Source organism: Nonomuraea sp. 10N515B, from assembly GCF_052245915.1.
Taxonomy (GTDB): domain Bacteria; phylum Actinomycetota; class Actinomycetes; order Streptosporangiales; family Streptosporangiaceae; genus Nonomuraea.
Genome location: NZ_JBQQBQ010000028.1, coordinates 1 through 54078 on the forward strand (window position 1 = coordinate 1; position 54078 = coordinate 54078).

The window sequence follows — 54078 nt, forward strand, 5'->3', positions numbered from 1 at the left end:
GCGCGAATGCCGTCCTGAAGAACTGGCGCATCCTGCGCAAACTCCGCTGTTGCCCGCTACGTGCAGGTCAACTCGTCAAAGCAATCTTCGTCCTGCAAGCTCGCGAGGTGCGGTGAAAAACCTTCACTGCGTGCCGTTGGCCCGCTGGACTCGCCGTAGACCCGTTTAGAAGGACCCACGCCTCCGGCGGGGGCTTCACGGGATGGCCAAGATCGTCCCTCTCTGGGCACGTGAGGGGCTGCTGTGGGGCTGCCTTCCCACCTGACCATCGCCAACGACAAGCTGAGCATGCCATGGCATGCTTTCCTGACAGTGGGCGACGGCAGACGGGAAGGCGGAGAGGGTGGCCCCTGCCGGTGGAAAACCCCAGCATGCGGCCCGGACGACTTGGCCCGTGTGTGGCCCGGACGACTTGGCCCGTGTGTGGCCCGCGAACAGTCAGCGACACTGAAACTCAGTGAGACTCTGTGGGACATCCCGATTCCGCCTCTCCCGTGTTTTCGCAGGTCAGACAGTCGTCAACCCCCTGACCAGGGCCGCAACGCTCTCTTTCCGGAGTCCACAGACGAGCTATGTTCTTCTGTGGATGGGAGGGTGGGGGCTATGGGCGCTGTGGACAACCTCAGTGGCGGACCTCGGCGATGCGGGTGAAGGCAGTGATGTCGAGTTGTTCGCCGCGGGCCGACGGGTCCACGTCGGCCGCCCTGAGGACGTGCTCCGCCTCGGCCGGGCTGCCTGCCCACGACGCCAAAGCCGCGCGCAGGGTCTTGCGGCGCTGGGCGAACGCGGCGTCGATCACGGCGAAGACCTCCTCGCGGGAGGCGGTCGTGGTGGGTGGTTCGCGGCGGGTGAGGGAGACGAGGCCTGAGTCGACGTTGGGGACGGGCCAGAAGACGGTACGGCCGACCGGGCCGGCCCGGCGTACGTCCGCGTACCAGGCGGCCTTGACCGACGGCACCCCGTACACCTTCGAACCCGGTCCGGCGGCGAGGCGGTCGGCCACCTCGGACTGCACCATCACCAGGCCCTTGCGCAGGGACGGGAGCACCTGCAGGAGGTGGAGCACCACCGGGACGGCCACGTTGTACGGGAGGTTGGCGACCAGCGCCGTGGGAACGTGACCTGCCAGGTCGTCAGGCGTGATCTTCATGGCGTCGGCGTTGACGACCGTGAGCTTGTCGGACGGGCCGCGGTCGGCGACCGTGATGGGGAGTTGGGTGGCGAGGACCGGGTCGATCTCGACGGCCACCACGTGCGCGGCCGCCGGCAGCAGGGCCAGGGTGAGCGAACCGAGGCCAGGTCCCACCTCGATGACCACGTCGTCTGGCGACAAGTCGGCCACGCGGACGATGCGCCGGACCGTTCCGGCGTCGATCACGAAGTTCTGGCCGAGCTTTTTTGTGGGACGAAGATCTAGCTTATCCGCCAAAATACGTATTTCTGCAGGGCCCAACAGCCTCATCATCCAACCAGTCTCTCGTATCGAAGAACGTGCAATGGCATATGGGGAGACCAAAGGAGAGGATGGCGTGGAACAGGAAGGGACGTCCCTCATGGAGCCAACGGGCGCCGCGCCGCTCCGCCCGACGGACTTGCGGGAGATCGGGCCATATCGCCTGCTGGGCAGGCTCGGCGAAGGCGGGATGGGGACCGTCTTCCTCGCACGTGCGCCGACGGGGCGTTTTGTCGCGCTCAAGGTGGTGAAGGCGGAGTTCGCCAACCAGGAGGGGTTCGCGGCCCGGTTCCATGCGGAGGTCGACAACGCTCGCCGGGTGGCGTCGTTCTGCACGGCTCAGGTGCTGGACAACGGCAACACCGGTGACGGGCGGCCGTACATGGTGACCGAGTACATCGCGGGCACCCCGCTGTCCGATCAGATCGCAAAATATGGGGCTCTGGATCCGGGACCGCTCCATGGCGTCGCGCTGGGGGTGGCGGCGGCGTTGGCCGCGATCCACGTGGCGGGGCTGGTGCACAGGGATCTCAAGCCCGCCAACGTGATCCTGTCGCTGTCCGGGCCACGGGTGATCGACTTCGGGATCGCCAGGGCGCTCGACAGGGAGACCGGGTTCACGCTCTCCGGCGAGTTGCTGGGCAGCCCGGGGTGGTGGGCGCCCGAGCAGGTACGTGGTGAGATGGTCAGCCCGGCGGCCGACATCTTCGCCTGGGGCTGCCTGGTGGCGTACGCGGGCAACGGTCGGCATCCGTTCGGCCGTGGCGACCCCATCACGATGGCCCACCGCGTGCTGAACGCCCCACCGGAGCTGGGTGCGCTGCCCGCGCCGCTGAATGAGCTGGCGCGGCAGGCCACCTCGATGGATCCCACGTCGCGTCCGACGGCGCAGGACCTGCTGATCGCGCTGGTGGGAGGCAATACGCCGCCGCCGTCGGTCAATCCGCCGACCCTGGTCGCGACCGAGATGCTCACTGACTGGCAGCCGCCGCAGAACGTGGTGGACAAACCCGACATCACGGCGACGTTCACAACTCCGCCGCCGAGCGACACCATGGGCCGGGCGCCCAGCGGGCCCAGCGCCTCCTCTGGGGCGCCTGGCGGCTCCGGCGCGTCGGCGCCGGGCGGACCCGGTGCGGCGGCGCCTGGCGCGGCACGGCCGAATCCGGCGTCGTTCGAAGAGCTGGCGCGCAGGGAGGAGCAGGCGGCCAAGGAGGAGCTGGCCCGCTGGCCCGCTGCGGCCCAGGGTGGAGCGCCTGGTCAGGAGCAGGCTCGGCCCGGCGGGCTGTTCCGGCGAGGCGATCGGCAGAAGGAGCGGCAAGCGCCTCAAGCGGCCCCTGGAGCGCCGGACACCGGAGCACAACAGCAAATGCGGGAAGCGGCTCCTGGAGCGCCGGACGCCCAGGCGCAGCAGCGAATGCGGCAAGCGCCTTCTGCGGCGCCCGAGGCGCAACCGCGGCAAACGGCCGCCGACACTCAGCCGGGCGATCGGGCGACCCCGGAGCTGCTCCCGAGCGAGCCCGATACCTTAGGCGGCACCAGGACCCCGGGCACCCGGTGGCTCATCGCCGCCGCGGCGGCCGTGCTGGCCATCGTCGTCACGGTGGCCGTCCTGATCGTCACGTCCGGCCGGAACACGGTGCCCGCCAACCCCGGCAACCAGTCCCAAGCCGCTCCCACGGCCGGCCCGAACGACGTGGGCCGCAGGTTCCCGCTGGGCGCCAACTTCGACGACCCCGTCGCCATCGTGGCGGCCGCCCCGGAGTGCGGGCTGAAGGAGTACGAGGGCAAGACCGCGACCCAGGGTCAGCTCTGCGTGATCCGCTGGACGATGCTCAACCCGGGCGGTGAGCGCAAAGTGCTGATCCAGCCCGTGGTCACCATGGTCGACGACCGCGGCGGCGAGCACGACCCCGCCCCCGTCACGCTGCCCCCGGCCATCCTGCCGGGCGCCCGCGTGGACAGCGCCTTCGTGTTCGACCTGGCCAATTACCGCAAGCCGGTGAAGTTGACGGCGACCATGCTCGAGAACGGCAAGCAGATCGAGGTGGCGCTGTGAGGATCCGAGAGGCGCTCATCGCGCTGCTGTCCGCGGCCGCCATGACGGTGGCGCCGGCCACCGCCGCTTCGGCCGCGGGGGCGCCGACCGCAACCGCCACGGCCGCGGTGGCGCCGGCCGCAACCGCCATGGCCGCGGTGGCTCCGGCCGGAACCTCTGCGGCCTGCGCGGGAGCAGCCGACTTCGACGGTGACGGCGTGGACGACGTGGTGGTGGGCGACCCGTTCGCGGACGATCAGAAGGGCGCCCTGCACGTGCTGTCCGGCGACAAGGTCGTCCCCGTCTCGGTGCCGGGCCTGGTCAGGGGTGACGCCTTCGGCTGGGTGGCGCGCCTGGCGAAGGTCGACGGCGACGCCTGCGCCGACGTGGTGGTCGGCGTCCCATACGCCGATGTGGACGGCGTCGAGGACGCCGGGGCCGCGTACGTGGTCTACGGCGGCGGCGCCAAGCCTCCGCAGCGCCTGACGGCCACGCAGCCGCAGCGCTTCGCCCACTTCGGCTGGTCGCTGGCGGCCCGGGGCGACCAGGTGTCCATCGGGGCGCCGTACGAGGACGAAGGAAAGCTCCTCGACGTGGGCGCGATCTACGTGCGCAAGGGCACGGGCGAGCTCCGCAGGATCAGCCAGGAGAGCGTCGACGTGCGCGGCAACAGCGAGGTGGGCGACCAGTTCGGCTGGTCGATGGCGTTCGGGCCGGGGAACGCGCTGCTCGTCGGCGTCCCGTACGAGAACGACGACGGCGCGGGCCGCCAGATCGAGGCAGGAAAGATCGACTCGGGCTCGGCCGTCTTCATCGACGACGTGTTCGCGGCCCAGATCACGAGCCTGAAGCTGGACTCGCCGACCAAGGCCTCCGGCGACAGGTACGGCTACGCGGTGGCGTACTCGGAGGGATCCGGTTACGCGATCAGCTCCCCCGGACCCGGCTCGGTGCAGCTGCTCGACCCCGCCAGAAAGCCCATCAGGACAGTGACGCAAGGCGGCAGGCAGGCGTTCGGGTTCTCGCTGGCCGCCTCGGCGGACGGCCGGCTGGCCATCGGCGCCCCCTACGGCGGCGGCGTGCGCGTCGTGTCGTGGAAGAGCGCCTCCGAGGACAGGAAGCTGCCGACCGGCGACGGGCTGTTCGGCTGGTCGGTGGCCTTCAGCGGCAACAAGCTGTTCGTGGGGCAGCCGGACGCGCAGCCGTACGGGAAGGTTGCGGTGGCCGGGCGGAACGCCGAGAGCCTGCAGCCGCTTCAGCCGCCCAAGGGGGCCGACTTCGGGGTGTCGGTGTCGGGGTAGGCCTCATCGAACAGGTGGGCGCCGCCGGTCGGCCACGGCCGCCGTAGTACGGCCCGTCGGCGTTGTACGCGTGCGGGTCGCCGGCCGACCGGCAGGCGGCCGGCGCCGGCCAGTTCAGACGCAGGATGTCAGGACGTCCGGCCCATGGTCACCACTCGCCGAAGACCGTGACTCCATTGCCGCTGATCGCCTCGCACAACCGGTCAGGATGGATCCCTTTGACCTCGGCGAGGCAGCGGAGGGTGAGCGGGATGAGGTAGGGGGCGTTGGGCTTGCCGCGGTGCGGGACCGGCGGCAGGTAGGGGGCGTCGGTCTCGACCAGCATGAGCTCGAGGGGCGCCACGGCGGCGGCCTCGCGGAGGGAGGCGGCGTTCTTGTAGGTGACCGGCCCGGAGAACGACATGAAATATCCAGCTTCAACGCACTTTTTCGCCATTTCGGCGTCGCCCGAGAAGCTGTGAAACACCACCTTGTCCGGCGCCCCCTCCGCGGCCAGCACCTTCAGCACGTCGTCGTGCGCGTCCCGGTCATGGATGACCAGGGCCTTGCCGGTGCGCTTGGCGATCTCGATGTGCGCGCGGAAACTGGCGTGCTGGCCGTCCTTGCTCGCCCAGTCGCGGTAGTAGTCGAGCCCGGTCTCCCCCACCGCCCGCACCTCCGGCCGCCCCGCCAGTGCCTCGATCTCGGCCAGCACCTCAGCAGTCGCCTCGTGCGCCTCGTTCGGATGGATCGCGACCCCGGCGTACACGCCTTCCTGCGCCGCCGCCGTCTCCGCGTTCCACCGGGAGGACTTCAGGTCGTAGCCGATCGTCACGAGCCTGGTCACGCCGACCGCCCTGGCGTCCTCCAGAATGCTCCGTACGGTGGCCGCGGACGCCTGAGCCGCCTGCGCCACCGGGTCGCCGGAGGACGCCTGCCGGTTGCCCACCATGATGTCGAGGTGGCAGTGGCTGTCGAACACGGGCGCGGAAAGCGGCTCCGGCGCGGTGGGAATCTTGCTCACGGGGGTCACTCGGCCAGCCGGGCCAGCTCCTCGTCCACGACCTTCGGGTCGAGCTTCTTGAACAGCGGCACCGGCGGCGCGAGCTGCGTGCCGGGCTTGATCGGCCGGTGCTCCCAGCGGGCCGCGCCGTCGTAGTCACCGGTGATCACCGGATATGGCTTGCCGCCGTCCTCGTCGACCTCGTGGATCTCCGGCATGCCCGACCAGACGCCCTCGCCACCGAGCATGGCGAAAACCTTGTTGGAGGAGCTGGGCAGGAACGGCGTGAGCATCGTCTTGGCGTCGTCGACCACCTGGAGCGCGACGTGCAGGATCGACTTCTGCCGCTGCGCGTCTTCCTTGAGCTTCCACGGCTCCTGCTCGGCCAGGTATTTGTTGGCCTCGCGGACCACGTCGAACGCCTCGGTGATCGCGTTCTTGAACCTGGACCTGTTGAGCTCCGCGCCCACCGGGCCGAACGCGTTGCGCGAGCGCTCCAGCAGCGCCCGGTCGGCGTCGGTCAGGTCGCCCGCCTCGGGGACGGCGCCGAAGTTCTTTGCCGCCATCGAGATCGACCGGTTGACCAGGTTGCCCCAGGCCGCGACGAGCTCGCCGTTGTTGCGGTTGACGAACTCCTGCCAGGTGAAGTCGGTGTCTTGGTTTTCCGGCCCGGCCACCGAAATGTAGTAGCGCAGCGCGTCGGCGTCGTAGCGCGCGAGGAAGTCGCGGACGTAGATGACGACCTGGCGGGAGGAGGAGAACTTCTTGCCCTCCATCGTCAGGAACTCGCTGGAGACCACCTCGGACGGCAGATTGAGAGCGCCGAGCGAGCCCGGCGAGCCGTCACGGGCGCCCTGCCCGCTGTAGCCGAACAACATCGCCGGCCAGATCTCGGCGTGGAAGACGATGTTGTCCTTGCCCATGAAGTAGTAGCCGCGGGCGTCGGGGTTTTGCCACCACTGGCGCCAGGCGTCCGGGTCGCCGGAGCGCCTGGCCCACTCGATGGAGGCCGACAGGTAGCCGATGACCGCGTCGAACCACACGTAGAGCCGCTTGTTGGGCTGGTCACGCCAGCCGTCGAGCGGGATCGGCACGCCCCAGTCGAGGTCGCGGCTGATCGCCCGTGGCTGCAGGTCGCCGAGCAGGTTGAGGGCGAACTTCAGCACGTTGGGCCGCCACTCTCCCTGCTTGGACTGCAGGTAGGAGCCGAGCACCTCGGCGAAGGCGGGCAGGTCGAGCATGAAGTGCTCGGTCTCGACGAAGACCGGGGTCTCGCCGTTGATGCGGCTCTTGGGGTTGATCAGCTGGATCGGGTCCAGCTGGTTGCCGCAGTTGTCGCACTGGTCGCCGCGCGCGCCGTCGTAGCCGCAGATGGGGCAGGTGCCCTCGATGTAGCGGTCGGGCAGCGTGCGGCCGGTCGAGGGCGAGATCGCGCCCATCGTGGTCTTCGGGAAGATGTAGCCGTTGTCGTAGAGACCCTTGAAGATCTGCTGCGTGACGGCGTAGTGGTTGTTCGTGGTGGTCCTGGTGAACAGGTCGTAGGACAGCCCCAGGCCGGTGAGGTCCTCGGCGATGACGCGGTTGTAGCGGTCGGCCAGCTCCCTGGCGCTGACGCCTTCCTTGTCGGCCTGCACCTGGATGGGCGTGCCGTGCTCGTCGGTGCCGGAGACCATCAGCACCTTGTTGCCCGCCATCCGCTGGTAGCGGCTGAAAACGTCAGACGGCACGCCGAAACCTGACACGTGCCCGATGTGACGAGGGCCGTTCGCATACGGCCAAGCTACGGCGGTCAAAATGTGCTGCGACATGGTCTTAGCCTAAGGGACTCTAACTTCACGATTGTTTACGCGGTGCCGTGGCGCCGGTGGGCCTAATGACGCGCGCCGACGCCCCGCCCACCGAGCGCCGCGTCGGAGGGAGGGCGGGCGGGCCCGGCGCCACGCCCACGGCACCGCGTAAAAGAAAATTATGCTTTTGACTTTTCCCGGGAGATCGCCTCCGCGGCCTCCTCAGCGGCGGCCGCGGCGCGGTCGATAGGGGTTTCGCGGGACCGCCGGATCCCGAGGATGCTGACGAAGAGCGCGGCGAAGATCGTCTGGAAGCTCATGATCAGCGCCGTCGCCGACGGCACCACCAGACGCAGCGACAAACGCGGGTCCAGCTCGCCGAAGCTGCGCACCTGCCAGTGCACCAGCGACATCACCAGTCCGACCAGGCCTGCCAGCGCCAGCAGCCCGCCGACCACGAGACCCTTTTCCAAGGTAACGATGTCGATGATTTTGCGGATCCGTGGCGACTCCGGCAGGAACCCTTCCTCGGCCGCATAGACCTTCGTGAACAGCGCGAACAACGCCGCCTGGAAGCCGATCACCACCAGCGCCGACGTCCCGACCAGGGTGTCGACGTCGAAGGCGAGCTCGCCGATCTCCACCGGGCCGAAGGTCAGCGCGGTCCCCGCCACCAGGCCGATGATCATCATCAGCACGCCGGGGTAGAAGAACAGCCACTTCGGGCTGTAGAGCAGCAGGAAACGCAGGTGGCGCCAGCCGTCGCGCCAGGAGCGCAGGTGCGGCGGGCGGGAGCGGCCGTCGGGCGAGAGGGTCGTGGGCACCTCGCGCACGTCGAGCCCGGACAACGTGGAGCGGACCACCATCTCGGAGGCGAACTCCATGCCGCCGGTCTGCAACTGCAGCTTCAGAATCGAGTCGCGCCGGAAGCCGCGCAGGCCGCAGTGGAAGTCGCCGATCGCCGACGGGAAGAACAGCCGGCCGATGAACGACAACACCGGGTTACCCAGGTAGCGGTGTAGCGGGGGCATGGCCCCGGGCGCGATGCCGCCCTTGAACCGGTTGCCCATGACCAGGTCGGCGCCGTCCCGCAGCTGCTCGACGAACGGCAGCAGCGAAGTGAAATCGTAGGAGTCGTCGGCGTCGCCCATGATGACGAATTTGCCGCGCGCCGCCCTGATGCCGCCCATGAGGGCGTTGCCGTAGCCCTTCTCCTCGACGTGGACCACGCGGGCGCCGGCGTCGCGGGCGAGCTGTTGAGAGCCGTCCGTGCTGCCGTTGTCGGCGATCAGGACCTCGCCCTCGATGCCGTGCTCCTCCATGGACGCCAGAGCCTTGCGCACACAGACTTCCACGGTCTCCGCCTCATTGAGGCAGGGCATGACCACCGTCAGTTCCACGTGTCTACCCTTCAGTTAAGGCTGTTCCAGTGCACCATCATGCCCTGTGCCCGAACCCGCTCGGGTCAAGACCCAAAAACGACTGGCATTCTTTACATCATGGTGAGCGTCGCGGAGATTACCCCTGTGGACCACTCCGCTCCTGGCCGGGCAGCCCGTTGGCTGTCCTTCCTGCGCCGGCATCGGGTGTTCGCCGTGGCCTTCGGCGTGGGCGCCGTGCTGCGGCTCATCACCATGCTCGGATACGGCCCGGCCATGTGGTTCAACGACTCTTACGAGTACGTCTCGGTGGCGCTGCATCCGCGGCCGCACCCGATCAGGCCGGACGGCTACAGCTTCTGGCTGATGATGTTGAAGCCGTTCCACAGCTTCGCGCTGGTGACGTTCACGCAGCACCTGATGGGCCTGGCCACGGCCTGCCTGATCTACGCGCTGCTGCGGATCAAGTTCCGGCTGCCCAAGTGGGGCGCCACGCTGGCGGCGGCTCCGGTGCTGTTCGACGCCTACCAGATCCAGCTGGAGCAGCTGGTGATGTCGGACACCCTGTTCATGCTGCTCGTCGTCGGCGTGATCACGCTGGTGCTGTGGAAGCGGCGGCTGACGTGGAAGGCGGGCGCGGTCGTCGGGTTCCTGCTGGCGCTCACCTGGCTGACGCGCTCGATCGGCCTGCCCGTCCTCGCCCTGGTGGTGCTCTACCTGCTGGTCAAGCGCACGGGCTGGCGGCCGGTCACCGCGCTGATCACAGCCTGCGCGATCCCGGTGATGGCCTACATGGGCTGGTTCGCCACGGCGTACGGCAAGTTCGCGATGACCAACAGCGACGGCCTCATCCTCTACATGCGCACGGCGATCTTCGCCGACTGCGGCAAGATGAACATCGACAAGTACAAAGAGGTCCAGCTGCTGCTGTTGTGCATCAACGAGCCGGTCAACCAGCGCAAGGAATACGCGCAGTGGTACCTCTGGGGCCAGGGCAGCCACAACGGCGAGGCCACCGGCGAGGTGCTGCACCGGTGGGGCGTCAACAAGAAGTGGAGCGAGATCACCAACGACGCGGCGAGCGAGTTCTCCACCCGGGCGATCCTGTCTCAGCCCGGCGACTACCTGATGGTGGTCGCGCGTGACTTCTTCCGCTCGTTCCACTGGTCCCGGCCGCGCTTCCCGGACGAGAACACCTACAACATGTACGAGTTCAAGCCGTACGTGGCGCTCGACGAGAACGGCTGGCCCAAGCGGCTGCCGAAGTGGTCCTCCTACGGGGGCGGGTTCACCGACACCGACGCTTTCAGCTACGAGCAGGGCCCTCCGGAGACTCGGATCGTGCACCCGTGGGCCGACATCATGAGCGGCTACCAGAAGGTGTTCTACCTGCGCGGCATCATGCTCGGCGGCATCCTGCTGATCGGCCTGTACGGCGTCGTCGTGCGCTGGCGGAAGTTCGGCGGCCCTGTGGTGCTGCCGTGGCTGGGCGCAGTCGGGCTGCTGCTGGCCCCGGCGGCGACGGCCGAGTTCGACTACCGCTACGTGCTTCCGGCCGTCCCCCTGGCCTGCATCGCGGCGGCGATCACGCTGCGCAAGGGGGTCACTTGGGGGCGGCGGTCACCCAAGAGCGCATCAGCATCCGAGCCCACCACTCTGCCTGTGTGATGGTCTCGGCGGTCAACACCGGGTAGAGCCACCAGAAGTTGATCAGCACGATGAGCGCGAACGCGCCGACCACCGCGGCCCCGGCCGCCCGCCGGGCTGGGGGCGCGCTCTCCTTGCCCAGGATCAGCCCCGCCACCAGCACGATCGCCAGCACCATGAACGGCACCACGGGGATCATGTAGAAGAGGTACATCGTGCGGTTGTCGGCGATGGCGTAGTAGAACCACGGCAGCCAGCCGGCCCCGAACGCCAGCAGCACGGCCCCGGCCCGCCAGTCGCGCGAGGACACGTACCAGGCGATGAGGCCGAGCAGGGCGAGCAGCGCGCCGTACCACAGGGCCGGGGTGCCGACGCCGAGCACGGCCTCGGAGCACTTGTCCGCGCCGCAGGCCGACGGCGGCAGGTTCGACGGGTAGTGGAACGAGACAGGCCGCAAGAGCAGCGGCCACGACCACGGCTCCGACATGTAGGCGTGGTAGTCGTCCAGGCCGCTGTGGAAGCCGAGCACCTGGCTCTGGTAGTCCAACCATGACCGCATCGAGTCGATGACGAAGAAGATCGGATTTCGCGCCGAGGTGGCCAGTTCCCAGTTGCGGCCCCAGCCGTCGGCGGTGGCGAACCAGCCCGTCCAGCTCGCCAGGAACACCGCCGCCGGCAGGAGAGCCATCGCGGCCAGCCCGCCGGGCGCGTCGTACGTCAGCGCCCCCCGGTGCGGCCGCCGCAGTCCCAGTGCCCGCCTGGCCCCCATGTCCCACATGAGGCTGAGCGCCGCGAAGGCGATGAGGAAGAAGATCCCCGACCATTTGACCGCGCAGGCCGCGCCCAGGCATGCCCCGGCGGCCAGCCGCCACGGCCGAGCCCCGAGGCGCGGGCCGAGCTCGGTGATGGGCGCGCTCTCGTACCAGTCCACCAGCCGCCGCCGCGCCCAGTCCCGGTCGGCCACCAGGCACGCGAACCCGGCCAGCACCCAGAACATCAGGAAGATATCCAGCAGCGCCGTCCGCGACAACACGAAGTGCAGGCCGTCCAGCGCCAGCAGCAGCCCGGCCAGGCAGCCCAGCAGCGTCGAGCGGGTCATCCTGCGCGCCACCCTGGCCAGGACGAGGATGGACAGCGTGCCCACGAGGGCCGCGGCGAAGCGCCAGCCGAACGGGTTCATGCCGAACAACCACTCGCCGACGCCGATCATCCACTTGCCCAGCGGCGGGTGCGCCACGAACGAGGCACAGTCGGCCGGCTCGGGGCACTGCTTGAAGATGTCCAGGTTGCCGGTGATCAGGCGCCGGTCGGCGATGGGATCCTTGGCGTCACCCAGGGTGGCCCGCTCGACGCCGTACCTGAACAGCGAGTACGCGTCCTTGATGTAGTAGGTCTCGTCGAAGACCACGGCCTTGGGCTCGCCGAGCCTGACGAAGCGCAGGATCCCGCCGAACAACGCGACCACGAGCGGCCCCACCCAGCCCAGCAACGCGGACCCCTGAAAGGGCGGGACAAACCGCTGTGGCGAAACCCCCCTGTTCCTCACGATGCGCACTATAGGCGTTTGTGAACCAGGTCATACAGCTCTCGCTTGGGGATCCCGGCCTCCTTGGCCACGTCGGCGATGGCCAGCTTGCGGTGCGCGCCCTCGGCCACTCTGCGGTCCACCTCCGCGACCAGCGCGTCCGGGTCCGGCTCGCCCGCCACGGGCACGTGTCCGGCCACCACGACCGTGATCTCGCCCTTGACGCCCCCGGCCGCCCACTCGGCCAGCTCGCCGAGCCCGCCCCGGCGGACCTCCTCGTACGTCTTGGTCAGCTCGCGGCACACGGCGGCCTCGCGGTCCGCCCCGAACGCCTCGGCCATGGCCGCGAGCGAGTCCGCCAGCCGGTGCGGGGCCTCGAAGAAGACCATCGTCCGCTCCTCGCCGGCCAGCGCGGCCAGGCGGCGGGCCCGGTCGCCGGACTTGCGCGGCGGGAACCCCTCGAAGCAGAACCGGTCGCTGGCCAGCCCTGACACGGCCAGGGCGGTGGTGACGGCGCTCGGCCCCGGCAGCGCGGTGACCGTGATGCCCGCCTCGACCGCGAGGCGGGTCAGCCGGTAGCCGGGGTCCGAGACGCCCGGCATGCCCGCGTCCGTGATGATCACAACCGTGCGGCCCTGCTCGAGCACCTCCAGGAGCTCCTGGGCCCGGGCGGCCTCGTTCTGGTCGTAATAGGACACCACCCGGCCCTCGATCTCGACGCCCAGCTCGGCCGCGAGCCTGCGCAGCCGCCTGGTGTCCTCGGCGGCCACGACGTCGGCGCTCCCGAGCACCTCGCGCAACCGCGGCGAGACGTCACCCGCCTGGCCTATGGGGGCCCCTGCCAGCACCAACCTGCCGTCTCCTGCCACCTGCCCATTGTGGCAGGGCATCCCCATTAGACCGTGTTTCGACTTACCTATCGTCTTGAGCCCCGTACGATGTCCGAATGGCGGTGACCGATTCCCCGTACCAGGCCTACGAGACATCGGAGGCCGGCGAGAGCCTGCCACCGACTCGCTCCGTGCGCGATCGGGTCATACCTCCGATGCGCGGCAGCGTGCTGTGGGGGTGGATCGGGCCGCTGCTGGTCACCGCCTTCGGCGGGATCCTGCGTTTCATGAACCTCGGCCATCCGAAGGCCGTGGTGTTCGACGAGACCTACTACATGAAAGACGCGTTCTCGCTGATCACGTGGGGTGTGGAGCGGGTCTCGATCAAGGACGCGGACAAGGCGATCCTGGCCGGCAACACCAACATCTGGCAGTCGTGCACCCAGGAGACGCTCGACAAGTGCGCGTCCTACGTGGTGCACCCGCCGCTCGGCAAGTGGATGATCGGCGTCGGCGAGTGGTTGTTCGGGCTCAACCCGATCGGCTGGCGGATCAGCGCGGCGGTGATCGGCACGCTGTCCATCCTCGTCCTGGCCAGGGTGGCGCGCAGGATGACCCGCTCGACGCTGCTGGGCTGCTTCGCCGGGCTGCTGCTGGCGCTGGACGGCCTGCACTTCGTGTTGTCGCGGACGGCGCTGCTGGACATCTTCCTGATGTTCTGGGTGCTGGCCGCGTTCGCGTGCCTCGTGGTGGACCGGGACCAGGCGCGGGAGCGGCTGGTCACCTGGTATGAGAACTCGCCTGTCTCGCCGCAGGGGCCGTGGCTGGGGGCCAGGCCGTGGCGCCTGGCCGCCGGTGTGTGCCTGGCCTTCGCGATGTCGGTCAAGTGGTCGGGGCTGGCGTTCGCGGTGGCGTTCACGATCATGTCGCTGCTGTGGGACTTCGGGGCGCGGCGGGCCGTGGGGTTGCGGCGTCCGTACGCGGGCGCGTTCAACAAGGATGTGCCCCAGGGGGTCCTGGCGTTCGGGATCGTGCCGTTCGTGGCGTACATGGCCACCTGGACCGGCTGGTTCGCGACGGACACCGGCTATGGGCGCAACTGGGAGCGGGCCACCACGGCGGACAATCCGTTGTTCTTCCTCTTCGACTCGATGCGGTCGTGGATCCAATACCAGTGGCAGGTCTTCTCCTTCCACAGCGACCTGGAGACCACGCATCCGTACATGTCCGAGCCGTGGCAGTGGCCGCTGCTGCTGCGCCCGGTCGCCTTCTACTACGAGGGCAAGCAGAACGCCTGCGGCGTCAAGGACTGCTCGGAGGCGGTGCTGGGCGTCGGCACGCCGGTGATCTGGTTCGGCGCGGTGGCGGCGCTGGTGGCGTTGATCGCCTGGTATGTCTCCTCGCGGGACTGGCGGGCCGGGGCCGTGTTGCTGGCCTACGCCATGGGCTGGCTGCCGTGGTTCTACTTCGCCCTCGCCGACAACCGCACGATGTTCCTGTTCTACGCCATCCCGATGGTGCCGTTCATGGTGCTGGCCATCACGTTGTGCGCCGGGCTGCTGATAGGACCGTCCACGCGGACGGCCGAAGGTGTCGTGACGGCGCGGCGTACGTGGGGGGCGGCCATCGTGGGCGCCTACGCCCTGCTAGCCTTGATCAACTTCTGGTGGCTGCACCCGATCCTGACCGCTGAGCTGATCCCGTACACCGAGTGGAAGGCCCGCATGTTGTTCGAAAAACGATGGATCTGATCCGGTTACCGCCTGTCGTATAGTGCTTTCTTAGGGTAGTCACTGTGCAAGACCCAATACGGACCGGATTCGGTCATCGTCAGGCCAGGGGTCGATACGGCAAACTTCCAGGCATGAGTGCACCGGATGTCACCGCCCTTCTCGCCGAGTTGGAGCGCTCTCACCCGGAGCTGGCCGAGGACGCCAGGACCGCCGTCGGCTGGCTGACGGGTGGGGAGCCGCTGGAGACGGTGACCCAGCTCGATGTCTGCGAGTTCCTCTGGTACACGTTGCCGCTGAAGGTGGGCGGCGACCACGAGCGACTGGCACGCTCGCTCGGGCGGCTGCTCCAGCTGGGTGGGATGGAGCGTTACGCGGCCTTGTGCGTGTCCCCGACGACCCTGCAGATCCTGCGCACCTACGCCCGCGAGGGCGAGGACGCCGGCACGAGCGCCTACCAGCAGGCGCTGGAGGCCACGGGCGTGCTGCCGCCCGACGTGCCGGAGCTCCAGTGGAGCATGATCATGGGGCCGGAGGAGCTGGGCGCGCACGTCGCCTGCGCCGCGGCCCTGGAGCTGGCCATCGTCTCCGGCGAGACGGTGGACCGGTCCGCGCTGACCCGCCGCTGGCTCACCGAGCCGCGCACCGAGCTGGGCGGGGACAGCTGGCTCAACCGGGTGCACGGCGAGCGCCTCAACCGCTGGGTGCTGGGCCGCGGCCCGGCCAGGCGGGAGCTGGCTCAGCCGTTCGAGGTGCGCCTGCATGCGCCCGTGAGCCCGCAGCCCCTGCCCGCCCTGCACGGGCTGCTGTCCCTGGCGGCCAGGGAGGGCACGTTGCCGCTGCGGCTGGCGCCGTCCCCGGAGGCGCTCAGGCTGCGCGAGCTGGCCGAGCGAGAGCTGGGCGCCATCAGCCGGGACGGCACGAGGCTGGTCATCACCGACTATGGCCAGCGGCTGCTCACCTCGCCTGAGGCCATGTGGTCGGCGGTCACCAAGCTGCTGCTGGCCAAGGGCGAGCACGAGTTCGAGGTGTCGGCCAGGGAGGCCGCGCTCATGCTGCTCGCCGACGGCACGCTGATGTCGCCGGCCAAGCTGCACGAGCGGGTTGCGGAGGTGGTCGGCGGCGAGGGCTGGCATCCGGCCAGGGGGCTGCGGGACGTCGCCGCGCCGGTGGCGGACCTGGTCTCCCAGCTGACCGCGCTGGGGCTGGCGTTCAGCGACGAGCTGGTGGTGCGGATGGACCGGCCGGGGCAACTCGCCGCCCTGGCGGCCCTGCGCGCCCATGCCCTGCGCCCGCGCAAGTACGTCAGCTCGGGGCGGCGCACGAGCTCTGGCTGATCATCCTTCTGGAACTGGCTGTTTCGAAATCAACATCTCATAACTCAGGTTCTGAGACTGCGGTAGATCGTCGCTCTGGAGACCCCGAAGGCGGCGGCGATCTCCTCGACGGCCTGCCCGGAGTCGTACATGCGGCGCGCCTGGGCGGTCTGCTCCTCGCTCAGCGCGGCAGGGCGCCCGCCACCCCGTCCGCGCGGGCGCCCACGTGCGGGCAGGCCTGCCACCCGTCCGTCCGCATCCTGTGCAGGAGGGTTGCCGAGCAGTGCCCTGGCGCCGTCGAGGATGAGGTGTCTGAGCCGGTCGGCGGGCACGTCGTGGAAGAGCACGACGGGATCGGCCAGGCCCGCGACCACCTGCGAGGCGCGCACGCGCTGCCCGAGGTCGCCGCCCGGCCCGGAGACGAGGTCGTTGGCCAGCGCGATCGCGGCCCGGAACCGCCCCTCCAGTGGCGCCTCGACCAGCAGCGACATGTCCCTGACCAGCATGCTCAACGTCTCGCGGTGACGCAGGTGCACATCGACGTAGCCCTCGATCGCCCGCCACCGCACGGTTTCGGGGTCGCCGTGCGACTCGGCCTCGCCGAGCACCTCCTCGAGTTCGTCGAGCAGGGGCAGGGTGAGGCGGTGCAGGATCTCGTCCTTGGCGGCGAAGTGGTAGTAGAGAGCGGCCTTGGTGATGCCCACCCGTTCGGCGATGGCCTGCATGGACGTCGCGCGGTAGCCACGGGCGGCGAACAGCGCGCGGGCGGCTGCGAGGATCCGCCGCGGGGTGGTCTCGGCGGCGTCTGGGGCGCTCATGGAACTCCTGTGGGCCTGGTTCGCCGCGGAGATCGTACTTACCACAGGTCAAATCTGCGGCGATGATGCTTACCGCTTGGTAAGTCTACGGGTGTTAGGCATGATCAGCATGTCCGGGCACAGGCGGGCGGACGACAGCCACCCGCGGAATGTAATCCGGATCACTGACCACCCCTGTCACGCTGGCCCGCGTTGTCCCGTCCTGACCTCGTGAACATCCTCCCGACCAAGGCAAGGGATCACCATGGTTCGACGTGACAACGCAGCCCTATCGGTGCGCAGGCGACGCTGGCCTCGCTGGTTGGCGGCTGCGATGGCGCTGCTGGTGGCCGGGATGCTGTTCGGCGCGTACGGCTGGCAGCCGGCGGAGGACGGCCGAGCCTTCCGCTCGCCGTACCTGGCCCAGGTCGGCTCGCGCTACGCCGACACCCCGATCGCCCGCTTCCACTACGTCCAGGCCGGATCCGGCACGCCGGTGATCCTGCTCTCCCCCGGCGGCACCTCGGTCATCGGCTGGAAGGATCAACTCGACGCGCTGGCCCGCGACCACACCGTGTACGTGGTCGACCTGCCCGGACAGGGCTACACCCAGCTGAAGGACCCCGGCTTCGCCTTCGACCTGGACGCCATGGTCTCCGCCGTCGGCGCGTTCATGGACGGCCTCGGCGTACGGCAGGCCGCCCTGGCGGGCAACTCCTGGAGCGGCGGCTGGGCCCTGGCCTTCGCCCAGCGCCACCCCGACCGCGTCACCAAGCTCGCCCTGCTGGACGCCACCGGCCTGGACCTGCCCGGCACCCTGATGTGGGAATCCCTGAAGATCCCCGTCATCGGCGAGCTCGCCGTCAAGCTGTCCACCGGCAAAGCCACCGTCCGCAGCCTGGCCGAGGGCATGATGGTCAACAAGCAGCGCCTCACCGAGCAACTGCTGGACGAGTGGTGGGCGCCGATGACCTTCCACGACAACATCCGCGCCACCTACCTGCTGGAACGCCGCCTGGACTGGGGACAGACCGAACGCGCGCTGCCCGCCACCAAGACCCCGACCCTGGTGTTGTGGGGCAGCCAGGACACCATCCAGCCCGTCGAACGCGCCCACCGCTTCGCCCAACTGCTCCCCAGCGAGCAGCTCGTGATCCTGGACGGCTGCGGCCACGCCCCGCAACTGGACTGCCCGGACCCGGTCAACCGCCACCTCCAGGCCTTCTTCGCCGACCGCTCTAGGTGATCAACCTTCTGGAACCCTTCGGATCGCCCGCTTGAATTCGGGGCATTCGACCAGCGGGTCGTGCTCGCAGACCACCGCGTGGCGCAGGCTGTCACGCAGCCGGGTCAGCTGCGCGACCCGCGCGTCCACCTCACGCTCCTTGGCCGCCATGTGCTCGCGCAGCCGTGTGTCCGACGGGCCGGCCCGCAGGAACGCGGCGATCTCGGAGAGCGTGAAGCCTGCGTCGCGGGCGCATATGATCAGCGCCAGGCGCTCCAGCGTCTCCGGCCGGTACGCGCGCCGCAGCCCATTGCGTCCGTCGGCTTCAATGAGGCCCTTGCGCTCGTAGAACCGCAACGCGGAGGCGGCCAGCCCGCTGCGCCTGGCCACCTCGCCGATGTCGAGCAACGTGTCCATCTGGCTCCTTGACTTGAACCGCGCTTCAAGTCGCAGTCTAGCCACATGCGAATTCACCATTTGAATCTCGGCTCCATGCGCGAGATCCACGCGCTCGACGGCGGCCCGGCCGCGCGGGCCGTATGCCACGCCCTGCTCATCGAGACCCCGGCCTCCGGGCTGGTGTTGGTGGAGGCCGGGCTCGGCACCGACGACGTGACCCGGCCGGGCGAACTGCTTGAACACGAATGGACGGAGCTCGTCGAGCCGGTCCTGTCGCCTGCCGAGACCGCCGTGCGGCAGGTCGCCGAGCTCGGCCACGACCCCGCCGACGTGCGCCACATCGTGCTCACCCACCTGGACGTGGACCACAGCGGCGGCCTGCCGGACTTCCCCGGCGCCCAGGTGCACGTCATGGAGGCGGAGCTGAAGGCCGCGCTCACGCAGGCGCCGAGCCGTCGCTACCGGCCCGGCCACTGGGCGCACGGGCCGCGCTGGGTCACCTATCCCGGTACGGGCACCCACTGGCTAGGCGTGGAGGGAGTCAGGCCGCTCACGGGCCTGCCGGAGGAGATCCTGCTCATCCCGCTCGACGGGCACACGGAGGGGCACGCCGGGGTCGCGGTCCACGACGGTGACCGGTGGCTGCTGCACGCCGGCGACGCGTACTTCCACCACGGCGAAATCTCCAAAGATCCGCAGTCCCATCCGCTGATGGACATCGTGCAGCTCGACTCGCAGGTCGACGCCGAGCGCCGGGTGTCCAGCCAGGAACGCCTGCGCGCGCTCGCCCACGACCACGGGGTCGCCGTCTTCTGCGCGCACGACCCCTGGGAGCTGTCCGATTACCACGGGTAGTTGCCATGCCATCATGGAGCTCTTCCCCGCCATGCCGCTCGCGGAGTGGGCCGAGGTCAAGGACACCTTTCACCGGTTCGCGCAGATCGTTGGCAAGATCCGGCTGGCGTCGAGCAATCGACGTAACCACTGGTGGCAGGTGCCGTTCCATCCGACCGGGCGCGGGCTGACGACGCGGCCGATGGGCGGGCTGGGCGAGCAGCCGCTGTTCAGCATCGACTTCGACCTCGTACGGCACCGCATGGTGGTGGACGTGCTCGACGGCCGCAGCGCGGAGTTCAGCCTGGTCGGACGGTCGGTAGCTGCTCGACCGATTCGCCGCGGACTTCGCCGGCAAGACTAGTCCCGTGCACCACTTCTGGCGCAGGTCGACATCGCAGTGACGCGGTTCACCGGGCGTGCGGTGCGGGTGTCGCCGGAACCCGAGGGCTTGGAACGGGAGCCGCTGCGCCCAGAGCAGGCCGAGTGGATCGCCTCATGCGGCAGCCACCTGGCGGTCCTGCGCTACGACAACGTGCGCGCCATGGGGGCGTGACGGACCCGCACCACGCCAAGGCGTGAACACACGAGAGCGCCCGCCCTCCGGAGAGGGCGGGCGCTCAACGAGTGCGTACCGGTGTGCAGGTCGCCTCTCGGCGAAAGGCACAACGCGGCTCCAGCCGAACGGTAGTCCGCGAAGGCAATAGGTGAGGCCCGGGGACACTGGACACACCGGCCACGATCTATGTAACCACACCCCGCGGCGGAACATTCCCCGCCCCGCCGCACAATTTTCCGGGGCTCACTCCGTCACGTGGTCTGCCGCGAGCTGGTCGAGCGTGTAGCCCTCGATCAGCTGGTCCACCATGCCGATCCAGGTTTGGCACTCCCGGGCAGGGTGCTCGGCCGGGCACTCGATGGAGTGCCGCAACACCCACTGCGCCGCCTTGGCCCGGTGGATGAGCTCCTCCAGCACGTCGATCTGCTCGGCCGCGGCCGTCCGCCACTCCTCCCCCGGCGCGTGCAGCACGGCCCCGGCGGTGTCCAGCGAGATGCCGAGCTGCTGCATCGTCCGCAGAAAGGCCAGAAACCGCAACTCTTGCCTGCCGTACATACGGCGGCCCCCGGTGCGGTTGACGGGGGTGACCAGGCCACGTTCCTCGTAGTAACGCAGCGCGGAGAGGCATTCATGCCGACGAGGCGGGCAGCCTCCCCAATGGGAATGAGGTCCATGCCACCATTTGACCTCAAGCCGACTTGAACCGCTTTGGTGGAGGTATGGCTACCAGATCCTGGGTCACGGGCGGACCCATCAACTCGCCCTTCGCCTCGCCCTCCGGTCTGCTCGGCCGGCTGGCGGGGTGGTTCATGCTCTATACCAACCGGCAGGAGGAGGTCGTGTCCCTGCTGGACGTGCGGCCGGGTGAGCACGTTCTGGAGGTGGGATACGGCCCCGGGGCGCTCATCAGGCTGCTCGCCCGCACGGGCGCCGGGCGGGTCTGCGGCGTCGACCCCTCGCCCGAGATGCGTGAACAGGCGGCTCGCCGGGCGGGCGGCGCCGACCTGCGGCTGGGCACCGCGTCCGACACCGGCTTCCCGGACGAGAGCTTCGACCGCGTGGTCACGGTCAACACCGTGGCGCTCTGGCCGGACCTGATGGACGGCCTGCGGGAGCTGCGCCGCGTCACCCGTCCCGGCGGCCGGGTGGTCGTCGCCTGGCACGGCGGCCGGGACCCGTCCAGAATCGCCCGCAGTCTGCGCCTGCCCGAGGACAAGCTGGCACGGATCCAGGAAGGGCTGTCGGAGCTGTTCGACGAGGTGAAGCGGCATGAGCTGAAGAGCCTGACGGCGTTCGCGGCGCGGTCATCCTGAGTCCTTCAGCCGGGCTGCCCTGGCGTGAAGGTAGCGCTGCTGCGGCAGACTCATGGCGCGCCCGGCCGCCTCTTCGTACGCCTCCCGCGCCGCCGCGTGGTCCCCGCTCATCTCCAGCAGATGCGCCCGGACCGCGTACATGCGATGGTCGCCGGCGATGCGCTCGTCGGAGGCGAGCCGTTCGAGCCGGGCGAGCCCGGCGGCCGGCCCCTGGGACATGGCCACGGCGACGGCGTGATTGAGCGCCACCATGGGGTTGCCGGACAGCCGCATCAGCAGCTCGTAGAGAGCCGTGATCTGCGGCCAGTCGGTCTCCTCCGCGCTCGGCGCCTCGTCGTGCACGGCCGCGATGGCCGCCTGCAGCTGGTACGGTCCCGGCGGCCCCTGGGTCAGTGCCCCGGTCACGAGCGCGACGCCTTCCTCGATCTGGGCGGCGTTCCACAGGCGGCGATCCTGCTCGGCCATCGGGATCAGCGCGCCATCAGGGCCGGTGCGGGCGGGACGGCGGGCGTCGGTGAGCAACATGAGCGCGAGCAGCCCGGCCACCTCGGCGTCCTCGGGCAGCAGCCGGTGGACGATGCGGGCCAGCCGGATCGCCTCGGCGGCCAGTTCGGCGCGTTGGAGGTCGGGACCGAACGTGCTGGCGTACCCCTCGTTGAAGATCAGATAGAGCACGTGCAGCACCGCGGCGAGCCGTTCGGCGCGCTCGGCCGCGCCGGGCAGGCGGAAGCGCACGCCGCTGTCCTTGACGCGCTGCTTGGCCCGCGTGATGCGGCGCGTCATCGTCCCCTCGGGCACCAGGAACGCCCGGGCGATCTCCGCGGTCGTGAGACCGCCGACCGCGCGGAGCGTGAGCGCGATCTGGGAGGACGGCGTCAGCGACGGGTGGCAGCACATGAACAGCAGCACGAGCGTGTCATCGGTCGCATCGACCGGCTGGTCGGCGGCGGGGGCGAGCCAGTCGCCGGGCAACGTCCGCGCCGCCACGGCGTCCTCGCGCCGCCGGCGCGCCTGCTCGCTGCGGAGCAGGTCGGTCAGCCGGCGCGAGGCCACCGTGATCAGCCAGGCGCGTGGGTCGTCCGGCCTGCCCTCCTCCGGCCACTGGGCTGCGGCGGCGAGCAGCGCCTCCTGCACGGCGTCCTCGGCGGTGGGGAAGTGCCCGTAACGCCTGACGAGCGCGCCGAGGACCTGCGGCGCCAACTCGCGCAGCAGGTCCTCGGTCCGCGTGTCGTCGATCAGAACCCCATATCGTCGGCCGACTCCATGATGGGCCGGATGTCGGCGTAGGCGTTGTCGTAGACGTCGCCCGGGTAGGGGCACTGCCCCAGGCGGGCGGCGATCTCGGTGGCCCGGTCGATGCTCTCGCACTCCACGATCCAGTAGCCGGCCAGCACCTCCTGCGTCTCGGCGTACGGCCCGTCGGTGACGAACGGCTGACCGTCCCGGGCGCCGACCCTGCGCGTGTGGACCGGCGCGGCCAGGCCGCGGGTCTCGACCAGTTCGCCCGACTCCTCCAGCTCCTTGTTGACGGTCGTCATGAACTCGCCCATGGCCGTCAGGTCCTCCTCGGTCCAGGCGGGCAAGCCGTCGGCGTCCTTGCCCGACATGGAGTCGTAGTCCCGCTGCGAAGCGTAGGAAAGGATCATGTACTTCATGGCTGGTGTCCTCTCTTCGGTGCCTTTCACAGGGGACGTCGGAGCCGGGACGGCAGACCGGACCTCTCGCCGGGAACTTTTTTCGTCCCTGGCAGGATCGTAGGCGTGTCATACGCAACCACGGTGGACGGCCGCCGACGTGCTGGACGAGCTGGGGGTGCGGCAGGCGCACCCGCCGCCGCCACCTGGCCGCCAGCGCGGGGCACGACAGCTGGGACGTGCTGCCGTCCATCACCGCTCCCACGCTGGTGGTGCATGGGACCGACGACGTGTTCAACCCGGCGGCCAACGCTCCGCTGCTGGCCGGGCGCATCCCCGGGGCGGGGCTGCGGTGGATCGAGGGGGCGCGGCACGCGTACTTCGAGGAGTTCCGCGCGGTCGCGAGCCCTATGACGCTGGAGTTCCTGGCCGACCGGCCGCTCGGCTGAGCCGCGCGGACAGCGCGCGCAGGTGCGGGACGAGCTCGGGCGGCTCGTGCACCTCGAACTCGCAACCCAGCGCGAGCAGCCGGAACGCCAGCCAGTCCAGGGTGTCGCCGGGCATGCGCAGCCGGCAGGTCCGCTCGCCGACCGTGGTGACCTCGCCCATGCCTCTGATCACCTCCGTGACGGGCGTGTGCAGGGTGACGACGGCCTCGTAGGTGGGGGCCGTCGAGTAGAGCTTGTCCCGCACGTACGCGGCGGCGTCCTCGGCAGGCGGCTCGCGCGGCACGATCCTGGCGCCGGTCGCGCGCAGGTCCGCGATGCGGTCGATGCGGTAGATCCGCCAGTCGTCGCGCTCGTGGTCGTGCCCGAGCAGATACCAGCGTCGCCCGGCCACGACCAGCCGGTGCGGATCGACCAGTCGTGAACGGGTGACGCCGTCGTTGGCCCGGTATTCGAACCGCACCCGCTCCCGGTTGGCCACGGCCGTCGCCAGCGCGGTCAGCTGCTGGGGATCGACCTCGGGTGTCTCGACGGCAGGCAGCGGGACGGTGGCGCCGCCCAGGGATCTCACCCGATAGCGCAGCCGGGACGGCAACACCTGTTCCAGCTTGGCCAGTGCCCGTACCGACGCCTCCTCGATGCCCTGCACCGGATGCCTGGCCGCGGTGGCCAGGCCGACGGCGATGGCCACCGCCTCCTCGTCGTCCAGCAGCAGCGGCGGCATGGCCTTGCCCGCGACCAGCCGGTAGCCGCCGTCGGCGCCCATGGTGGCCTCGACCGGGTAGCCGAGGTCGCGCAGGCGCTCGATGTCACGCCGGATCGTGCGCCGGCTGACGCCGAGCCGCTCGGCCAGCTCGCCGCCGGACCATTCGCGCGGGGTCTGGAGCAGCGACAGGAGGCTGAGGAGGCGGGATTCGCTCATGGAACCAGAATGCCGCCGCATGTAGGACAGGTTCTGGCCTACTTCGGAATTAGCGTGGCGGCATCGCACTTTCCAGGAGGAATCATGACTGTCAAGCCGATCCCCGAGGGCTACACGACCGTGACGCCATGGCTCATCTCGCACGACACGGCCGGGCTCATCGACTGGATCAAGAGCGCCTTCGACGCCGTGGAGCTGGGCCGCGTCGCCGACGAGCAGGGCCGCATCGGCCACGCGGAGGTGCGGATCGGGAACGCGATCGTGATGTTGTTCGACGCGAAGCCGGACTGGCCGCCGACGCTGGGTTTCCTGCGTCTGTACGTCCCTGACGCCCATGCCACCCACCGCCGGGCCGTCGAGGCGGGCGGCACGTCCGTCACGGAGGTCACGCACCTCGCCTTCGGCGACCTCGTGGGTCGGGTCCGGGACCCGTTCGGGAACCTGTGGTGGATCCAGACCCACATCGAGGAGGTCTCACCGGAGGAGTGGGAGCGCCGCATGAGCGACCCGGAGTTCACGAAGGCGATGGAGTACGTCCAGGGTGCGGACTTCTTCCCCGGCAGGCCATGACGGTCAGCTCCAGAGGTCGGCCAGCGCCCGCAGGTGGGGGGCGGACACGTCCGGGGCGTCCATCACGCTCGGGTACGCCGTGCCGCGCCGGTCCAGGTACGCTCCGACCAACCCGGCACGCTGGGCGCCGTCGATGTCCCACGGATGCACGGCGACCAGTGCCGCCTGCTCGGGGCGTACGCCCGCGCGGCCGACGGCGTAGTCATAGGCCGCGCGGGCGGGCTTCCACACCCTCGGGCCGCTCACGTCCAGCCTGGCCTCCACCAGGTCCAGCAGCCCGTCGCGGCGCAGGATGCCCTCGGTCATGGCCGCGGCGCCGTTGGTCATCGTGAACAGCCGGATGCCTGCCTCGCGCAAGCTCCGCATCCCCTCCGGCACGTCGGGGTGCACCCGCAACTCGGCGAACCCGCTCAGCACATGGCCGATGGCCTTGTCCTCCAGGCCTATGCCCCTGAGCACGTCGCGGGCGACCTCGGCGAACTCGGCGTATCCACCGGCCACGGCCAGCGCGAAACCGTCGCGCAGCACGCTCGCGAACCACGTGTCCATCAGGTGGCCGGGCAGTCCGACGTCCTCGAACTTGGCGCGCAGCGGCTCCATGTCGGTGAGCGTCTCGTTCACGTCGAAGATCACGGCTTGCGGTCTGGTCATCTCTGCTCCTTGGGGTCTCTCAGCGAGTCGAGTGCGGCGCACACGCCCCGCCGCAGGGCGGCCGCGTCCGCACCGGCCCGCGAGCGCAGGTTGACCCCGTAGGCCAGCAGTGCGAGCATCTCGGCGGCGGCGTCCAGGTCCAGCCCCGGGCGCAGGCTCGCGCTCTCCAGCGCCGCGCGCATCGCCGTGCGCAGCCGGTGCTGGTGCTGGTCCAGCACCTCGCGCACCTCCGGATCGCCGCCTTCCGCGCCCGCGTGGGCGTTGGAGATCATGCATCCCCAGCGGGCGTGCTCGCCGGAGCACCGGTCCTGGATCAGCCGGTCGAAGAAGCCCTCGACGGACTCCAGGCCGCGCCCGTCGCCGGCCAGGGCCTGGAAGACGGGCTGCGAGCGCCACTCGACGTAGCGGCGTAGCGCCTGTACGTAGAGCTGCTGCTTGCCGCCGAAGGTCGCGTAGAGGCTGGAGCGGCTGAGCCCGGTGGCCGCCACGACCTCCGCGATCCCCGTGGAGGCTGCGCCGCGCTGCCAGAACAGGCGCTCCACCTGCTCCAGCACGGCATCGGGATCGAAGTGCTTCACGTCCGGCATCGGCATTTCCTATCTTGGAACGACCATTCCAAGGTAGCGTATGATCATGCTGTGAAGTCAGACGGGCACTTCGAAGATGAGCTCGAGGCCGTCGACCTCGTCCCACTGCTCTCCGACCTCAACGAAGCCGAATCCGGAAATCGTGGCCAGGGACGCGGTGTTCCCGGGGCTGATCGTCACGCGTGCAGTTCTGACTGCGGATTCGGCTGCGGCCCGGCGCATCAACTCGGTCAATATCGTCCTGGCGTACCCCTGACGGCGGTGGCCGGGCGCCACTGAATAACCGATCTCCACCATGCCCGTCTCGTCCGGCGGCCCGTGGAACCCGGCATACCCCACCACGACGCCCTCAGGCTCGGCCACTACGGCTCGGGTGAGCCACCCCGCGCTACCCGGGTCCGAGGCCAGCTGATTGATCCGATACCGCCAGACCCACTTCGCCTGATCGGTAAGGAAGTACTCCGTGAGCTCGACGCCTGCCTCGACACTGGCCCGGGCGAGGTCGTCGTCCAGCAAGGCGGTCATGGCCATGCTCGTCAGATCAACAAATCTCACTGACTTCAATCCGGTAGGGGCTGAGGGCAGGCGTCCGAACTCATCTGTCACAGCGCAGATGCTCGCGGAGCGCCCTGGCCCGTGTCCAACGGGTTTCCCGGCCCGCCGCCGTCCAGGGGACGGAGGCGGGCCGGTGGCCGGGTCCTAGGAGACTGTCCTGTCGGGACGTTCGCTGATCCTGATGAAGCTCAGGATCGGATTGCCGACCCGTTCGTGGAAGGTCACGTCGAGGTGGCCGTCAACGACCTTTACAGTGAACTGGCGGCTGACCGCGGTGTTCGGCCCGGCCTCGCGGGCGAGGTCGAGCGCCTGGATGACCGGCACGCCCTCGATGGCCACGTCGAAGACCCGCTTGCCGGGCAGCATCGTGAGTGGATCATGTGTTCGGTCGCAAGGGCGTGGAACGAGACTTAACATTCGTGGCGGCCGGGCGCAGTTCCTCGTGCAGCCCTTAAAAGGGGCAGCTAGCTGCGGCTTTTCCGTCCGCGGGCCGGTCTGGCGGGAGCTGCCGCAGGGGTGGCGAGTTCAAGTCACCTGGCGGGAACACGACACCACGGCGGCGATCGGGGCAGCGCGTCCGCGTGATGGGAGGACCGCATCGGGCCGGTCCGGGTGCTACGGTGTCCGCATGTCCAGCCCCGAGGCGTCAAGACGCTAGCCACCGGTCGTCCGGTGGCTGATCTCGCGTTGTCGCCCCGCTGGCGCGCCCGTCCTTGAGGTCGGGCCTCTCGCCGTCCGCGACCGCTTTCGCCACTCGGATCACCGTTTTCCGGGGTTCTTTCCAGCGCGGCAGGGCGACGTCCATCCGGCCTGCCCGCTTCCTTGTCGTCGATCCACGATGTGGTCGCGGAGTCTTCTCATGCCATTCGCTGTTTACCTGCTCGGGCTGGCGATCTTCGCCCAAGGGACGTCCGAGTTCATGTTGTCCGGGCTGGTGCCCGGGATCGCGCGGGACCTGCACGTGTCCATCCCGGCCGCGGGGCTGCTGACCTCGGCGTTCGCCGCCGGGATGGTGGTGGGAGCGCCGCTGGTGGCGGTGCTCGGCCTGCGCTGGCCGCGACGGAACGCGTTGCTGGCGTTCCTCCTCACCTTCCTGCTCGCCCACGTCGTCGGCGCGGTGACGGCCAGCTACGGCGTGCTGCTTGTCACGCGGGTCGTCGCGGCGCTGGCCAACGCCGGGTTCCTGGCCGTGGCCATGGCGACCGCCCTCGGCATGGTCGCGCCGAACGCCAAAGGCCGGGCCACGTCCGTCCTGCTCGGCGGGGTCACGATGGCGTGCGTCGCCGGCGTACCCGGGGGTGCGGTGCTCGGGGAGGTGTGGGGGTGGCGCTCGGCGTTCTGGGCGGTGTCCTTCGCCCTGATCCCGGCCATCGTCGCGGTGCTGAAATCGGTGCCCGCCGGCGGCCCTCCGGCCGGCGCGGAGGCGGGCGGAGCTTCGGCAGCGCCTAGGGAGGCCCACCGCCCGAGCGTGCGCGCCGAGTTGCGGTCGCTGCGCCGGCCACGGCTGCTGGTGATGCTGGTCCTCGGCGCCCTGGTGAACGGCGCGACCTTCTGCACGTTCACGTACCTCGCACCATTGCTCACCGGAGTCACCGGCCTCGAGCCGGCCTGGATGCCCGCCATGCTGGCGCTGTTCGGGCTGGGTTCGTTCGCCGGGGTCACCATCAGCGGCCGGATCGCCGACGTGCGGCCCGTGCGGCTCCTGGCCATCGGTGGGCCGGCCCTGTCGCTCGGCTGGGCCGCTTTCGCGCTGACCGCCGAGTTCCCGGCGGTCGCATTCGTGCTCGTCTTCGTCCAGGGAACGCTGTCGTTCGCCGTCGGCTCCACGCTGATCTCGCAGGCACTGTACGCGGCGACCGGCGCCCCCACCCTGGGCGGGGCGTCCGCCACGGCCGCGCTCAACGTGGGCGCCACGGCGGGTCCTTGGCTCGGCGGCATCGTCATCGGCGCCGGGTTCGGCTACCGGTCGCCGCTGTGGGTCAGCGCGCTGCTGGTGATCGCCGCGCTGCTCCTGGGCGGCGTCGCCGCGCTTGCCGCTCGCCGCTCGCCGCTGCGCGAGAGCAGCCAGGCGGAGGTTTCTCCCATATGACCTAATCTTTCCGATATGCAGCAGGTCAGGGACGTGAACGGCACGCAGCTGGCCGTGGTCAGGCCGGCCTCCGGCGGGTTCCCACGGCACAGCCACGACGAGTACGTCATCAGCACCAACCTGTGTGGCCGCGAGGCCGTGCGTCTGGACCGCGCCTCGTTCGACGTGGACCTGGACGAGGTGACCGTCTACAACCCTGGCCAGGTCCAGTCCTGCACGACGCGGACACCGGACGGGACGGCGTTCGCGTGCGTGAGCTGGTACGTGCCGCCTGCCGTGCTCACCGCGCTGACCGGCGGCGCGCCGGTGGACTTCGAGCGCCCGCTCGTCCGCTCCGCTCCCCTGCGTGCTGAGCTGCTGCGGGCGGCCAGGGACCTGCCGGGCGGCGACCCGGCGCTGATCGAGGAGCGCCTCACGGTGCTCCTGCTGCGCCTGCTGGACCTCACCGGAACGAGTGCCACCCGCCGACGCGGCCCGGACGGCACCAGCGCCCCCACCGGCGCCGGGACCGGCGACGGCAGGATCGCCGCCGTGCTCGACCGGCTCCGCGGCGATCTGTCCAACCCGCCGTCCCTGGCCGGCCTCGCCGAGGACGCCGGGATGTCCCGCGAACACCTCATCCGCTCGTTCACCCGGGCCACCGGCTGCCCGCCGTACGCGTGGCACCTGCAGGCGCGGCTGGCCGAGGGGCGTCGGCGGCTGCGGCACGGCGAGCCGGTCGCCGACGTGGCCCACGCTTTGGGGTTCGCCGACCAGGCACATTTCCACCGGCACTTCACGGCCGCGTACGCCGTCACCCCCGGCCGCTACCGTCGCGTCAACATCTGACAAGACGCCCCGGGGCCGTTACCACCAGATTGAACGTCATGTCCGAGATCTTCCTGCTGGCCTTCTGGGTGGGATTGTTGTTCAACGCGGCACCGGGTGCGGTCTTCAGCGAGTCGCTGCGGCGGGGCGTGCGCGGCGGCTTCGGTCCGGCGTTCGCCGTGCAGGTCGGGTCGCTGGCGGGTGACGCCGTGTGGGCGCTGCTCGGTTTGGCCGGCGTCGGGGCGCTGTTCGCCGTGCCTGCTCTGCGCGTCCCGCTGACGGTGGCCGGGTGCCTGCTGCTGGGCTGGCTCGGGGTGACGGCCCTGCGGGAGGCCGCCTTCCCGCCTGCCGAGGCGACCTCCAGCACCCCGTCACGACGGGGTCCGCTCTCGGTCGGCGCGGCCATGTCGCTCGGCAACCCCTGGAACGTCGTCTATTGGTCGGGGGCGGCCGGGGCGGTCAGCTCCGTCCTGGGGCGGGATGCGGGCGTGAGCGGCCTCGCCGTCTTCTTCACCGGTTTCATGACCTCCTCTCTGGCCTGGTGCTTCGTCTCCGCGGGCCTCATCGCCCTGCTCCGCAGAGCGCTGCCACCCCTGGCGGTACGCCTTCTGGAGGCGGCCTGCGGGCTGTCCCTGATCGTCTTCGCCGCCCTGCTCGCCGCCCGCCTGGCCCCGCTCTGACGGGGGCCTGTCATGTGCTTCCGCCGACGAGCGGCGAGCGGACCAGCACGTTTCTGGTCCACATCCCGAGGCGGTTCTTCGGCACCATCATGCGCACGTTGGGCCCGATCCGCTGCTTGCTCCTGACCAGCGCTCTGTGCCCTTCCTGGTAGTGCCGGAAGGCCGCCGTGTGATCGGGCGCGTTCGCGAGCGCCTCCGCGAGCCGGTACGCCCCCACGATCGCCAGCTCCGCTCCCGCCCCCGAGGCCGGCGCCGCGCAGTGGGCGGCATCGCCGACGAGCGCCACCCGGCCCGACGACCACGACGGCATGCGTACCTGGCTCAACGCGTCGAAGTAGAAATCGGGGTCGTCGAGCGCCGTGGCCAGCAGTTCGCGCACCCGCCACGAGGTCTCGTGCCCGAACGCCTCCCGCACCAGCCGCTTGTGCTCCCCCACGTCGCGGTGGTCGTAGGCCAGCGGCCCCGACCGGAACATGAAGTACGCCATCGCCTGCGCGTGGTTGCCCGATCGGTAGATGCCCGCCATCTTCCCCGGCAGGTTGTACATCGTCACGTGACGGTCCTCCCCCAGCGCCGCGTCCGTCTTGGCGAAGGCGAAGTAGTGCCCCATGTGCCGGACGAACCCGCTCTCGGGCCCGAAGGCCAGCCGCCGCACCGTGGAGTGCAGCCCATCCGCGCCTACCACCAGGTCGAACCGCCTGCTCACGCCCCTGTCGAAGGACACCGTCACCCCGTCGTCGTCCTGCTCGATGCCCTGGACAGCGGTGCCGAAGAGGTGCTCGACACCCGATCCCCCCGCCGCGTGGAGCAGCCTCACCAGGTCGCCGCGCATGATCTCGACCTCGCCGCCCCCGCTCTGCAGGCGTCGCATGTCGATGCGGGCCACGGCCCGGTCGCCGGCGTCGACGAACTTGATGCCCCGCACGTCCGCCGCCGCCTCCCGGGCCCGTGGCATGATGCCCATCCGCTCGGCCACCGCCATCGCCTCGTCGCGCAGGTCGACGCCGTTTCCGCCCACGCGCAGCTCCGGGGCTCGCTCGACCAGGGAGGGCCGCAGCCCGTGCCTGGCCAGCCAGTGCGCCAGGGTCGTCCCCGCGATGCTCGCCCCTGCGATCAGAATTCGCCCGCTCATCATGGCCTCCCTGACCATCGGTCAGTCGCCTACTTTAGGCTCCAGACCCCGGGTCAGGCAATGCGTAGAATCGGCGGCGTGACGGACGACACCCGCTCGCGGATCCTCCAGGTGGCGCTCGACCTGTTCGCCGCGCGCGGCTACCACGCCACCTCGATCCGCGAGATCGCCGAGCGCCTGGAGCTGACCAAGACCGCGGTTCTCTACCATTTCCCCAGCAAGGGCGCCATCATCGCGGCGCTGGCCGAGCCGATGCTGACCGACATGGAGGCGGCGCTGGACGCGGCCGGCCGCCTGCCGGCCGGCGACGAGCGCCGGCGGCGGTGGGCCGTCATCGAGGGCCTGCTGGATGTGTGGCTGGCCCACCGTTACCTGCTCAGGCTGCAACTGAGGGACCTGGCGCTGGCCTCCGAGGAGCCTGTCTTCGAGCGTTTTCGAGACGCCGCCGTCCTGGCCGAGCACCTCATCGCCGGGCCGCTCGCGGATCACGTGGTGCGGATCCGGGCGGTGCAGGCGTTCGCCATGCTCAGCGACCCCGTCGTGATGTTCGCGGACCTGCCCGCCGACCTGCTGCGACCCGCTGTGCTGTCAGGGGTGGAACGGCTGCTGGAAGAGCCGGCCCCGAGCCGCGCCGCACCGCGCCCGGTGGGACGCCGACGCGGCCGGCCGGGGGCGCTGAGCCCGGAGGCGGTCGAGACGGCGCGGCGCATGCACGCCTCCGGCCGGCACACTGCCGCCGAGATCGCCCGCACGCTCGGCGTGTCCCGCGCGACGCTCTACCGGCACCTTTCCGGGTCTTGATTTCGAGACGCAATATGCGACATTTTCAAGACACTGATCGGCACAGGCCTTCCGTACGCCTCAGATGATCGCGAGCCGCGGGGTTCCGCCTTTCACCGGGAGGCGAAGGCGTCCAGCGCCGCGAAGATCTCTTTCCGCATCGTCTCGCTGCCCGTGTGCCCGGAGTCGTCCACCACGACCAGCCGGGCGTCGGGCCACGCCTGGGCCAGGTGCCACGCCGTGTCGACCGGCCCGCCCAGGTCCAGGCGGCCGTGGATGAGCACGCCGGGGATCCCGGCCAGCCGCCCGGCCTCGCGCAGCAACACGCCCTCCTCCAGCCAGGCGCCGTTGGAGAAGTAATGCGAGCAGATCCGTGTCATGGCCATGACGGCATCGTCGGGCCGGTCGCTGTAGGCGTTCGGCTTGCCGTTGGTCTCCAGGGAGATCACCGTGTCCTCCCAGGTGACCCAGTCGCGGGCGGCCTTCGCACGGACGGCGGGGTCCGGGTCGGCCAGGAGCCGCGAGTACGCCGCCAGCAACGCGAAGGTGTCGCCGTCGCGGTCGGCCTCCGGCACGCCCTGCCTGAACCGCTCCCATTCCTCGGGGAAGAACCTGCCGACGCCTCGGTAGAGCCAGTCGATCTCGAAGCGGCGCGTGGTCGTCACAGCGGGGATGACGATCTCCGACACACGCTCGGGATGCGCCTGCGCGTAGGCCAGGATCAGCGTCGAGCCCCACGAGCCGCCGTACAGCAGCCATTTGCCGATGCCGAGGTGCTCGCGCAGCACCTCCATATCGGCGATCAGGTGGTGCGTCGTGTTGGCGCTCAGGTCGGTCGCCGGATCGCTGGCGTGCGGCCGGCTGCGGCCGCAGTTGCGCTGGTCGAACAGGACGATCCGATAACGCTCCGGGTCGAACGTCTTCCGCACGCTGACCGAGCAGCCCGAGCCCGGCCCGCCGTGCACGACGAGCGCGGGCTTGCCCTCGGGGTTGCCGCAGACCTCCCAGTAGACGAGGTTGCCGTCGCCGACGTCGAGCATGCCGTGGTCGTAGGGCTCAATCGGGGGATACAAGCGGATGGCTCCTCTCACCGATGTAACAGTGCTTATATATTAGCCGTCACTCGAGCGACTTGAGCTCCTCCACGTATTCCTTGATGGGCTTCAGCCCGACGTCCGCGCGCCGCTCGTCCACCTCCGCCTCGTTCTCGATCGGGGTGCGGGGGCGCCAGTTTCCCTGCGGATCGGTCTCCCACTGCGTGCCGTACACCTGCGGCTTCTTCTCCGCCACCCGCACCCGATCCACGAGATAGGCCAGGTCGGAGGGATCCGCCTCGTCCTTCTCCACGGCCTGGCGCATCAGCTCCAGGCCGCGGCGCTGCAGGTCGAGGTCGGGGTCGGCGTGCTGGATCAGCGCCCAGGCGGCGTGCGCGCCGTCCTTGCCGACCATCGAGTGGCCCGGCCAGCCGTGCGCGTCGAGGATCTGGCGCATGCGGTCGGTGTTGGCCTTCTCCACCCGGTTCCAGTCCTCCTCGGTCGCCTCGAGCGTCCGGACCTCCTGGTCAACCTTCAACATCTGCAGCAACTCGGTGCGTAACGTGGGATTGGACGGCGGGTCGTCGCCGCAGGCCGCGACCGCCATGAGGACGGCGAGGGCACACACCACCAGTGCACGCATGTCGGCTCTTCCCGCGAGGCGCTGAGGGTGTCAGGCCACCTCGGACGACGGGGCGGTCCAGGTGTTGCAGGCGCCAGGATCGCCCGTGGCGAACCCCCGCTTGATCCACATCTTGATGGTGGACGTCTTGCCGTACCTACGCTCGTCGCCCGGCTCGTCACCCACGAAGAGGTCCAGGAATTCGTCCCAGTCGTCCGTCGTCCTGTTGCCGATCGGCCACACGCTCTTTATGAAGGCGCCGCCGAGGCATTCGGTCTGCAGGCTCTCGCGGCGCTCCTGCTCGTAGTATTCCGCCTTCTTGCCGTGGCGTAATTTGTCGATGGCGGTGGCGATGCCGACCTGCTTCTGGACGTGGTAGCCGTACATGGAGGCTGCCGTATCGAACAGCCACAGGTCGTAGGGGTCGTCGAGCCATCCCTTGCCGAGCTGGAAGACCAGCGTGCCATTACGGCCGCAGTACCACGCCTGGGAATCCTCTTTTCCTACGTCGAAGCCGCAGTAGTTCTTGGGAATCCGATCCATGTGCCGGACCTTGACCTTCTCATAACGCATGCCGGCGTTCCACAGGTGGTGCTCCCACGTGTCTTCCAAACAGGCGATGACCGCGTTCAGATAGGCGCGGGCGAGCTTGCGATTGTTGCGCTTGACCGGCGGCTCCTCGCACGTGGTCATGGGCAGCGCACCCATGTCATAGAGAGAGTTTTTGGTGAGTTTGGGGTCTTTCACCGGATACGCGGCCGCCGCGGTGGGGGCCGTGACCGCAAGGGACGCCGTCAGGACGCACGCGAGCGCCGCACTCTTCAGGAGTTTCACAATGCGGAGAATAGGGTCGTGGCGATAAAGAGTGCCAGCACCAATTTCCGAGCTCCACTGCGGTCGCCGAGAGAAGGGCCCTGAATGAGCACGCCATCTCCCACGTCCGCCCGGGCGGACGTCCACGTGAGCTACCACCAGATGCTCGTGACGGACGGATCGGGCGCGGACCACCCCACCGGCGTCCCCAACGGCCTGACGGCGTCGGCCCCCGGTGCTGCCGTGATCCTGACCGGCATCCATACCGGAGCCGTGGACGTCACCGTCCAACTCACCGACGCGCCTCCTGCCGTCACGGCCGAGGGATGGGACGAGGTAGAGGAGGTGGAGCTGATCACCTTCACCGGCGAGATGCGGGTATCCGGCATGATGATGGGGGCGCCTGAGGCGCTTCCCAACCTCACCCCGCTGGGGCCGGGTCGCTACGGCATGCGCGTGCACGCCCGTGGCCGCGACCTCCATCCCGCCGCCGTGCCGGCCGTGCCGTTCGAGTTCTACCTGGTCACGGTCTGGCCTATCGAGGTGGGGCCGGAGGCCTGCGCCAAGCTCGGCGTGGGCGTCGCCGAAGAGCTGGGCCTGCCGGACAAGAGCAGCGAGATCCGGCGCTGGGCCAGGGAGCACGCTCGGCCGGAGCACCAGCCGGGACGCCCCGCCCGGGAGATCCAGCCTCCCCTGCCGCCCGCTCCCGTACGAGGGGCGGCCAGGGCGTCGGGGCACAGGTTACGCATCGCCAACCCCTACCAGCCTCCTGCCGCCGAGCCGGCGTTGCCCGAGGGCCTGGTCGCCGCCGTGCCCGACGCGGTCGTCATCAGGACCCTCAGGGACCGGTCCGTGGTGGGGGTGCACGTGCGGTGGGACCAGTCCGGGGCTCGCTTGCCCCCCTCGAGCTGGGAGGAGACCGAGGAGATCGAGTTCGTCACGACCACCGGGATCATGCGGGTCGAGGGCATGTCGGACGACCGCGGCGAGGAGCCGCCTAACCTGACCTACCAGGGCGTCGGCCGCTACGGCCTGCGCGTTTACGGCCGTTCGCGCAGGGGCGAGCGACCGTCGAACCGGCCCGGCGAGTCATACCTGCTCGTGGTCTGGCCGATCGCCCTGGGCGCCGGGGGGCGAACTGTCGGTGCCGGGTTCTAGGGTGCCTGGTATGGCGGGCGGTTGGACGGATGCGGACGTCGAGCGGGTGCGGGAACGGCTGGCCGAGCTGGCCGGTGGGCTGCCCGGGGTGGTCGACGAGGATTCCTTCGGGCACGTCGGGTTCATGGTGGGGCGCAAGCGGATCGCGTGGTTGCTCATCGACCACCACGGCGATGGTCGGCTGACGCTCGCCGTGAAGGCGCCGCCGGGCGAGCTGGAGACGCTGATGGCCGCCGACCCGGCACGCTACTTCCGCCCCGCCTACGTCAAGTCGTGGGTCGGCGTCGAGCTGCTCGAGGTCGAGCCCGACTGGGCGGAGATCGGCGCGCTGCTGGAGCAGGCGTGGCGGATGACGGCGGGCAAGCGCGCCGTGGCGGCATACGACGCCGAGCATTCCGGTCGGGATCAGGCGCACGGCCCCTGACCCGGGCCGCGGCCGGCTTCGCTCGGGTCCCCAAAGCGAGCAATATGCACAAACCATCACAGAAACCGGCGAACTCCCGAAGCGCGGCGTACCCTCGCGAATGTGACCCCCCTTCAGCACCCGCTGTCCCCGGCGCACGCCCCGGTCGGCGCTGCCGTCGAGGCTCGCACGCATTTAGCCACCGGACTCGCCGCACCCACGCCCAGCGCCCCCCAGCCGACCCCCGCACCCCCGCCCAACGACACCCGGCCTGCCCTCACATCTCGGCCCGGCAAGGCCCCGTCTGCCCCCGAACCCTCGCCCGGCGACGCCCCTCCTCCTCGTGCCCGGAGCGACGTATGACGGGCCTGGGCCCGCGGGTGGTTCTGGTGCCCGACCTGGGCGAGGACCTGGCCCGCGCGATCGAGGAGTTGGAGCGACTGCTCCTGACGTTGAAGGCCGCCGAGGACGGCGGTGCCACCCTGCCCGGCCCTCTGGCGAACGGCGCCGCGCTGACCGCACTGCGCAGGCTGTGGCGAGCGCTCGCGCCCACGCAGGGACAGCGCGCAGCGGCCGCCCGGCTGGCGGGCCGGCTGTACGCGCCGGGCGGCCGGACCGAGCACGTCCCGCTGCGCCTGGTGGACGTCGACCCGATCGACGTCGCGACGCTGTCGGCCGCCGCCGCCGCGCTGGGCAGGGGCGTGGTGAGCCCCGGCGTAGTACGCGACGCCCTGGAGGCCGGCGGCGCCAACGGCTCGAGCACGGACATCGTCGCCGCCGCGGCCGGCATCAGCGGTCTGCTGGACCTGGCCGACACGGCCGAGTCCATCGTGCTGCGCGAGCGCCTGGCCGCGGCCGGCCCTGGCGCGGACGTCGTGCTCACGCCGGCGGTCGAGGATGCGTACCAGGCGACGGCGGACCGCCTCAACGCGATGTGGCCCCGCCGATAGCGCCTGGGAACGCGACGCTCAAGCACTCAACACACGAGGTTCATCCGGCAACCGTCCGGCCAGCACCTCGGCGAGGAGGTCGGACAGTCCTGGAGGGCGCAACGTCTCACCATCGGCAACGGTCAGCTCCCCCGGGGACCACCATCGAAGCTGAGTGATCACATCCCGCTCGCTGGGATCCAGACGAGCGCGGCAGACATCCTCCCTGCCCCGATACCGGGCGAGGAAATATCGTTCCCGCGCATGCACCGGCCGCCCGTCCCACGTCACGTGAACGTCGCGAATCCACAGGCACGGGCCCCACTCGACCTCCGTCAGCCCGGTTTCCTCCGCCAACTCCCGCCGCGCGGCGTCGAGGAAGTCCTCGCCGTCCTCCACACCCCCACCCGGCGGGATCCAGAACAGATCCCGCACGGGCGAGCCCGGCACCACGATGGCGCCGTCGTTCCTGTGCTGAACCAGCAGGACCCGCTCATCGCGATCGAGCAGCACGACCCGGGCACCCCATCGCGTTCGCACGAACCCAACCCCCGAAATGACACAATGATCGGCATGACCGTATCGGACCCCAAAGCCGACCTCCACCGCTATCTGCAGACCGCCCGCGAGGCTCTGCTCTGGAAGCTCGACGGCCTCTCCGAGTACGACATCCGCCGCCCCATGACCCCAACGGGCACCAACCTCCTCGGCCTGGTCAAACACGTGGCCAGTGTCGAGTTCGGCTACTTCAGCGACACCTTCGGCCGCCCGTCCGGCGAGCCGCTGCCCTGGCACGAGGACGACGCGGAACCCAACGCGGACATGTGGGCGACGGCCGAGGAGTCCCGCGAGCAGATCACCGCCCTGTACCACCGGGCCTGGGCGCACGCGGACGCCACGATCAATGAGCTGCCGCTGGACGCGATCGGCCGAGTCGCTTGGTGGCCGGCCGACCGCCGCGAGGTCACGCTGCACCGGATCGTGATCCATGTGATCGCCGAGACCAACCGCCACGCCGGCCACGCCGACATCGTCAGAGAGCTGATCGACGGCGCCGCCGGACTACGCGCGGACAACGGCAACCTCCCGGCCGCGGATCAGGCGTGGTGGCAGTCGTACTGGAGCCGCCTGGAGCAGACGGCGCAGGAGGCCGGCAAGAGCAGCTAGACCAATCGCTTGCTTGGGCACTATCCTTGCCCCGTCACCAGCGCCCACCGGATCGGGACATGAGGTCACCGTGGTCGAGCAGCAGCAGCCCAGCGGCGGGGTCAAGGCACGCGTCAGCACCGCGCTACGCCCGTTCTTCCAGTGGCTGGCGGGCACCAGGGGCTTCGCCCTGATCGCGCCCAAGATCGTGCCCCCGCTGGACCGCCTCGTCAACCGGATGACCGGCGGCCGCGCGCTCATGGGCGACCAGATGATCCCCCACCTGCTGCTCACCACCACCGGCAGCAAGTCGGGGCAGCCCCGCGAGACCCCGTTGGCCTGCCTGCCCGAGGACGGCGGCACGTTCCTCGTCGTCGGCAGCAACTTCGGCAGGGAGCATCACCCCGCCTGGAGCGGCAACCTCCTCAAGACCCCGCAGGCCACGGTACGGTTCCAGGGCCGCGTGATCCCTGTGACGGCCGCCCTGCTGACCGACGCCGAACGCGAGCAGGCATGGGAGACCCTCATCCGTTTCTGGCCGCTCTACCAGGGCTACACCGACCGCTCCGGCCGCGAGCTCCGCGTCTTCCGCCTCTCCCCGGACGTCTGCTAGTCGGTCTCCGCCTCCTCCGAAACTGGTGCATATGGGGATGTAACAGGCGTACTTCACCCTTTGGGCATGAGAGTGCCGAAGAACCCGACCGACGTGCGCGACGCCCTGATCGCTAGGCTGGGACGGAGGAACTTCCTGCGCGCCGCCGCGGTCGTGACCGGAACGGGCGGAACGTTGCTCGGCGCGCGCGCCGCTTCCGCCCCCCACCTGCGACGCTGCCCCGGGACATACTCCAGCCCCGCAAAGGCCCGATCCACGGCAAGCGTTACCTGCCGTCGGCGGTGGAGCAGGTGCGATGGGGGTACGTGCCGTCGGTGGGCAGCCGGCCGGCCCTCCGCATGAAATCGGGCGAGACGGTCACCATCGACTCGGTCTCGCACGAGGGCATCCTCGAGGACCAGGGCCGCGACACGTAGGCGACGGCGCCGTCAACTTCGAGGTGTCGCAGGTGGTGGACCGCACGACGGGCGTGCACGGGGTCATCGCCAAGGAGCACTTCTGACACATGATCATGGGCGGACCACGACCTTGATCGCCTTACGCTCGTCCATGGCCCGGTAAGCGTCGGCGATGTCGGCCAAGGTCGTCTCCGCGGTGAAGACGGGTGACGGGTCGAGACGATCGGCGAGCACGTCGGCTATGAGCGCGTCGAGATAGACCCGTGCCGGGGCGACCCCCGCGCGCAGTCCGACGTTGGCCCGGAAGAACCGGTAGAGGTTCACCCCCGTGATGCCGTTGGGCACCCCGACGGAGCCGATGGTGCCGCCGGGACGGGCCACGGCCAGCGCGAGGTCAAGCGCGGACTGGGCGCCGACGCACTCGGCCACGGACGCGGCTCCGCCTGCGGTTCGCTCGACGATCAAGGGGGCGGTCTGCGGATCGTCGGCGTGGTAGGTGTCGGTGGCGCCGAAGCGCCGGGCCAGCGAGGCGCGTTCGGGGTGACGGCCGACAGAGATGATCCGTTCCGCCCCGGCCCGCCGGGCGGCCAGCACCGCGCACAGGCCCACCGCGCCGTCACCGATCACGACGACCGTCCCGCCGCGCACGACCCCGGCCAGGACGGTGGCGTGGTGGCCGGTCGCCATGACGTCCGTCAGCGGCAACAGCCGCCGCGCCAGGTCATCGTCGACGTCGGCCCGGACGGGGACCAGGGTCGCGTCGGCGAACGGCACCCGTACCGCCTCGGCCTGCCCGCCATCGTTGGCGCCACCCCAGAACCCGCCCCGCCGGCAGGAGGTGGGCACATCCTCCCGGCACGCCGGGCACCTGCCGTCCGCGAACGCGAACGGCGCGACCACCAGATCACCCTTCCGCAGGCCTACGACCTCCGGACCGGTCTCCTCCACGGTCCCGATCCACTCGTGCCCCATACGATCGCCGGGCGTGAAGGACTCCTGGCCCCGGTACGGCCACAGATCGGACCCGCACACAGCCGCCAGCCGCACCCGCACCAGCGCGTCGGTGGGCTCGCGTAGCACCGGATCAGGCAGTTCGACCAACTCGATGTCACCCACGCCCCGCAGAACAGTCGCTTTCATGGACTGGAACGCTATTACTCCCAACCTCCCGCATGACATGCAAAAATGACGCCATTCAGCCCCTTTGACCACCGTTCTGGAGATATTGAGCCGTGCCCGCCGACGAAACGCCGGCCCTCGATTCCATCGACATGGACATCGTCCGCGAGCTGACCCTCGACGCCCGGACCAGCCTGGCCGAACTGGGCCGCCGCGTGTCCCTGAGCCGGTCCGCGGTGGCCGAGAGGCTGCGCCGGCTCGAGGACAGCGGCGTGATCCAGGGCTACACCACACATCTTGATCTCGCCCGGCTCGGCCTCGGCCTCCAGGCTCGTGTCGCGCTACGCCCCCACTACCGTTCGAGGCAGGACGTTCATCGGCTCCGCGAACGCCTGCTGACAACAGCGTGCGTCTTGTCCTGCGTCCATGTGACCGGCCAGAACTGCTACGAGCTCACGATCGCCGTCCGCGACGCCCGCCACCTCGAAACGGTGCTGGAGGAGCTGGGCACGCTGGGCGAGACCACGTCCTCGGTCGTGCTCTCCGAACTCGTCAACCCGCGCGACGTCGACGTCACCACCTGGGTCACTCGCTGAGGGTGACGTTCCCGCCCCTGGGTGAACGGCTCTCGCTGGCCGTTGTCGACGCAGCGGCCTAGGCGTCTCGGACGGGTCGGTAGGCGAGGAAGGCGAGGCCGTCACCGACTGTGCGGGTGTTGATGAGGCGCATGGGTTTCTTGTCGCTGGTCTCACCGAACAGGCGCTCGCCGGCCCCGAGCACGACCGGGTACATGGTCAGCCGCAGTTCGTCGACGAGGTCGTGCTCCATCAGCGTGTGAACGAGCTGGGTGCTGGCGTAGACGACGAGGTCGCCGTCTAGCTCCTGCTTCAGCTTCGAGACCTCGTTCACCACGTCGCCGGTGAGGACCGTCGAGTTGCTCCACTTAGGCTCTTGGAGGGTCGAGGACACGACGTACTTGGGCAGGCTGTTCAATCTGTCCGCCCACTGGCCACTGCGGGATGGCCACCGCGCGGCGAAGAATGCGTCGCTGCGCCGCCCCAGCAGCAGAGCCTCAGTGCCCAGTGCCTCGTCGAGCTTGAGCTTGGCCCACGCTTCGCGGTCCTTGTCCCCTATCTGGCCGAACCAGCCGCCGCGCTCGAAGCCCTCCTCCCCGGTCGGGTCCTGGACGACTCCGTCGAGCGAGACGTTCTCGCTGATGATGATCTTCCCCATCGTCGTTCTCCTTGATTGGCATCTTGGTTGGCGTTGTCGGCTATCACTGATGGAGACACCGCAACGTCGAGAAAGTGGCGCCCGCCGCCCCGTTCGCCCTTCGGCCGGTGTCTGTACACGATGGAAGTGCCACGAGGTGCGGGAAGAAGGTGACGCGAGGGTGGTGGCCGGCGACCTGATGTCCCGGGCGCGGGCCGGGGACGGCGAGGCGTTCCGGGAACTGACCGAGCCGTACCGCCGGGAGTTGCAGGTGCACTGCTATCGGATGCTCGGATCATTCCAGGACGCCGAGGACGCTCTGCAAGACACGCTGCTGGCCGCCTGGCAAGGCTTCGGAGGGTTCCAGGGACGTGCCTCGCTGCGCACCTGGCTCTACCGGATCGCCACCAACCGGTGCCTCAATGCGCGCCGGTCGGCCAGCCGACGCCCGGCCAAGGAATGGGACGTGCCCAAGGTGGAACCGCCCGAGCCGACCCGGCTCGGCGAGGTCGTCTGGCTCGAGCCATTTCCCGACGCCCTGCTCGAGGGTGCCATCGACGTGCCGCTCAGTCCGGAGGCCCGCTACGAGCAGACCGAAGCCATCTCCCTGGCCTTCGTGACCGCCCTGCAGGTGCTGCCGCCTCGCCAGCTCGCCGTGCTCATCCTGCGCGACGTCCTCGGATTCCACACAGGCGAGGTGGCCGACATGCTGGACTCCAGCGTCGAGTCGGTCAAAAGCGCCCTCAAACGGGCGCGCGCCAGCCTGCAGCACCGACGACCCACGACCGACGACCGCGAACCGCCCCCCGCCTGCGGCTCACGCTCCGAGCATGCGATCGTGGCGAAATTCGTCCGTGCGTGGGAATCCGCCGATCTCGACGCGCTGGTGGCCCTTCTGACCGACGACGTCTTCATGTCGATGCCACCGATGCCCTTGGAATACCAGGGCCGAGACGTCGTGGCCCGCTTCTGCGCCAGCATCTTCCGCGCAGGTCGCAGGTTCGACCTCATTCCAACCCGAGCCAACGGTCAACCAGCGTTCGGAGCCTACCTGCGCGCCCCAACCGGCATCCGCCATGGGACCGGCCTCTACGTCCTCACCCTCACCGGCGACCGGATCTGCGCCATGACCCGCTTCGACAACAGCGTGCTCCCATGGTTCGGGCTACCGCGATCGCTCCCAAGGCCCTAGCCGGCTTCCCAGCGGTGGACTTGCCGGTGCAGCCCGTCCTGCGCTGACCCACCACACGCCGAGACACCACCCGCTCGATCAGGCGTTGCCGACGCGGCCGCGGGCGGTGGGTGGCAGGCGTTGACGACTCACGACGAACGCGACGCCTAGGCGGCGCTGGCGCCATGGGCGGTGGACCGTCTCGATGACCTGGTCGCGGTGGGCCGACTCAGTCGTACGGGTCGAAGTCTCGGCGCTCGCGGGGTCGTTCGTAGCTCCGCTGCTGCTCATACCCTCGGGGGTCATACCCCCGAGGCTGCTCGTACGGATACGGCTCCGGATCCGGCGCTTCCTCGAGGGCCGTGCGCCCGATCGACGCCAGGAGCGAGACGATGGCGATGCCGATGACGACGTTGATGACGGCCGTGGCGATCTGCTCGATGAGACCGGCGTCGTACATGAACGGCAGGATCGTGATGAGGACGGTGAAGAGCCCGGCGATCCAGCCGAAGAACTTGGCCGGCTCCGGAGTCGACAGCATGAGAATGTAGAGCAGCAGCGTGGCGACGAGCGCGGCAGCCGCGGCCGAGATCGCATATCCCGTGGTCGCCGCGGTGCCGTACGCGGAAGCCCCATCGGGGGTGAGGACGCGGATGCCCAGGAGCCTCTTGCTGATCATGACTCCGACCACCACGATCAGGGCGGCCACCACGGCGGCGGCCACGCCGCCTCCCCACACCCGCGCCGGATTGACCGACGGCCTGCCCGATCGTGGACGGTGATCATGGCGATCATGGGAGGGATATGACATGCGCATCACCTTCATCGCGAATGCTGGTCAGGCACTTTGAGAACCTTACACGCGCAGTCAAGAGCAACAAGGGCCACTATGTGCACATTTGTCCCAGATCGCGCCTCTCTGCCGATCGAGGACGACGTCGGCCTCCGTACTGACGGAGGCGATGACCGCTAGCGCCTCCTCACCATGATGTAGAGAAGAGGCCGCCGGCTTCGACCCTCTGGTGAGCGGGCCCGGACGGGGCGCCGCCAGAGAAGGAGGCGAAGCGAGATGACCAAGGTGACGGCACAGATGTCGGTGTCCCTGGACGGCTTCTACGCCGGCGCACGGCACAGCGGCGACGGAAGCTGGATCGACTCGGCAGAGGCCGCGGGCTTCTTCCGGATCACGCGCTGGGTGATCGACGCGATGGCGTGGCGCGAGCGGCAGGGCTTCGCCGGGGGCGTGCAGGACACGAACTCCGACATCATCGCCGAGTCATTCGCGTCCGCCGGCGCGTACGTCATGGGCCGGCGGATGGCCGACGGCGGCGAGGTCCCCTGGGGGGAGGAGCCGCCCTTCCGCGCGCCGGTGTTCGTCGTGACGCACCGCCCCCGCCAGATGTTGGTACGCCGAGGCGGCACTAGCTTCACGTACGTCACCGACGGCATAGCCGGCGCCATAGAGCAGGCCCGCGCGGCGGCGAACGGTAAGAACGTCGCGATCGCCGGGGGCGGCAGTCTGCTCCGCCAAGTGATCAAAGCCGGCCTGCTGGACGAGCTGGAGCTGCACGTCGTGCCGGTCGTGCTCGGCACCGGGATGCGCCTCCTCGACGCCGATCTCGACCTCTCCGGCAAGGAGGCCATCGAACTGACGCCGAACAGGGTCGTCCACACCCCTGCCGTCACGCACCTGCGGTACACCGTCAACGGTCGTGCCGCTCTGGTGCTCGACGACCGCGGAAGCGGCACCGGCGAGCCGATGCCCGGGGATCGGGGCGATGCCTGAGGGCGCGCCATCGTTGCCGCCTCAACCCTGGCCGGGGCGTGAAAGCATTTCCGTCGAACGGGCAAGAACGGGCGTGATAGTGCACAACACGCGTACCTGGGCAGGGCGGCGCTTAGAGCTTCCTCCTGATCTCTTCGACGCGCATTTCGCCGAGATCCACCGTTACATCGCCCGGCGGTTGTCTGAGGACGTGGCCGACGATCTGGCTGCCGAGGTGTTCGTGGCGGCCCTGCAAGGCGGCTACGACCCGGCGATCGGTGCGGTCAGGCCCTGGCTGTACGGCATCGCCACCAATCTCGTCGCGCGACACCGACGTGCCGAGATCAGGCGGTGGAAGGCGATCAGCCGGACAGCCGAACGTGACGGCAGCGGCCACGAGGACGAGGTGCTCGACCGGGTGACGGCGGCGCGCTTCACCGGCCCGCTGGCCGGCGCGCTGGCCGGGCTGAAGCGGGGCGACCGGGATGTGGTGTTGCTGGTCGCGCTGGGCGGGCTCAGCCATGCCGAGGTGGGCCAGGCCCTCGGCATCCCCGCCGGCACCGTCGGGTCCCGGCTGAATCGGGCACGCAAGCAGCTGCGCCGGGCACTCGGCGACGTCAACCCGTTGAAGGAGGACTCCGATGGATGAGCTGGACCTGCTGGCCCGCGCCCTGCCCGACGCGCGGCCCCCGTCTCCCGAGGTCGTCGCCCGGGCCCGGGCCCGCCTGACCCGTCCGCCCGTCCGCCGCCCGGTGAGGCGGCGTACGTGGACCTGGACCGTGGCGGCCGCCATGGCCACGGCAGCGATCGTGACGCTGGTGTTCTCGCTGGTGGCGTATTTGACGCCGGCACCGGTCGCGCTCACCCCGAAGGCCAACCAGGCGCTGTTCGACCTGGCGGACAAGATCGAGAAGCTGCCCGCGGAGAGTGGCGTCTACTGGCGGCAGGTGCTGATCCACGGGAGCTACTTGGAGACGGGCGGCTTTACCCATGTGGCGTCCACGCGCCAGGAGATCTGGCAGTCACGTGACCCGGACGACCCGAGGGTCACGTTGTCGTGGTCCGAACCCATCGCCCGTCCGGCCACGGCCGCGGATGAGCGTGCCTGGCGAGCCGCCGGGAGCCCGCGCCGGATCAAGCTCCCCTGCGAGGACGGCAAGCGCTGCCCCTACGTGTCGTTCACCGACGAGCCACGGCAGTGCTCCTACAAGTGGGATGCCACTGCCGGAGGGACTCTGGCTGATCGCACGGTCGCCACTCTGACCATGGCAGACCTGGCGGCCTTTCCCACCGACCAGGCTCGTCTGAAGGAGAAGCTCCGCGCGTACCACAGCGTCTGGAACGAGCGCGGCTTCAAGGACCCCTTCGAGAAGTTCCTACCCGTGACCACGAACCTCCTGAACCTGCCGCTCCGTCCCGACCAGCGCGCCGCGCTCATCCGCTTCCTGGCCGGACTGCCAAGCACCAAAGTCGTGGGCACCGTGACGGATCCGCTGGGCAGGCCGGCGCTGTCCGTGGACTTCGGCGTGGCCGGCAACACACTGGTCTACGACCACAAGCAGGGCGGAGAGCTGCCGACCTACCCAAGAACGCTCCTCGACCCCGGAACGGGTTCCACGCTCGCTTTCGTCTCCTACGCGACCCGTACGGCCGTCTGGGCTACCAAGGGCGACCCCGTGACCTTCACCGCCACGGCTCCAGAGTCGGGCTGGACCGCGGAGCGGCCCGCTCCTCCGAAGGGCTGTGAGAAGAGGAAGTGATCGTTTTCGGAGTCGTGCAGCGCCTTGACACGGTCCTGGTCCAACGGAGATCGTTTCGCGGAAGGAATCACCCCTCACAGAGGCCGACCGCGGAAGAGGCCCATGAAGCTGATCATCGGTGGGTTCGTACTGGTGGCGATAGCGGGTGCGCTGTGGGCGCGAAGGCGCTACGTGGTGGTCACCGTCGAAGGGACGAGCATGGTTCCGACCCTGTCCGATGGCGATCGGGTGCTGGTGCGCAGGCGCCGGATCGACCAGGTCGGCAGGGGTGACGTGGTCGTGCTCGAGCCGCCGCTGACCCCGGTCGAGCTCGGGCCGCCGGGGCCGGACGGCCGGCAGTGGAACATCAAGCGAGCTGTCGCGTTACCCGGGGATCCGGTGCCGCCGGGCATCGACGACAGCGTGACGCGGGTGCCCGCCGGCGCGCTGGTCGTCCTCGGTGACAACGCCGACAGCGTCGATTCCCGGCAGCGCGGGTTCTTCGACGCCGATCGCCTGCTCGGCGTCGCGCTGCGCCGGTTGGGCGGACCGCCGCTGTAAAGATCGTGCGGTTCCGACTTCTCGGCCCGATGCGGATCCAGGTCAATGGATCGCCTGTCCGGATCACGGCGCCGAAGCAACGTACCGTTCTCGCCCTGCTGCTGGCCCGGGCCGGTCACGTCGTACCCATCAGGTCATTGGTGGCGGAGGTGTGGGACGAGCGGCCGCCCCGCTCCGCGGTGGCGAACCTGCGTACCTACCTGATGCAGCTGCGCAAGCTGTTACCGGACGAGGAACGGCTGGTCACCTCGGACGTCGGCTACCGGTTACGGGTCGGACCGGAGGAGTTCGACCTCTTCGAGTTCGAGGCGCTGGCCGCACGCGGGCGCCAGGCGCTGGCCAGGCGGGACCTCAGCGCCGCCGAGGAGGCCTTCACCCGGGCTCTGGCGTTGTGGGGCGGGACGGCCGCCGAGGACGTGCCGCTGGGGCCCACCCTGCGCGAGGTGGTCGCCCGCCTCACCGACCACTACCTGGGGGTGGTGGAGGAACACGCGGACATTCAGCTCGCTCTCGGTAAGAACGCGACGGCCGCCACGCGGCTGCGTGAGGTGATCGGGCAATATCCGCTGCGCGAGCGGCTGCACGGTCAGCTCATGGTGGCCCTGTACCGCGGCGGCGACGTGGCCGGCGCGCTGGACGCGTTCGGGGCCGCGCGCCGGGTCCTGGCCGACGAGCTCGGGATCGACCCCGGGCCGGACCTGCGGCGGCTGCATCAGGCGATCCTGCGCAGGGACACCACTCTGCCGGCACCGGACCGTGACATCGTGGTCGCGCCGGCCGACGACGGTCGCCCGCGGCCCCGTATGCTGCCGCGGGCGCCCACGGTGTTCGTAGGCCGGGCGGCCGAGCTGACCCGGCTGCACACCGTCCTGTACGGCGGGGCGGGCGAGTCCGCGGCAATGTCGAACGGCCCCGGCAGAGCGGTCCCGTCCGTAGGCACGTCGCACGGCCCCGACGGAGCGGTCCCATCCGTGGTGATCCTGCACGGCCCCGGCGGGGCGGGCAAGTCGGCGCTCGCGCTGAAGGCGGCGCACGGCGTGGCCGACCACTATCCCGACGGCCAGCTCTACGTCGATCTCCAGGGATCCACGCCCGGTCTGCCGCCCTTGCCGCCGGACGAGGTGCTCGGCCGGTTCCTGCGCGCGTTGGGCGTGCCGCCCGGCGACGTACCCGTGGCGCCGGCGGAGGCGGCCACCCACTACCAGTCGCTGCTGGCCGACCGGCGGGTCCTGATCATCCTCGACAACGCCGTCGGCGCCGCCCAGGTCGCGCCGCTGCTGCCGGCGGGCGGCGGCTGCGGGGCACTGGTCACCAGCCGCGCCGCGCTGACCACTCTGGACGCCGTGGCGATCGCGGTCGGCATGCTCGACGAGGCGGAGTCGATGCGCCTGCTGACACTGCTGGCCGGCCCGGAGCGGGTGACCGCCGAGGCGGAGGCCGCGGCGGAGATCGCCCGCTGGTGTGGCCACCATCCGCTGGCTCTGCGCATCGCCGGCGCGCGGCTGGCAGGCCGGCCCGACTGGTCGCTCGCCCGCTTCGGCGAGCGGCTGGCGAGCCGGCAGCGGCGGCTGGACGAGCTGCAGGCGGCCGACCTACGGGTGCGATCGTGCTTCGAGGTGGGGTACGGCACGCTGACGAGCACCGCGAAGGCCGCCTTCCGCCTTTTCGGCGTGCTGGAGGTGCCCGAGATCGGCATCGAGCTCGCCGCTGCGCTGGCCGATGTCGACCAGACGACGGCGGAGGCCGCGCTCGACGAGCTGACCGACGCGCGGCTCCTGGAGCCGGTCGCCGACGGCCGCTTCCGCATGCACGACCTGCTGCGGCTGTTCGCGGCGGAGCTGGCCGCCGCCCATGACGAGCCAAAGGAGCGTGCCCTGGCGGTCGGCCGGGCCTTGGACTGGTATCTGTACCGCTGCCGCAGGCTGCAGCAACTGCTGCAACCACACCTGCTGCCCACCGGCGACGACGCCGCCGAGCCCGGCTCGGCCCTGCGGGATCCGGTCGCGGCCGTGCGGTGGCTGGAGACGGAGCTGCCGTGCCTCGTCGCGGCAGCCGTACAGGCCGCAGAAAACGGGTCGGGCGGCTTCGTCGGCGAGCTGATGGCCCTGATCAAGGCCATCGCGATGAAGAGCGGCTACTGGCGCGAGCTGGAGACCATCGCGCGGCTGTCCATCGAGGTCGCGCGGCGTGACGGCGACCGCGTCACGGAGGCGACCACGCTCTCGACGCTGGGGCTGGTGGAGTGGAGATCCGGCCAGACGGAGGCGGCGTACGGCCTGCTGCGCCGGGCGCTCGAGCTCTGGCGCGAGCTGGGCGAGCGTAAGGAGGAAGGGCTGGCGCTGCACAACCTCGGCTGGTTGTGCATGCAGACCGGCGCCCTCGAGCCGGCGTTCGACCACATCACCGCGGGCCTGCGGCTGCTCGAGGCGCACGGGTCGAACCGCGTCGGGCTGGTCGCCCACAATCTCGGCGAGGTCCTGCTCCGGCTGGGCCGGTACACCGAGGCGGCGGACCGCTTCGAACGGTGCCTGTCCATCCGGCGGGCCGACCGCGACCTGTACGGGGAGAGCATCACGCTCGCCGCGCTCGGCCGCGCCCACTGCCTGCTCGACCATCGCGACAAGGCGCTGTCGGTGCTGGCGGAGGCGCTGGCCCGCTGCGAGGAGACCGGCAACAGGGAGGACCAGTGGGAGGTCCTGCTCAGCAGGTCCGAGATCCGGCTGCGGCAGGGTGATCCGGCCGCGGCGGTGGCCGATCTGGCCCGTGTCCTGGAGCTGACCGCCCAGATCGGCGACGTGTACGGGCGCGCCGCCGGCCTCCGCCAGCTCGCCAGGGCTCGCGCGGCCCTCGGGGATCCGCGTTCCACGGCGGACGAGGCGAAGGCGGCGCAGCTGTTCGCCGATCCGGCGACGCGGCCCGATCCGGTGCTGGAACGGCTGCTCACCGCCCCGCTGTAGCCCGGCTGTATGGGGCGCTGTATGCCGCCGACATAGGTTCCGGCTGACCGCATCGCTACGAAAGGAGCGAACCATGACTGCTGTTCTCGGCAGGCTCGGCGACCGGATCCTCGACAAGCTGGTGCCCAAGGCGTCCGCGAAGGCGGCCGCCGAATGGTACGTCCACTGCTACTGCAGGGAGCGCTCCGACTTCCGCAAGATCTGCACCACCGCGGGTGGCACGACCCGCTGTGGGTCCTGCTACGCGTACAGGATCTGCGGCGGCTAGACAGAACACGCGGGCCTGGCGGCGAACCCCGCCGCCAGGCCTGGCAGGGGTGATGACGTGCTGTATCTCATGATCGCCTGTCGCGCCCTGCTGGCCGCCGTCTTCGCGATCGCTCTCGTGGGGAAGGTACGTGGCCGCACGGCGTTCGACGAATTCACGGCCTCCATCGTGACGCTCGGGGTGCTCCCGCGCGGCATGTCCGTGGTCGCCGCGTATGCCCTCGTAGCCGCTGAGGCCGTGGCAGTACTCCTGTTGGCGCTGCCGTGGACCGTGCCGCTGGGGTTCGCGGCGGCCGTCGGGACGCTGGCCGTCCTGACCGGCGGCATCCTCGCCGCCCTGCGCGGAGGACGGCAGGCACCGTGCCGGTGCTTCGGCGCCTCCGCCACACCACTCGGCCGCGTACACGTGGTGCGCAACCTCGTCCTGGCCGCCGTCGGCGGCATCGGGCTCGCCGCGTGGATCACGGCCGGCACGTCCGCGCCGAACCCGGCCGGTGTCGTCCTCGCACTCGTCGCGGCCGGTGTGGGCGCCCTGCTCGTGGTGCGCCTCGACGACCTGATGGAGCTGTTCACCGTCTGAAGTGAGGTTGTCCGATGCCCTTCTTGGTTGCCGCCGTGGTCTTCCTCGGCGTCCTGTGCCTGTTCAACCTGGTGCTCATGTTGGCGCTGCTGCGCCGGCTCCGCGAGCACACGGCTGAGCTCGGGCGCCTCGCCGGGCACTCGATGCTCATGCCGTACGACCCGCGCGTGCTGGTCGGTCGCGCGTTGCCCGAGGCCGCGGCGGGTGCCCGGCTGGTGGGATTCTTCGACGTCGGCTGCAGCACGTGTCACGAGCGCGCGCCGGAGTTCGCCGAGGCGGCGGGGAAGCAGCCCGCCCTGGCGGTCGTCAACGGCGACGGTGCCAAGGTCGACGACCTCGTCGCCGTGGTGGGCGGGGTGTCGAACGTGATCACGGGCGACGAGGCCGGCCGTATCGTGCGTGACCTCGGTGTCGAGGCGTTCCCCACGTTCCTGCGGGTCGACCAGGACGGCAGGGTCGTGGCCGCGGACACGGAGCTCGCCGAGCTCACCGCCGTGGCGCCAGCGGCATGATCTCGGGTCGGCTGCGGCGCGCCGCCACCCTGGGGTTACTGTGCTGGCGGGCGGGACCGGTGCTGGCGGTGTCCCAGCTGGCGGCCACCATCGCGGCCGGGCTGGTGCCCGCGGGCACCGTGTGGGCGACGAAGCAGCTCATCGACGCGCTGGCGGCGGGTGTTCCCACGGAGGTGCTGGGACCGGCCGCCGGCCTCGTCGTGCTGGGGGTGGCCGCCGGGGTGCTGCCGCACGTCACGGGATATCTGCGGGCCGAGTCGGACCGCCGGCTCGACCTCCTCCTGCAGGACCGCCTGTACACGAGGGTGAACGGGTTCCAGGGGCTGTCGCGGTTCGAGGACCCCGCCTTCCTCGACGAGCTGCGGATGGCCACGCAGGCCACCGGTAACGCGATGGGGCCGCTCACCTCGGGCCTGTTCGACCTCGCTCGCAACGTCATCACGCTGGCCGGGCTGCTGGGCGCGCTGGCCGTCCTGAGCCCTCTGATGGCGGGGCTGGTGGCGGTCGCGGCGCTGCCCACCCTCGCGGCCCGAATGTCCCTGGAGAAACGGCGGGCCAAGATGATCGCCGGGCAGTCGGCGGCGGCGCGGCGGCAGATCTTCTACTCCTCGCTGATCACGGACGTGCAGGCCGCCAAGGAGGTACGCCTCTTCGGGCTCGGCGACTTCCTCAGGCGCCGGGTGATCGGCGAGCTGACCACCATGCAGGTGGCCGAGCGGCGGCTGGACCGGCGGGAGGCGATCACGCAGTCGGCACTGGCGGGCCTGTCCGCCCTGGTCAGCGGCACAGGGCTGGTTTGGGCGGCGTACTCCGCCCTGGACGGCCGGCTCACCCTGGGCGACGTCACGGCCTTCGCCGCGGCCGTGGCCGGCACCCAGGCCGCACTGATCACCACCGTGGAGAACGCGGCCAACGCGAGCCACGCGCTGCTCCTGTTCGACCACCACGAGCGGGTGATGTCGTTGCCCGACGACCTCCCGCCGCCGCGGAAGCCCACGGCCCTGCCCGCACTCCGGCGCGGCATCGAACTACGCGACGTCTGGTTCCGGTACGACGAGAGCCTCCCCTGGGTGTTGCGCGGAGTCGACCTGACGATCCCGCACGGCGCGTCGGTCGCGCTGGTCGGGCTCAACGGGGCCGGCAAGAGCACGCTGATCAAGCTGCTGTGCCGCTTCTACGACCCGTCCCGCGGGACGATCCTCTGGGACGGCACGGACATCCGCGACGTACCGCCGGCCGAGCTGCGCGCCAGGATGGGCGTGCTGTTCCAGGACTACATGTGCTACGACCTCACCGCCGCGGAGAACATCGGCGTCGGCGCACTCGAAACGCTGTCCGACCCGGGCAGGATCCGGACCGCGGCCGAGATGGCGGGAGCCGGCGAGATCGTGCGCGGCCTGCCGCACGGCTACGACACCATGCTGAGCCGCATCTTCTTCGGGCCCGAGGACGACGCCGGCATGGTGCTCTCCGGAGGGCAGTGGCAACGGCTGGCCCTGGCCCGCGCGCTCGTACGCGAACACCGCGACCTGCTCATCCTCGACGAGCCCAGCTCGGGACTCGACGCGGCGGCCGAGTACGAAGTGCACCGGCGGCTGCGCGAGCACCGAGCGGGGCGCACCAGCCTGCTCATCTCCCACCGGCTCGGCGCGATACGGAACGCCGACCTCATCGTGGTGCTCGCCGACGGCCGGATCGTGGAGCACGGGACCCACGACGACCTCATCGCGGCGGGCGACACCTACGCCCGGCTCTTCGCGACCCAGGCCAGCGGATACCGCGTCGAGACCGAACAATCACCGGCAGGATTTGGTGCGCCCCCATAGAGAATCTTGACCCGGTTGATCAGGGGCTGATCGAGATGCGGGGGTGCCTCGGCCAGCTGCGGCAGAATCGGATTGTCGACCAGCCAGTTCGAGATCGATGTCCCTCTACTACGGCGCGGCGGGCACCAGCGCCGCGGCCAACGCCGCGCTGGCCAGGGCCAACACGACCGGGAGCGGCTCGCCGAACGTGTTCATGTTCGGCTACGTGCCGCGCCACTAGGCGCCTGACCGCAGTTACAGCAAGCCGACCGCGACCGGGTGACTACGGTGCCGGCGGATGTCCCATGGGCATCCGCCCAGGCGGCGTCGCCTGAAGTTGTGGTCGAAGTGTGGTGAGCACTCTGTCGATGCCATACTCTGAACCGGAAAGCTATTCCGGAACTATCCGAAAAGCCTTTCCGGTTAGCAAGCGAGGGAATGACGTGACCGAGAACACCACCCCGACCAGGGACGACTCGATCGCCCCGGCGGGTCCGAGCGCGCGCGAAGGAGCGCCGCGCCGGCTGCGCGCCGACGCGCAACGCAACATCGACTCCTTGCTTGACGCAGCCAAGACCGTCTTCGGCACCTCAGGCGTGGACGCCCCCGCAAAAGAGATCGCTGACCTGGCCGGCGTCGGCGTCGGAACGCTGTACCGGCACTTCCCCCAGCGCTCGGACCTGGTCAAAGCAGTGTTCCAGCGCGAAGTGGATGCCTGCGCCGACGCCGCCCCGGCGCTGGCCGCAGCGCACGAGCCGGTGGTGGCACTGGCCAAGTGGCTCCACCGCTACACCGAGTTCCTCGCGGCCAAACGCGGACTCGCCACAGCCCTGCACTCCGGCGACCCGGCATTCGACGCCCTGCCCGGCTACTTCATGCAACGCCTCGGCCCCGCCCTCGGGTCACTGCTCCAAGCAGCCGCCGCCGCCGGCGAGATCCGCGCCGACATCAGCCCCAAGGAGCTCCTGTACGCCGTCTCCCATCTGTGCCTGCCCGTGGCGGACGAGGGCGTCGCGTACAGCCAGCGCATGGTCGCGCTCCTCATCGACGGACTACGTTACGGCGCCGATACGCGCCGTACGCACGACTCCCACCGCCCAAAGGACAGGGCCCGCGCGAACGGGTCGCCATCATCTGACGGCCGCTAGTAGTGCCTGTTCCGGGCGGCGGCGCATGTCGCGGGGTGGGCTGATCACAACTCAGGGTCCTCCCAGTGCGGGGCATGCGATTCGATGTCTTCCGGCACGCGAATCCGCCCGTTCAAGAGAGCAAGTGGTGCGATCGCAGCACTCTCTCGCGCGGCCAA

The 54078-nt window shown here is 70.0% G+C and carries 58 protein-coding genes and 2 pseudogenes (1 of these 60 only partly in view); 35 read left to right on the top strand and 25 right to left on the bottom strand.

The genetic code is table 11. The features are described from left to right. A pseudogene (locus ACTWQA_RS33565) lies at window positions 1-116 on the top strand (IS5/IS1182 family transposase); the annotation flags it as partial. A gap of 506 nt (window positions 117-622) precedes the next feature. Here ACTWQA_RS33565 and rsmA read toward each other — a convergent pair. Beyond that, a complete protein-coding gene (gene rsmA, locus ACTWQA_RS33570; RefSeq protein ID WP_443163130.1) occupies window positions 623-1462 on the bottom strand; it encodes a 16S rRNA (adenine(1518)-N(6)/adenine(1519)-N(6))-dimethyltransferase RsmA in 840 nt (279 codons plus the stop codon). A 67-nt stretch (window positions 1463-1529) separates the two neighbouring features. Between rsmA and ACTWQA_RS33575 the strand changes: the two genes are divergently transcribed. Both ACTWQA_RS33575 and ACTWQA_RS33580 read left to right on the top strand, forming a co-directional pair. Further along, entirely contained in the window at window positions 1530-3512 is a 1983-nt protein-coding gene (locus tag ACTWQA_RS33575; protein ID WP_443163007.1) for a protein kinase domain-containing protein, read from the top strand. Then, on the top strand, window positions 3509-4792 hold the full coding sequence (locus ACTWQA_RS33580) for a hypothetical protein (RefSeq protein WP_443163008.1): 1284 nt from the start codon (window positions 3509-3511) through the stop codon (window positions 4790-4792). Before ACTWQA_RS33575 ends, ACTWQA_RS33580 begins: the two co-directional genes overlap by 4 nt. 148 nt (window positions 4793-4940) lie before the next feature. On the opposite strand, the gene ACTWQA_RS33585 is transcribed toward ACTWQA_RS33580, so the two are convergent. From ACTWQA_RS33585 to ACTWQA_RS33595, 3 genes are all read right to left on the bottom strand, one after another. Then, window positions 4941-5795, bottom strand: a complete 855-nt coding sequence (locus ACTWQA_RS33585; RefSeq protein ID WP_443163009.1) for a TatD family hydrolase — start codon at window positions 5793-5795, stop codon at window positions 4941-4943. Window positions 5796-5800: 5 nt separating this feature from the next. After that, window positions 5801-7582, bottom strand: coding sequence for a methionine--tRNA ligase (metG, locus tag ACTWQA_RS33590; protein WP_443163010.1), 1782 nt, complete (start codon window positions 7580-7582; stop codon window positions 5801-5803). Between the two features lie 158 nt (window positions 7583-7740). Continuing rightward, window positions 7741-8961: a glycosyltransferase family 2 protein gene (locus ACTWQA_RS33595; protein WP_443163011.1), complete on the bottom strand. Its 1221-nt coding sequence runs from the start codon at window positions 8959-8961 to the stop codon at window positions 7741-7743. A gap of 99 nt (window positions 8962-9060) precedes the next feature. On the opposite strand from ACTWQA_RS33595, the gene ACTWQA_RS33600 reads away from it, so the two are divergent. After that, entirely contained in the window at window positions 9061-10608 is a 1548-nt protein-coding gene (locus tag ACTWQA_RS33600; protein WP_443163012.1) for a hypothetical protein, read from the top strand. On the opposite strand, the gene ACTWQA_RS33605 is transcribed toward ACTWQA_RS33600, so the two are convergent. Both ACTWQA_RS33605 and rsmI read right to left on the bottom strand, forming a co-directional pair. Beyond that, a complete protein-coding gene (locus ACTWQA_RS33605) occupies window positions 10544-12076 on the bottom strand; it encodes a dolichyl-phosphate-mannose--protein mannosyltransferase (RefSeq protein ID WP_443163013.1) in 1533 nt (510 codons plus the stop codon). The genes ACTWQA_RS33600 and ACTWQA_RS33605 overlap by 65 nt on opposite strands. A 65-nt stretch (window positions 12077-12141) precedes the next feature. Then, complete coding sequence (gene rsmI / locus ACTWQA_RS33610; RefSeq protein WP_443163014.1) at window positions 12142-12981, bottom strand: 16S rRNA (cytidine(1402)-2'-O)-methyltransferase; 840 nt, start codon at window positions 12979-12981, stop codon at window positions 12142-12144. A gap of 77 nt (window positions 12982-13058) precedes the next feature. On the opposite strand from rsmI, the gene ACTWQA_RS33615 reads away from it, so the two are divergent. Then, the gene (locus ACTWQA_RS33615; protein ID WP_443163015.1) at window positions 13059-14693 is read left to right on the top strand and encodes a dolichyl-phosphate-mannose--protein mannosyltransferase; all 1635 of its coding nucleotides are present in this window, start codon (window positions 13059-13061) and stop codon (window positions 14691-14693) included. A 113-nt stretch (window positions 14694-14806) separates the two neighbouring features. Next, window positions 14807-16009, top strand: a complete 1203-nt coding sequence (locus tag ACTWQA_RS33620; protein ID WP_443163016.1) for a hypothetical protein — start codon at window positions 14807-14809, stop codon at window positions 16007-16009. A gap of 44 nt (window positions 16010-16053) precedes the next feature. Here ACTWQA_RS33620 and ACTWQA_RS33625 read toward each other — a convergent pair whose 3' ends face one another. Next, window positions 16054-16806 (bottom strand): TetR family transcriptional regulator, encoded by a 753-nt coding sequence (locus ACTWQA_RS33625; protein ID WP_443163017.1) that lies wholly within the window; start codon window positions 16804-16806, stop codon window positions 16054-16056. Window positions 16807-17107: 301 nt separating this feature from the next. Here ACTWQA_RS33625 and ACTWQA_RS33630 point away from each other — a divergent pair, with 301 nt between their 5' ends. Beyond that, on the top strand, window positions 17108-18031 hold the full coding sequence (locus ACTWQA_RS33630) for an alpha/beta fold hydrolase (RefSeq protein WP_443163018.1): 924 nt from the start codon (window positions 17108-17110) through the stop codon (window positions 18029-18031). Here the strand turns inward: ACTWQA_RS33630 and ACTWQA_RS33635 are convergent, their stop codons facing one another. Further along, window positions 18032-18427: a MerR family transcriptional regulator gene (locus ACTWQA_RS33635; protein WP_443163019.1), complete on the bottom strand. Its 396-nt coding sequence runs from the start codon at window positions 18425-18427 to the stop codon at window positions 18032-18034. It lies immediately after the preceding gene. A 45-nt stretch (window positions 18428-18472) separates the two neighbouring features. Here ACTWQA_RS33635 and ACTWQA_RS33640 point away from each other — a divergent pair, with 45 nt between their 5' ends. Then, complete coding sequence (locus ACTWQA_RS33640; RefSeq protein WP_443163020.1) at window positions 18473-19264, top strand: MBL fold metallo-hydrolase; 792 nt, start codon at window positions 18473-18475, stop codon at window positions 19262-19264. Between the two features lie 13 nt (window positions 19265-19277). Further along, a pseudogene (locus tag ACTWQA_RS33645) lies at window positions 19278-19778 on the top strand (DUF5996 family protein); the annotation flags it as partial. Window positions 19779-20045: 267 nt separating this feature from the next. Here ACTWQA_RS33645 and ACTWQA_RS33650 read toward each other — a convergent pair. Then, window positions 20046-20417, bottom strand: a complete 372-nt coding sequence (locus ACTWQA_RS33650; RefSeq protein ID WP_443163131.1) for a MerR family transcriptional regulator — start codon at window positions 20415-20417, stop codon at window positions 20046-20048. A gap of 104 nt (window positions 20418-20521) precedes the next feature. Between ACTWQA_RS33650 and ACTWQA_RS33655 the strand changes: the two genes are divergently transcribed. Beyond that, window positions 20522-21115, top strand: coding sequence for a class I SAM-dependent methyltransferase (locus ACTWQA_RS33655; RefSeq protein WP_443163021.1), 594 nt, complete (start codon window positions 20522-20524; stop codon window positions 21113-21115). On the opposite strand, the gene ACTWQA_RS33660 is transcribed toward ACTWQA_RS33655, so the two are convergent. Both ACTWQA_RS33660 and ACTWQA_RS33665 read right to left on the bottom strand, forming a co-directional pair. After that, window positions 21107-22315: an RNA polymerase sigma factor gene (locus ACTWQA_RS33660; protein WP_443163022.1), complete on the bottom strand. Its 1209-nt coding sequence runs from the start codon at window positions 22313-22315 to the stop codon at window positions 21107-21109. The genes ACTWQA_RS33655 and ACTWQA_RS33660 overlap by 9 nt on opposite strands. A gap of 35 nt (window positions 22316-22350) precedes the next feature. After that, window positions 22351-22770, bottom strand: a complete 420-nt coding sequence (locus ACTWQA_RS33665) for a YciI family protein (RefSeq protein ID WP_443163023.1) — start codon at window positions 22768-22770, stop codon at window positions 22351-22353. Between the two features lie 218 nt (window positions 22771-22988). Here ACTWQA_RS33665 and ACTWQA_RS33670 point away from each other — a divergent pair, with 218 nt between their 5' ends. Beyond that, entirely contained in the window at window positions 22989-23198 is a 210-nt protein-coding gene (locus ACTWQA_RS33670; protein WP_443163024.1) for an alpha/beta fold hydrolase, read from the top strand. Here the strand turns inward: ACTWQA_RS33670 and ACTWQA_RS33675 are convergent. Next, window positions 23158-24117, bottom strand: coding sequence for a helix-turn-helix transcriptional regulator (locus tag ACTWQA_RS33675; RefSeq protein ID WP_443163025.1), 960 nt, complete (start codon window positions 24115-24117; stop codon window positions 23158-23160). The two genes, ACTWQA_RS33670 and ACTWQA_RS33675, sit on opposite strands and share 41 nt — an antisense overlap. An 84-nt stretch (window positions 24118-24201) precedes the next feature. Here ACTWQA_RS33675 and ACTWQA_RS33680 point away from each other — a divergent pair, with 84 nt between their 5' ends. Next, entirely contained in the window at window positions 24202-24687 is a 486-nt protein-coding gene (locus ACTWQA_RS33680) for a VOC family protein (RefSeq protein WP_443163026.1), read from the top strand. 3 nt (window positions 24688-24690) lie between these two features. On the opposite strand, the gene ACTWQA_RS33685 is transcribed toward ACTWQA_RS33680, so the two are convergent. The 4 genes from ACTWQA_RS33685 to ACTWQA_RS33700 all read right to left on the bottom strand — a co-directional run bounded on the left by ACTWQA_RS33685 (window position 24691) and on the right by ACTWQA_RS33700 (window position 26846). Then, window positions 24691-25338 carry a haloacid dehalogenase type II gene (locus ACTWQA_RS33685; RefSeq protein WP_443163027.1) on the bottom strand — a complete coding sequence of 216 codons (648 nt, stop codon included), beginning with the start codon at window positions 25336-25338 and terminating at the stop codon, window positions 24691-24693. After that, the gene (locus tag ACTWQA_RS33690) at window positions 25335-25925 is read right to left on the bottom strand and encodes a TetR/AcrR family transcriptional regulator (protein ID WP_443163028.1); all 591 of its coding nucleotides are present in this window, start codon (window positions 25923-25925) and stop codon (window positions 25335-25337) included. The genes ACTWQA_RS33685 and ACTWQA_RS33690 overlap by 4 nt, the downstream gene beginning before the upstream one ends. Before the next feature lie 57 nt (window positions 25926-25982). Continuing rightward, window positions 25983-26450, bottom strand: a complete 468-nt coding sequence (locus tag ACTWQA_RS33695) for a GNAT family N-acetyltransferase (RefSeq protein WP_443163029.1) — start codon at window positions 26448-26450, stop codon at window positions 25983-25985. Window positions 26451-26624: 174 nt separating this feature from the next. Further along, window positions 26625-26846, bottom strand: a complete 222-nt coding sequence (locus ACTWQA_RS33700; RefSeq protein WP_443163030.1) for a malectin domain-containing carbohydrate-binding protein — start codon at window positions 26844-26846, stop codon at window positions 26625-26627. Window positions 26847-27339: 493 nt separating this feature from the next. On the opposite strand from ACTWQA_RS33700, the gene ACTWQA_RS33705 reads away from it, so the two are divergent. Genes ACTWQA_RS33705 through ACTWQA_RS33715 form a run of 3 tightly spaced genes read left to right on the top strand, consistent with a single transcriptional unit; the run spans window position 27340 to window position 30056 of the window. Beyond that, window positions 27340-28569: a Cmx/CmrA family chloramphenicol efflux MFS transporter gene (locus ACTWQA_RS33705; RefSeq protein ID WP_443163031.1), complete on the top strand. Its 1230-nt coding sequence runs from the start codon at window positions 27340-27342 to the stop codon at window positions 28567-28569. A gap of 15 nt (window positions 28570-28584) precedes the next feature. Next, a complete protein-coding gene (locus ACTWQA_RS33710) occupies window positions 28585-29397 on the top strand; it encodes a helix-turn-helix domain-containing protein (protein ID WP_443163032.1) in 813 nt (270 codons plus the stop codon). A 38-nt stretch (window positions 29398-29435) separates the two neighbouring features. Beyond that, window positions 29436-30056, top strand: a complete 621-nt coding sequence (locus ACTWQA_RS33715; protein ID WP_443163033.1) for a LysE family transporter — start codon at window positions 29436-29438, stop codon at window positions 30054-30056. A gap of 10 nt (window positions 30057-30066) precedes the next feature. Here ACTWQA_RS33715 and ACTWQA_RS33720 read toward each other — a convergent pair whose 3' ends face one another. Next, window positions 30067-31188 (bottom strand): FAD-dependent monooxygenase, encoded by a 1122-nt coding sequence (locus tag ACTWQA_RS33720; protein ID WP_443163034.1) that lies wholly within the window; start codon window positions 31186-31188, stop codon window positions 30067-30069. Between the two features lie 78 nt (window positions 31189-31266). Here ACTWQA_RS33720 and ACTWQA_RS33725 point away from each other — a divergent pair, with 78 nt between their 5' ends. Continuing rightward, a complete protein-coding gene (locus tag ACTWQA_RS33725; protein ID WP_443163035.1) occupies window positions 31267-31989 on the top strand; it encodes a TetR family transcriptional regulator in 723 nt (240 codons plus the stop codon). A 92-nt stretch (window positions 31990-32081) separates the two neighbouring features. On the opposite strand, the gene pip is transcribed toward ACTWQA_RS33725, so the two are convergent. The 3 genes from pip to ACTWQA_RS33740 are packed head-to-tail and all read right to left on the bottom strand — an operon-like array spanning window position 32082 to window position 34458. Next, window positions 32082-33041, bottom strand: coding sequence for a prolyl aminopeptidase (gene pip / locus ACTWQA_RS33730; RefSeq protein ID WP_443163036.1), 960 nt, complete (start codon window positions 33039-33041; stop codon window positions 32082-32084). A gap of 46 nt (window positions 33042-33087) precedes the next feature. Next, window positions 33088-33645 carry a DUF6624 domain-containing protein gene (locus ACTWQA_RS33735; RefSeq protein ID WP_443163037.1) on the bottom strand — a complete coding sequence of 186 codons (558 nt, stop codon included), beginning with the start codon at window positions 33643-33645 and terminating at the stop codon, window positions 33088-33090. Window positions 33646-33675: 30 nt separating this feature from the next. Continuing rightward, on the bottom strand, window positions 33676-34458 hold the full coding sequence (locus tag ACTWQA_RS33740; RefSeq protein WP_443163038.1) for a neutral zinc metallopeptidase: 783 nt from the start codon (window positions 34456-34458) through the stop codon (window positions 33676-33678). A gap of 84 nt (window positions 34459-34542) precedes the next feature. Between ACTWQA_RS33740 and ACTWQA_RS33745 the strand changes: the two genes are divergently transcribed. From ACTWQA_RS33745 to ACTWQA_RS33755, 3 genes are all read left to right on the top strand, one after another. Continuing rightward, on the top strand, window positions 34543-35595 hold the full coding sequence (locus tag ACTWQA_RS33745; protein WP_443163039.1) for a hypothetical protein: 1053 nt from the start codon (window positions 34543-34545) through the stop codon (window positions 35593-35595). Between the two features lie 10 nt (window positions 35596-35605). Next, window positions 35606-36019 carry an MmcQ/YjbR family DNA-binding protein gene (locus ACTWQA_RS33750; protein ID WP_443163040.1) on the top strand — a complete coding sequence of 138 codons (414 nt, stop codon included), beginning with the start codon at window positions 35606-35608 and terminating at the stop codon, window positions 36017-36019. A gap of 338 nt (window positions 36020-36357) precedes the next feature. Further along, window positions 36358-36948, top strand: coding sequence for a hypothetical protein (locus tag ACTWQA_RS33755; RefSeq protein WP_443163041.1), 591 nt, complete (start codon window positions 36358-36360; stop codon window positions 36946-36948). Between the two features lie 18 nt (window positions 36949-36966). On the opposite strand, the gene ACTWQA_RS33760 is transcribed toward ACTWQA_RS33755, so the two are convergent. Next, entirely contained in the window at window positions 36967-37467 is a 501-nt protein-coding gene (locus ACTWQA_RS33760) for an NUDIX hydrolase (protein WP_443163042.1), read from the bottom strand. A 33-nt stretch (window positions 37468-37500) separates the two neighbouring features. On the opposite strand from ACTWQA_RS33760, the gene ACTWQA_RS33765 reads away from it, so the two are divergent. The 3 genes from ACTWQA_RS33765 (at window position 37501) to ACTWQA_RS33775 (ending at window position 39102) form a co-directional block, all read left to right on the top strand. Then, window positions 37501-38094, top strand: a complete 594-nt coding sequence (locus ACTWQA_RS33765; protein ID WP_443163043.1) for a DinB family protein — start codon at window positions 37501-37503, stop codon at window positions 38092-38094. 70 nt (window positions 38095-38164) lie between these two features. Continuing rightward, on the top strand, window positions 38165-38686 hold the full coding sequence (locus ACTWQA_RS33770; RefSeq protein WP_443163044.1) for a nitroreductase family deazaflavin-dependent oxidoreductase: 522 nt from the start codon (window positions 38165-38167) through the stop codon (window positions 38684-38686). A 281-nt stretch (window positions 38687-38967) separates the two neighbouring features. Further along, on the top strand, window positions 38968-39102 hold the full coding sequence (locus ACTWQA_RS33775; RefSeq protein ID WP_443163045.1) for a hypothetical protein: 135 nt from the start codon (window positions 38968-38970) through the stop codon (window positions 39100-39102). A gap of 93 nt (window positions 39103-39195) precedes the next feature. On the opposite strand, the gene ACTWQA_RS33780 is transcribed toward ACTWQA_RS33775, so the two are convergent. Continuing rightward, window positions 39196-40224, bottom strand: coding sequence for an alcohol dehydrogenase catalytic domain-containing protein (locus ACTWQA_RS33780; RefSeq protein ID WP_443163046.1), 1029 nt, complete (start codon window positions 40222-40224; stop codon window positions 39196-39198). Between the two features lie 92 nt (window positions 40225-40316). Here ACTWQA_RS33780 and ACTWQA_RS33785 point away from each other — a divergent pair, with 92 nt between their 5' ends. Next, window positions 40317-40799, top strand: a complete 483-nt coding sequence (locus tag ACTWQA_RS33785; protein ID WP_443163047.1) for an Lrp/AsnC family transcriptional regulator — start codon at window positions 40317-40319, stop codon at window positions 40797-40799. A gap of 58 nt (window positions 40800-40857) precedes the next feature. On the opposite strand, the gene ACTWQA_RS33790 is transcribed toward ACTWQA_RS33785, so the two are convergent. Then, window positions 40858-41436: a dihydrofolate reductase family protein gene (locus tag ACTWQA_RS33790; RefSeq protein ID WP_443163048.1), complete on the bottom strand. Its 579-nt coding sequence runs from the start codon at window positions 41434-41436 to the stop codon at window positions 40858-40860. A 136-nt stretch (window positions 41437-41572) separates the two neighbouring features. On the opposite strand from ACTWQA_RS33790, the gene ACTWQA_RS33795 reads away from it, so the two are divergent. Then, complete coding sequence (locus tag ACTWQA_RS33795) at window positions 41573-42607, top strand: sigma-70 family RNA polymerase sigma factor (RefSeq protein WP_443163049.1); 1035 nt, start codon at window positions 41573-41575, stop codon at window positions 42605-42607. 208 nt (window positions 42608-42815) lie between these two features. Here ACTWQA_RS33795 and ACTWQA_RS33800 read toward each other — a convergent pair whose 3' ends face one another. Next, complete coding sequence (locus ACTWQA_RS33800; protein WP_443163050.1) at window positions 42816-43397, bottom strand: DUF6069 family protein; 582 nt, start codon at window positions 43395-43397, stop codon at window positions 42816-42818. Window positions 43398-43655: 258 nt separating this feature from the next. Between ACTWQA_RS33800 and ACTWQA_RS33805 the strand changes: the two genes are divergently transcribed. The 11 genes from ACTWQA_RS33805 (at window position 43656) to ACTWQA_RS33855 (ending at window position 53920) form a co-directional block, all read left to right on the top strand. Beyond that, a complete protein-coding gene (locus ACTWQA_RS33805) occupies window positions 43656-44372 on the top strand; it encodes a dihydrofolate reductase family protein (protein ID WP_443163051.1) in 717 nt (238 codons plus the stop codon). A 73-nt stretch (window positions 44373-44445) separates the two neighbouring features. Beyond that, on the top strand, window positions 44446-45000 hold the full coding sequence (locus ACTWQA_RS33810; RefSeq protein WP_443163052.1) for an RNA polymerase sigma factor: 555 nt from the start codon (window positions 44446-44448) through the stop codon (window positions 44998-45000). Beyond that, complete coding sequence (locus ACTWQA_RS33815) at window positions 44993-46111, top strand: CU044_5270 family protein (RefSeq protein WP_443163053.1); 1119 nt, start codon at window positions 44993-44995, stop codon at window positions 46109-46111. The genes ACTWQA_RS33810 and ACTWQA_RS33815 overlap by 8 nt, the downstream gene beginning before the upstream one ends. 102 nt (window positions 46112-46213) lie before the next feature. Then, entirely contained in the window at window positions 46214-46651 is a 438-nt protein-coding gene (locus ACTWQA_RS33820; RefSeq protein ID WP_443163054.1) for a S26 family signal peptidase, read from the top strand. Between the two features lie 5 nt (window positions 46652-46656). After that, complete coding sequence (locus tag ACTWQA_RS33825) at window positions 46657-49608, top strand: AfsR/SARP family transcriptional regulator (RefSeq protein ID WP_443163055.1); 2952 nt, start codon at window positions 46657-46659, stop codon at window positions 49606-49608. Between the two features lie 73 nt (window positions 49609-49681). After that, complete coding sequence (locus ACTWQA_RS33830) at window positions 49682-49876, top strand: hypothetical protein (RefSeq protein ID WP_443163056.1); 195 nt, start codon at window positions 49682-49684, stop codon at window positions 49874-49876. A gap of 57 nt (window positions 49877-49933) precedes the next feature. Next, complete coding sequence (locus ACTWQA_RS33835) at window positions 49934-50455, top strand: MauE/DoxX family redox-associated membrane protein (protein ID WP_443163057.1); 522 nt, start codon at window positions 49934-49936, stop codon at window positions 50453-50455. Window positions 50456-50469: 14 nt separating this feature from the next. Beyond that, complete coding sequence (locus tag ACTWQA_RS33840) at window positions 50470-50967, top strand: TlpA family protein disulfide reductase (protein WP_443163058.1); 498 nt, start codon at window positions 50470-50472, stop codon at window positions 50965-50967. Further along, window positions 50964-52793, top strand: a complete 1830-nt coding sequence (locus tag ACTWQA_RS33845) for an ABC transporter ATP-binding protein (RefSeq protein ID WP_443163059.1) — start codon at window positions 50964-50966, stop codon at window positions 52791-52793. Before ACTWQA_RS33840 ends, ACTWQA_RS33845 begins: the two co-directional genes overlap by 4 nt. A gap of 97 nt (window positions 52794-52890) precedes the next feature. Further along, window positions 52891-53013: a hypothetical protein gene (locus ACTWQA_RS33850; protein ID WP_443163060.1), complete on the top strand. Its 123-nt coding sequence runs from the start codon at window positions 52891-52893 to the stop codon at window positions 53011-53013. 202 nt (window positions 53014-53215) lie between these two features. Beyond that, window positions 53216-53920 (top strand): TetR/AcrR family transcriptional regulator, encoded by a 705-nt coding sequence (locus ACTWQA_RS33855; RefSeq protein WP_443163061.1) that lies wholly within the window; start codon window positions 53216-53218, stop codon window positions 53918-53920. A 44-nt stretch (window positions 53921-53964) separates the two neighbouring features. On the opposite strand, the gene ACTWQA_RS33860 is transcribed toward ACTWQA_RS33855, so the two are convergent. After that, on the bottom strand, window positions 53965-54078 hold the end of the coding sequence (locus tag ACTWQA_RS33860; protein ID WP_443163062.1) for a hypothetical protein. It continues 258 nt past the right edge of the window; the window shows 114 of its 372 coding nt (coding positions 259-372); the start codon falls outside the window, past its right edge — the gene reads right to left on this strand; it ends in the stop codon at window positions 53965-53967.

Excerpts from the sequence above, each read along its gene's own strand:
- rsmA (WP_443163130.1), bottom strand. The coding sequence starts at position 1,462 with ATGAGGCTGTTGGGCCCTGCAGAAATACGTATTTTGGCGGATAAGCTA.
- metG (WP_443163010.1), bottom strand. The coding sequence starts at position 7,582 with ATGTCGCAGCACATTTTGACCGCCGTAGCTTGGCCGTATGCGAACGGC.
- ACTWQA_RS33600 (WP_443163012.1), top strand. The coding sequence starts at position 9,061 with ATGGTGAGCGTCGCGGAGATTACCCCTGTGGACCACTCCGCTCCTGGC.
- ACTWQA_RS33615 (WP_443163015.1), top strand. The coding sequence starts at position 13,059 with ATGGCGGTGACCGATTCCCCGTACCAGGCCTACGAGACATCGGAGGCC.
- ACTWQA_RS33620 (WP_443163016.1), top strand. The coding sequence starts at position 14,807 with ATGAGTGCACCGGATGTCACCGCCCTTCTCGCCGAGTTGGAGCGCTCT.
- ACTWQA_RS33625 (WP_443163017.1), bottom strand. The coding sequence starts at position 16,806 with ATGAGCGCCCCAGACGCCGCCGAGACCACCCCGCGGCGGATCCTCGCA.
- ACTWQA_RS33635 (WP_443163019.1), bottom strand. The coding sequence starts at position 18,427 with ATGGACACGTTGCTCGACATCGGCGAGGTGGCCAGGCGCAGCGGGCTG.
- ACTWQA_RS33640 (WP_443163020.1), top strand. The coding sequence starts at position 18,473 with ATGCGAATTCACCATTTGAATCTCGGCTCCATGCGCGAGATCCACGCG.
- ACTWQA_RS33655 (WP_443163021.1), top strand. The coding sequence starts at position 20,522 with ATGGCTACCAGATCCTGGGTCACGGGCGGACCCATCAACTCGCCCTTC.
- ACTWQA_RS33665 (WP_443163023.1), bottom strand. The coding sequence starts at position 22,770 with ATGAAGTACATGATCCTTTCCTACGCTTCGCAGCGGGACTACGACTCC.
- ACTWQA_RS33675 (WP_443163025.1), bottom strand. The coding sequence starts at position 24,117 with ATGAGCGAATCCCGCCTCCTCAGCCTCCTGTCGCTGCTCCAGACCCCG.
- ACTWQA_RS33680 (WP_443163026.1), top strand. The coding sequence starts at position 24,202 with ATGACTGTCAAGCCGATCCCCGAGGGCTACACGACCGTGACGCCATGG.
- ACTWQA_RS33685 (WP_443163027.1), bottom strand. The coding sequence starts at position 25,338 with ATGACCAGACCGCAAGCCGTGATCTTCGACGTGAACGAGACGCTCACC.
- ACTWQA_RS33690 (WP_443163028.1), bottom strand. The coding sequence starts at position 25,925 with ATGCCGGACGTGAAGCACTTCGATCCCGATGCCGTGCTGGAGCAGGTG.
- ACTWQA_RS33695 (WP_443163029.1), bottom strand. The coding sequence starts at position 26,450 with ATGACCGCCTTGCTGGACGACGACCTCGCCCGGGCCAGTGTCGAGGCA.
- ACTWQA_RS33700 (WP_443163030.1), bottom strand. The coding sequence starts at position 26,846 with ATGCTGCCCGGCAAGCGGGTCTTCGACGTGGCCATCGAGGGCGTGCCG.
- ACTWQA_RS33705 (WP_443163031.1), top strand. The coding sequence starts at position 27,340 with ATGCCATTCGCTGTTTACCTGCTCGGGCTGGCGATCTTCGCCCAAGGG.
- ACTWQA_RS33710 (WP_443163032.1), top strand. The coding sequence starts at position 28,585 with ATGCAGCAGGTCAGGGACGTGAACGGCACGCAGCTGGCCGTGGTCAGG.
- ACTWQA_RS33715 (WP_443163033.1), top strand. The coding sequence starts at position 29,436 with ATGTCCGAGATCTTCCTGCTGGCCTTCTGGGTGGGATTGTTGTTCAAC.
- ACTWQA_RS33720 (WP_443163034.1), bottom strand. The coding sequence starts at position 31,188 with ATGAGCGGGCGAATTCTGATCGCAGGGGCGAGCATCGCGGGGACGACC.
- ACTWQA_RS33735 (WP_443163037.1), bottom strand. The coding sequence starts at position 33,645 with ATGCGTGCACTGGTGGTGTGTGCCCTCGCCGTCCTCATGGCGGTCGCG.
- ACTWQA_RS33745 (WP_443163039.1), top strand. The coding sequence starts at position 34,543 with ATGAGCACGCCATCTCCCACGTCCGCCCGGGCGGACGTCCACGTGAGC.
- ACTWQA_RS33750 (WP_443163040.1), top strand. The coding sequence starts at position 35,606 with ATGGCGGGCGGTTGGACGGATGCGGACGTCGAGCGGGTGCGGGAACGG.
- ACTWQA_RS33755 (WP_443163041.1), top strand. The coding sequence starts at position 36,358 with ATGACGGGCCTGGGCCCGCGGGTGGTTCTGGTGCCCGACCTGGGCGAG.
- ACTWQA_RS33765 (WP_443163043.1), top strand. The coding sequence starts at position 37,501 with ATGACCGTATCGGACCCCAAAGCCGACCTCCACCGCTATCTGCAGACC.
- ACTWQA_RS33780 (WP_443163046.1), bottom strand. The coding sequence starts at position 40,224 with ATGAAAGCGACTGTTCTGCGGGGCGTGGGTGACATCGAGTTGGTCGAA.
- ACTWQA_RS33790 (WP_443163048.1), bottom strand. The coding sequence starts at position 41,436 with ATGGGGAAGATCATCATCAGCGAGAACGTCTCGCTCGACGGAGTCGTC.
- ACTWQA_RS33800 (WP_443163050.1), bottom strand. The coding sequence starts at position 43,397 with ATGTCATATCCCTCCCATGATCGCCATGATCACCGTCCACGATCGGGC.
- ACTWQA_RS33805 (WP_443163051.1), top strand. The coding sequence starts at position 43,656 with ATGACCAAGGTGACGGCACAGATGTCGGTGTCCCTGGACGGCTTCTAC.
- ACTWQA_RS33815 (WP_443163053.1), top strand. The coding sequence starts at position 44,993 with ATGGATGAGCTGGACCTGCTGGCCCGCGCCCTGCCCGACGCGCGGCCC.
- ACTWQA_RS33820 (WP_443163054.1), top strand. The coding sequence starts at position 46,214 with ATGAAGCTGATCATCGGTGGGTTCGTACTGGTGGCGATAGCGGGTGCG.
- ACTWQA_RS33830 (WP_443163056.1), top strand. The coding sequence starts at position 49,682 with ATGACTGCTGTTCTCGGCAGGCTCGGCGACCGGATCCTCGACAAGCTG.
- ACTWQA_RS33840 (WP_443163058.1), top strand. The coding sequence starts at position 50,470 with ATGCCCTTCTTGGTTGCCGCCGTGGTCTTCCTCGGCGTCCTGTGCCTG.
- ACTWQA_RS33845 (WP_443163059.1), top strand. The coding sequence starts at position 50,964 with ATGATCTCGGGTCGGCTGCGGCGCGCCGCCACCCTGGGGTTACTGTGC.
- ACTWQA_RS33850 (WP_443163060.1), top strand. The coding sequence starts at position 52,891 with ATGTCCCTCTACTACGGCGCGGCGGGCACCAGCGCCGCGGCCAACGCC.